This window comes from Clostridium gelidum (assembly GCF_019977655.1).
Lineage (GTDB): Bacteria > Bacillota > Clostridia > Clostridiales > Clostridiaceae > Clostridium > Clostridium gelidum.
Genome location: NZ_AP024849.1, coordinates 5,660,362 through 5,718,032, shown reverse-complemented (window position 1 = coordinate 5,718,032; position 57,671 = coordinate 5,660,362). Strand labels below are relative to the sequence as shown.

Annotated in this window: 53 protein-coding genes, 2 tRNA genes and 1 rRNA gene (2 of these 56 only partly in view); 46 read left to right on the top strand and 10 right to left on the bottom strand. The window is 28.5% G+C overall.

Annotation, left to right across the window (positions count from 1 at the left end):
* The 4 genes from fusA to psyc5s11_RS26190 all read left to right on the top strand — a co-directional run.
* Nucleotides 1-888, top strand: partial view of an elongation factor G gene (gene fusA / locus psyc5s11_RS26205; protein ID WP_224035387.1) — the 3' end only. It extends 1,194 nt beyond the left edge of the window; the window shows 888 of its 2,082 coding nt (coding positions 1,195-2,082); the start codon falls outside the window, past its left edge; it ends in the stop codon at nt 886-888.
* 272 nt (nt 889-1,160) lie between these two features.
* Entirely contained in the window at nt 1,161-1,409 is a 249-nt protein-coding gene (locus psyc5s11_RS26200; RefSeq protein ID WP_224035386.1) for a hypothetical protein, read from the top strand.
* Between the two features lie 98 nt (nt 1,410-1,507).
* The gene (locus psyc5s11_RS26195) at nt 1,508-2,461 is read left to right on the top strand and encodes an ROK family protein (protein WP_224035385.1); all 954 of its coding nucleotides are present in this window, start codon (nt 1,508-1,510) and stop codon (nt 2,459-2,461) included.
* Between the two features lie 455 nt (nt 2,462-2,916).
* Entirely contained in the window at nt 2,917-4,152 is a 1,236-nt protein-coding gene (locus psyc5s11_RS26190) for a competence/damage-inducible protein A (RefSeq protein WP_224035384.1), read from the top strand.
* Between the two features lie 220 nt (nt 4,153-4,372).
* Here the strand turns inward: psyc5s11_RS26190 and psyc5s11_RS26185 are convergent, their stop codons facing one another.
* Both psyc5s11_RS26185 and psyc5s11_RS26180 read right to left on the bottom strand, forming a co-directional pair.
* Nucleotides 4,373-6,676 carry a histidine kinase dimerization/phospho-acceptor domain-containing protein gene (locus psyc5s11_RS26185; protein WP_224035383.1) on the bottom strand — a complete coding sequence of 768 codons (2,304 nt, stop codon included), beginning with the start codon at nt 6,674-6,676 and terminating at the stop codon, nt 4,373-4,375.
* Nucleotides 6,651-7,346: a response regulator transcription factor gene (locus tag psyc5s11_RS26180; RefSeq protein ID WP_224035382.1), complete on the bottom strand. Its 696-nt coding sequence runs from the start codon at nt 7,344-7,346 to the stop codon at nt 6,651-6,653. The genes psyc5s11_RS26185 and psyc5s11_RS26180 overlap by 26 nt, the downstream gene beginning before the upstream one ends.
* Nucleotides 7,347-7,615: 269 nt before the next feature.
* On the opposite strand from psyc5s11_RS26180, the gene psyc5s11_RS26175 reads away from it, so the two are divergent.
* Nucleotides 7,616-7,822: a DUF2281 domain-containing protein gene (locus psyc5s11_RS26175; RefSeq protein ID WP_224035381.1), complete on the top strand. Its 207-nt coding sequence runs from the start codon at nt 7,616-7,618 to the stop codon at nt 7,820-7,822.
* A gap of 221 nt (nt 7,823-8,043) precedes the next feature.
* Here the strand turns inward: psyc5s11_RS26175 and psyc5s11_RS26170 are convergent, their stop codons facing one another.
* From psyc5s11_RS26170 to psyc5s11_RS26160, 3 genes are all read right to left on the bottom strand, one after another.
* Nucleotides 8,044-8,778 (bottom strand): NAD-dependent protein deacylase, encoded by a 735-nt coding sequence (locus psyc5s11_RS26170; RefSeq protein ID WP_224035380.1) that lies wholly within the window; start codon nt 8,776-8,778, stop codon nt 8,044-8,046.
* 94 nt (nt 8,779-8,872) lie between these two features.
* On the bottom strand, nt 8,873-9,532 hold the full coding sequence (locus psyc5s11_RS26165; protein WP_224035379.1) for a 4Fe-4S double cluster binding domain-containing protein: 660 nt from the start codon (nt 9,530-9,532) through the stop codon (nt 8,873-8,875).
* A 114-nt stretch (nt 9,533-9,646) separates the two neighbouring features.
* Nucleotides 9,647-10,129 carry a hypothetical protein gene (locus psyc5s11_RS26160; protein ID WP_224035378.1) on the bottom strand — a complete coding sequence of 161 codons (483 nt, stop codon included), beginning with the start codon at nt 10,127-10,129 and terminating at the stop codon, nt 9,647-9,649.
* Nucleotides 10,130-10,449: 320 nt separating this feature from the next.
* Between psyc5s11_RS26160 and rrf the strand changes: the two genes are divergently transcribed.
* The 11 genes from rrf to psyc5s11_RS26105 all read left to right on the top strand — a co-directional run bounded on the left by rrf (nt 10,450) and on the right by psyc5s11_RS26105 (nt 21,002).
* Nucleotides 10,450-10,566, top strand: a 5S ribosomal RNA gene (rrf, locus tag psyc5s11_RS26155).
* A gap of 5 nt (nt 10,567-10,571) precedes the next feature.
* Nucleotides 10,572-10,647 (top strand) — tRNA-Phe (locus tag psyc5s11_RS26150).
* A gap of 667 nt (nt 10,648-11,314) precedes the next feature.
* Entirely contained in the window at nt 11,315-12,844 is a 1,530-nt protein-coding gene (locus tag psyc5s11_RS26145) for a glycosyltransferase family 39 protein (protein WP_224035377.1), read from the top strand.
* Nucleotides 12,831-13,691, top strand: a complete 861-nt coding sequence (locus psyc5s11_RS26140; protein WP_224035376.1) for a decaprenyl-phosphate phosphoribosyltransferase — start codon at nt 12,831-12,833, stop codon at nt 13,689-13,691. The genes psyc5s11_RS26145 and psyc5s11_RS26140 overlap by 14 nt, the downstream gene beginning before the upstream one ends.
* 208 nt (nt 13,692-13,899) lie before the next feature.
* Nucleotides 13,900-15,264: a DUF2334 domain-containing protein gene (locus psyc5s11_RS26135; RefSeq protein ID WP_224035375.1), complete on the top strand. Its 1,365-nt coding sequence runs from the start codon at nt 13,900-13,902 to the stop codon at nt 15,262-15,264.
* Between the two features lie 26 nt (nt 15,265-15,290).
* Nucleotides 15,291-15,917 (top strand): HAD-IB family hydrolase, encoded by a 627-nt coding sequence (locus psyc5s11_RS26130; RefSeq protein WP_224035374.1) that lies wholly within the window; start codon nt 15,291-15,293, stop codon nt 15,915-15,917.
* A 64-nt stretch (nt 15,918-15,981) separates the two neighbouring features.
* Entirely contained in the window at nt 15,982-16,305 is a 324-nt protein-coding gene (locus psyc5s11_RS26125; protein ID WP_224035373.1) for an EamA family transporter, read from the top strand.
* Nucleotides 16,295-16,621, top strand: a complete 327-nt coding sequence (locus psyc5s11_RS26120) for an EamA family transporter (RefSeq protein ID WP_224035372.1) — start codon at nt 16,295-16,297, stop codon at nt 16,619-16,621. Before psyc5s11_RS26125 ends, psyc5s11_RS26120 begins: the two co-directional genes overlap by 11 nt.
* A gap of 574 nt (nt 16,622-17,195) precedes the next feature.
* Nucleotides 17,196-18,065 (top strand): ABC transporter ATP-binding protein, encoded by an 870-nt coding sequence (locus psyc5s11_RS26115; RefSeq protein WP_224035371.1) that lies wholly within the window; start codon nt 17,196-17,198, stop codon nt 18,063-18,065.
* Nucleotides 18,062-20,290, top strand: coding sequence for a M1 aminopeptidase family protein (locus psyc5s11_RS26110; RefSeq protein ID WP_224035370.1), 2,229 nt, complete (start codon nt 18,062-18,064; stop codon nt 20,288-20,290). The genes psyc5s11_RS26115 and psyc5s11_RS26110 overlap by 4 nt, the downstream gene beginning before the upstream one ends.
* Entirely contained in the window at nt 20,283-21,002 is a 720-nt protein-coding gene (locus psyc5s11_RS26105; protein ID WP_224035369.1) for a hypothetical protein, read from the top strand. Before psyc5s11_RS26110 ends, psyc5s11_RS26105 begins: the two co-directional genes overlap by 8 nt.
* Before the next feature lie 119 nt (nt 21,003-21,121).
* Here psyc5s11_RS26105 and psyc5s11_RS26100 read toward each other — a convergent pair whose 3' ends face one another.
* The gene (locus tag psyc5s11_RS26100) at nt 21,122-21,532 is read right to left on the bottom strand and encodes a DUF3785 family protein (RefSeq protein ID WP_224035368.1); all 411 of its coding nucleotides are present in this window, start codon (nt 21,530-21,532) and stop codon (nt 21,122-21,124) included.
* A gap of 26 nt (nt 21,533-21,558) precedes the next feature.
* Nucleotides 21,559-22,236: a uracil-DNA glycosylase gene (locus psyc5s11_RS26095; RefSeq protein WP_224035367.1), complete on the bottom strand. Its 678-nt coding sequence runs from the start codon at nt 22,234-22,236 to the stop codon at nt 21,559-21,561.
* Nucleotides 22,237-22,576: 340 nt separating this feature from the next.
* Here psyc5s11_RS26095 and psyc5s11_RS26090 point away from each other — a divergent pair, with 340 nt between their 5' ends.
* Nucleotides 22,577-23,323 carry a peptidylprolyl isomerase gene (locus tag psyc5s11_RS26090; protein WP_224035366.1) on the top strand — a complete coding sequence of 249 codons (747 nt, stop codon included), beginning with the start codon at nt 22,577-22,579 and terminating at the stop codon, nt 23,321-23,323.
* 286 nt (nt 23,324-23,609) lie between these two features.
* On the opposite strand, the gene psyc5s11_RS26085 is transcribed toward psyc5s11_RS26090, so the two are convergent.
* Nucleotides 23,610-24,254: an HAD family hydrolase gene (locus psyc5s11_RS26085; protein ID WP_224035365.1), complete on the bottom strand. Its 645-nt coding sequence runs from the start codon at nt 24,252-24,254 to the stop codon at nt 23,610-23,612.
* Nucleotides 24,255-24,328: 74 nt separating this feature from the next.
* Nucleotides 24,329-24,404: transfer RNA gene (locus psyc5s11_RS26080), tRNA-Pro, on the bottom strand.
* Between the two features lie 351 nt (nt 24,405-24,755).
* Between psyc5s11_RS26080 and psyc5s11_RS26075 the strand changes: the two genes are divergently transcribed.
* The 3 genes from psyc5s11_RS26075 (at nt 24,756) to rsmI (ending at nt 27,841) form a co-directional block, all read left to right on the top strand.
* Nucleotides 24,756-25,997, top strand: a complete 1,242-nt coding sequence (locus tag psyc5s11_RS26075) for a C40 family peptidase (RefSeq protein WP_224035364.1) — start codon at nt 24,756-24,758, stop codon at nt 25,995-25,997.
* 247 nt (nt 25,998-26,244) lie between these two features.
* Nucleotides 26,245-26,994, top strand: coding sequence for a tRNA1(Val) (adenine(37)-N6)-methyltransferase (locus tag psyc5s11_RS26070; RefSeq protein ID WP_224035363.1), 750 nt, complete (start codon nt 26,245-26,247; stop codon nt 26,992-26,994).
* Nucleotide 26,995: 1 nt separating this feature from the next.
* Complete coding sequence (gene rsmI / locus psyc5s11_RS26065) at nt 26,996-27,841, top strand: 16S rRNA (cytidine(1402)-2'-O)-methyltransferase (protein ID WP_224035362.1); 846 nt, start codon at nt 26,996-26,998, stop codon at nt 27,839-27,841.
* Between the two features lie 151 nt (nt 27,842-27,992).
* Here the strand turns inward: rsmI and psyc5s11_RS26060 are convergent, their stop codons facing one another.
* On the bottom strand, nt 27,993-28,238 hold the full coding sequence (locus psyc5s11_RS26060; protein WP_224035361.1) for an AbrB/MazE/SpoVT family DNA-binding domain-containing protein: 246 nt from the start codon (nt 28,236-28,238) through the stop codon (nt 27,993-27,995).
* Between the two features lie 561 nt (nt 28,239-28,799).
* On the opposite strand from psyc5s11_RS26060, the gene psyc5s11_RS26055 reads away from it, so the two are divergent.
* The 26 genes from psyc5s11_RS26055 to uvrA form a co-directional block, all read left to right on the top strand.
* Nucleotides 28,800-29,390 carry a DUF1836 domain-containing protein gene (locus psyc5s11_RS26055; protein WP_224035360.1) on the top strand — a complete coding sequence of 197 codons (591 nt, stop codon included), beginning with the start codon at nt 28,800-28,802 and terminating at the stop codon, nt 29,388-29,390.
* Nucleotides 29,391-29,519: 129 nt separating this feature from the next.
* The gene (locus psyc5s11_RS26050) at nt 29,520-31,805 is read left to right on the top strand and encodes an ATP-dependent DNA helicase (RefSeq protein ID WP_224035359.1); all 2,286 of its coding nucleotides are present in this window, start codon (nt 29,520-29,522) and stop codon (nt 31,803-31,805) included.
* Nucleotides 31,806-32,032: 227 nt separating this feature from the next.
* Nucleotides 32,033-33,214 carry a DegT/DnrJ/EryC1/StrS family aminotransferase gene (locus tag psyc5s11_RS26045; protein ID WP_224035358.1) on the top strand — a complete coding sequence of 394 codons (1,182 nt, stop codon included), beginning with the start codon at nt 32,033-32,035 and terminating at the stop codon, nt 33,212-33,214.
* Between the two features lie 81 nt (nt 33,215-33,295).
* Nucleotides 33,296-33,874: an acyltransferase gene (locus psyc5s11_RS26040; RefSeq protein ID WP_224035357.1), complete on the top strand. Its 579-nt coding sequence runs from the start codon at nt 33,296-33,298 to the stop codon at nt 33,872-33,874.
* 28 nt (nt 33,875-33,902) lie between these two features.
* Entirely contained in the window at nt 33,903-35,219 is a 1,317-nt protein-coding gene (locus psyc5s11_RS26035) for a nucleotide sugar dehydrogenase (RefSeq protein WP_224035356.1), read from the top strand.
* A 433-nt stretch (nt 35,220-35,652) separates the two neighbouring features.
* Nucleotides 35,653-36,837 (top strand): D-alanyl-lipoteichoic acid biosynthesis protein DltD, encoded by a 1,185-nt coding sequence (gene dltD / locus psyc5s11_RS26030; RefSeq protein ID WP_224035355.1) that lies wholly within the window; start codon nt 35,653-35,655, stop codon nt 36,835-36,837.
* A 130-nt stretch (nt 36,838-36,967) separates the two neighbouring features.
* Nucleotides 36,968-38,482 carry a D-alanine--poly(phosphoribitol) ligase subunit DltA gene (gene dltA / locus psyc5s11_RS26025; RefSeq protein ID WP_224035354.1) on the top strand — a complete coding sequence of 505 codons (1,515 nt, stop codon included), beginning with the start codon at nt 36,968-36,970 and terminating at the stop codon, nt 38,480-38,482.
* On the top strand, nt 38,479-39,624 hold the full coding sequence (gene dltB, locus psyc5s11_RS26020) for a D-alanyl-lipoteichoic acid biosynthesis protein DltB (protein ID WP_224035353.1): 1,146 nt from the start codon (nt 38,479-38,481) through the stop codon (nt 39,622-39,624). The genes dltA and dltB overlap by 4 nt, the downstream gene beginning before the upstream one ends.
* Nucleotides 39,625-39,636: 12 nt before the next feature.
* Nucleotides 39,637-39,870 carry a D-alanine--poly(phosphoribitol) ligase subunit 2 gene (gene dltC / locus psyc5s11_RS26015; RefSeq protein ID WP_224035352.1) on the top strand — a complete coding sequence of 78 codons (234 nt, stop codon included), beginning with the start codon at nt 39,637-39,639 and terminating at the stop codon, nt 39,868-39,870.
* A 184-nt stretch (nt 39,871-40,054) separates the two neighbouring features.
* The gene (locus psyc5s11_RS26010) at nt 40,055-40,912 is read left to right on the top strand and encodes a YihY/virulence factor BrkB family protein (RefSeq protein WP_224035351.1); all 858 of its coding nucleotides are present in this window, start codon (nt 40,055-40,057) and stop codon (nt 40,910-40,912) included.
* A gap of 124 nt (nt 40,913-41,036) precedes the next feature.
* On the top strand, nt 41,037-41,378 hold the full coding sequence (locus psyc5s11_RS26005) for a single-stranded DNA-binding protein (RefSeq protein ID WP_224035350.1): 342 nt from the start codon (nt 41,037-41,039) through the stop codon (nt 41,376-41,378).
* A gap of 627 nt (nt 41,379-42,005) precedes the next feature.
* Complete coding sequence (locus psyc5s11_RS26000) at nt 42,006-42,338, top strand: DUF6514 family protein (RefSeq protein WP_224035349.1); 333 nt, start codon at nt 42,006-42,008, stop codon at nt 42,336-42,338.
* Nucleotides 42,339-42,410: 72 nt separating this feature from the next.
* On the top strand, nt 42,411-42,782 hold the full coding sequence (gene acpS, locus psyc5s11_RS25995) for a holo-ACP synthase (protein ID WP_224035348.1): 372 nt from the start codon (nt 42,411-42,413) through the stop codon (nt 42,780-42,782).
* Nucleotides 42,782-44,290, top strand: coding sequence for an NAD(P)H-hydrate dehydratase (locus psyc5s11_RS25990; protein ID WP_224035347.1), 1,509 nt, complete (start codon nt 42,782-42,784; stop codon nt 44,288-44,290). The genes acpS and psyc5s11_RS25990 overlap by 1 nt, the downstream gene beginning before the upstream one ends.
* Before the next feature lie 107 nt (nt 44,291-44,397).
* Nucleotides 44,398-45,027, top strand: a complete 630-nt coding sequence (locus psyc5s11_RS25985) for a germination lipoprotein GerS-related protein (RefSeq protein ID WP_224035346.1) — start codon at nt 44,398-44,400, stop codon at nt 45,025-45,027.
* A gap of 218 nt (nt 45,028-45,245) precedes the next feature.
* The gene (locus tag psyc5s11_RS25980; RefSeq protein ID WP_224035345.1) at nt 45,246-45,503 is read left to right on the top strand and encodes a hypothetical protein; all 258 of its coding nucleotides are present in this window, start codon (nt 45,246-45,248) and stop codon (nt 45,501-45,503) included.
* A 10-nt stretch (nt 45,504-45,513) separates the two neighbouring features.
* On the top strand, nt 45,514-45,867 hold the full coding sequence (locus psyc5s11_RS25975) for a type II toxin-antitoxin system PemK/MazF family toxin (RefSeq protein ID WP_311196391.1): 354 nt from the start codon (nt 45,514-45,516) through the stop codon (nt 45,865-45,867).
* Between the two features lie 218 nt (nt 45,868-46,085).
* Nucleotides 46,086-46,907: a transketolase gene (locus psyc5s11_RS25970; RefSeq protein WP_224035344.1), complete on the top strand. Its 822-nt coding sequence runs from the start codon at nt 46,086-46,088 to the stop codon at nt 46,905-46,907.
* Nucleotides 46,907-47,851 carry a transketolase family protein gene (locus tag psyc5s11_RS25965; protein WP_224035343.1) on the top strand — a complete coding sequence of 315 codons (945 nt, stop codon included), beginning with the start codon at nt 46,907-46,909 and terminating at the stop codon, nt 47,849-47,851. The genes psyc5s11_RS25970 and psyc5s11_RS25965 overlap by 1 nt, the downstream gene beginning before the upstream one ends.
* Nucleotides 47,852-48,076: 225 nt before the next feature.
* Nucleotides 48,077-48,925 carry a YitT family protein gene (locus psyc5s11_RS25960; RefSeq protein WP_224035342.1) on the top strand — a complete coding sequence of 283 codons (849 nt, stop codon included), beginning with the start codon at nt 48,077-48,079 and terminating at the stop codon, nt 48,923-48,925.
* Between the two features lie 459 nt (nt 48,926-49,384).
* Nucleotides 49,385-50,071 (top strand): cell division ATP-binding protein FtsE, encoded by a 687-nt coding sequence (gene ftsE / locus psyc5s11_RS25955; RefSeq protein ID WP_224035341.1) that lies wholly within the window; start codon nt 49,385-49,387, stop codon nt 50,069-50,071.
* Entirely contained in the window at nt 50,061-50,951 is an 891-nt protein-coding gene (gene ftsX, locus psyc5s11_RS25950) for a permease-like cell division protein FtsX (RefSeq protein WP_224035340.1), read from the top strand. The genes ftsE and ftsX overlap by 11 nt, the downstream gene beginning before the upstream one ends.
* Before the next feature lie 146 nt (nt 50,952-51,097).
* Entirely contained in the window at nt 51,098-52,363 is a 1,266-nt protein-coding gene (locus psyc5s11_RS25945; RefSeq protein ID WP_224035339.1) for a S41 family peptidase, read from the top strand.
* 11 nt (nt 52,364-52,374) lie between these two features.
* Nucleotides 52,375-53,757, top strand: coding sequence for a signal protein PDZ (locus tag psyc5s11_RS25940; RefSeq protein WP_224035338.1), 1,383 nt, complete (start codon nt 52,375-52,377; stop codon nt 53,755-53,757).
* A gap of 386 nt (nt 53,758-54,143) precedes the next feature.
* Nucleotides 54,144-56,111, top strand: a complete 1,968-nt coding sequence (gene uvrB, locus psyc5s11_RS25935) for an excinuclease ABC subunit UvrB (RefSeq protein ID WP_224035337.1) — start codon at nt 54,144-54,146, stop codon at nt 56,109-56,111.
* A gap of 43 nt (nt 56,112-56,154) precedes the next feature.
* Nucleotides 56,155-57,671, top strand: the 5' portion of a protein-coding gene (gene uvrA, locus psyc5s11_RS25930) for an excinuclease ABC subunit UvrA (protein ID WP_224035336.1). 1,312 nt of this gene lie beyond the right edge of the window; 1,517 of the gene's 2,829 nt are visible here — the first part of the coding sequence; it begins with the start codon at nt 56,155-56,157; the stop codon falls past the right edge of the window.

Sequence of the window (57,671 nt, the reverse complement as noted above, 5' to 3'; positions counted from 1 at the left end):
AATTTTCCAAAGGCAGTTTGCTCTATGGCTGTAATACCACAAGCTAAGGGAGATGAAGAAAAGATATCTCAAGCTTTAAATAAATTAAAAGAAGAAGATCCTGTTTTTGTAATATCTAGAGATATAGAAAATGCAGAAATTATTATTTCAGGACTTGGAGAAACTCATATTAATATAATTTCAAGTAAGATAAAGGGTAAGTTTGGAGTGGATGTAGTATTAAGTCTACCAAAGGTTCCTTACAAAGAAACAATAAAGGGTTTTGCTGATGTGCAAGGAAAACACAAAAAACAATCTGGTGGACATGGACAATATGGAGATGTTGTTATTAAGTTTGAAGCAAGAAGTGATGGAGTAGAGGATTTAGAGTTTATAGATAATGTTGTTGGTGGTGCTGTTCCAAGAAACTTCATTCCAGCAGTAGAAAAAGGATTGAGAGATTGCATATCACATGGGGTTTTAGCTGGATGTCCAGTTATAGGGCTTAGAGCAATACTTCATGATGGATCATATCATGCTGTGGATTCATCTGAAATGGCATTTAAGATGGCGGCATCGATAGCCTACAAGAAAGGCCTTGAGCAAGCTAATCCTATTTTGCTAGAACCTATTATGAAAGTAGAAATTTTACTGCCTAATGAATATATGGGAGATGTAATAGCAGATATAAATAAAAAGAGAGGCAGAATAATTGGGATGGAATCAGAAGGGGAGAAACAAAAAGTTACATCTGAAGTTCCACTTGCAGAGGTTAGAAAGTATGCTACTGAATTACGCTCATTAACTCAAGGAAGGGGAACCTTCACAAAGGAAATTGTAAGATATGAAGAAGTTCCAGAAGCAGAATTATCAAAAGCTATAGAAAGCATAAAAGAGGTAAGAAAATAGAATTTTTATAGAAACAAAGATCAATTTAATGAGCTTGTTTAACTATTAATTAGTTTAATTTAATTAGATAATGAGGGTAAATATGTAAAAGGTATTTGTTATAAAAGGATTGAAAAGTTAGATTACTTTTTAAAGCTTTTATACAGATGCCTTTTATTAAATTCAAGTGAATTTTTAATCATTAAAATAGCATAAAATCACTTATAAGTAGAAATACTATTTTTGTAAGAGTATTGAATTTTAAACACTATATTTAGTAAGGAGGAAGATTAATGTCAGATTATAGTATGGACATTAGTGGGAGTATAGAATTAAGTGATTATAGCAATATATTTGATTATTTAAATATAATAGACAAGGATGATAATTTTGTAATAAGGATTAATAAAGATAATAAAGGTGATATAGATGTAATTAATTCAATGCTTAGAGACAATAAATTTATTATTAATTATACCCAATATGATGATTTTGGCAACTATTATATAAGTGCAAATAAGGCACATGAAAATAATATTTAAAATACAGGTTTTATTAACACAACATAATATAGTATAATAACAATTAGAATAAATTGTTTTTAAATGGGAAATTAAATGAAATGAAGGAGAGTTAAATTATGCAAAAGTATGTTGTAGGGGTAGATTTAGGGGGCACTAAAATAAGTGCTGCATTATCTAATTTAAATGGAGAAGTAATAAGTCAAACAACAGTGCCAACAAATGCTAGTGAAGGAGAAATTCCTGTATTAAATAGAATTATTGAATCTGTAGAAAAAGTAATTAAAGATGGTTCAGCAACTTATGAAGAGATAAAGGGAATCGGTATTGGTTCACCAGGACCTTTAGATGCTGAAAAAGGAACTATAATTTATACACCAAATCTTCCTTTTAAAAACTTTAATTTAGTTGAGCCATTAAATAAAAAGTTTGGATTACCTGTATTTTTAGATAATGACGCAAACGTTGCAGCTATTGGTGAATATATGTTTGGAGCAGGAAAAGGCGCTAAACATGTAGTATTCTTTACTGTAAGCACTGGAGTAGGCGGAGGTGCTGTTCTTAATGGAAAGGTATATAGAGGACATACTTCAAATGCTTTAGAAATTGGACATATGACAGTAGCACCAGACGGCCCAAGATGTAACTGTGGAAATATTGGTTGTGTAGAAGCAACATCATCAGGAACTGCAATTGCTAAAAGAGGTCAAGAAGCATTAACTAGTAAAGTTGAAACGACTCTAAGAAAATATGAAACTGTTACTTCATATGAAGTATTTACAGAAGCAGCTGCAGGAGATCCAGTTTGCAAAGATATAATTGACAATGCATTAAATTACTTAGGAATAGCTGTTGCTAATGCAGTTTCTATCTTTGATCCAGAAATAATAATAATTGGTGGTGGAGTAGCTGCTGCTGGAGATATTGTTTTTGATACAGTAAGAAAAGTTGTTAATAAGAGATGCTTTAAGTCTATGGCTGAATCAGTTAAAATTGTTCCAGCAGGACTAGGTACAAATGCAGGCGTAGTAGGTGCTGTAGCTTTAGCATTACTTGAAACAGAAGATAAATAATATTTATCTAAGTAATCTATGGATATTTAAAACACGGTGTAGTAACTTTTTTTTAATAAATTTTCAATAGTATGAATAAGTAAGAGAGATTATACATACAATACAAGTATAGAAGCTCTCTTGCAATGAATTTTTTCCTCTCATACATATTACTTATTTCTTTTTAGGTAAATAATTATGTAAAAAACATTTTGTTTTTTTATGATTTAAGTGTTTGCTTAAAATAGATTGAGATGAAAAAATTTTTTATATAAGCTATCTCTAAATTTAATTTGGGGATAGCGTATTATAAAAAGAAAATATTTGTATATAAAACCTATTCAATATTTTATTGGATAGGTTTTACATATTTATACAGTTGAAATAATTGACAATTAAAAATTAATAATCTAATATTGTTAAAAGGACTAAAAATGGGTTTTGTATATAAATATAACGAGAAGAAGGTAATAAATATGAAAGCAGAAATTATAGCTATAGGGACAGAAATTTTACTAGGAGACATAGTTAATTCTAATGCTCAGTATTTGGCACAGGAATTAGCAACTTTAGGCATAGATATGTATTATCAACAAGTTGTAGGAGATAATGAAAAAAGAATTGTACATGCTCTTGATGAGGCTTATAGCAGAAGTGATCTTATAATAACAACAGGTGGCCTTGGACCTACAGAGGATGATATTACAAAAGAAGTTGCAGCAAAATATTTTAATAAAGAATTACTGCCAGATGAAGAATCAATTGAAAAGCTGAAGGGTTATTTCAAATTCAGAGGAAGAAAAATGACTGAAAATAATTTAAAGCAAGGGTTAATTCCGGAGGGAGCTATTATTATAAATAATAATAATGGTACAGCACCAGGTGTAATTATAGAAGAAAATAATAAAATAATGATTATTTTACCAGGACCACCAAAGGAAATGAAACCGATGTTTGAAGAAACAGTTAAGCCATATCTTCAAAAGAAGTCTGATTCAGTATTGGTATCAAAAATGATAAAAATATTAGGCATTGGAGAGAGTGCTGCTGCAGATGAAGTTAAGGACTTGATGGAAGCTCAAACTAATCCTACTATTGCACCTTATGCAAAAGAAGTTGGTGTAAATCTTCGTATAACAGCAAAGGCTGAAAATGAAGAAGAGGCTTTAAAATTAATAGCACCTATAGAAGAAGAAATTAAGGGAAGATTAGGAGATAATGTCTATGCAACGGAAGACATTGCAATAGAAGATGTTGTAGCCAAGCTTTTAATTGAAAAGAAGTTAACTGTATCTACGGCTGAATCATGTACAGGGGGAATGATAGCAAGTACCCTTATTAATTACCCGGGAATATCTGAAGTGCTTTTAGAAGGTGCTGTTACATATTCTAATGAGGCTAAACATAATAGATTAGGTGTTAAGAATGAAACATTAGATAGATATGGAGCTGTAAGTGAAGAAACAGCAAGGGAAATGGCAATTGGTATTGCAAAGACAGCTGGAACAGATGTAAGTATTGTGACAACAGGAATTGCAGGACCAGATGGTGGAACAGAAGAAAAACCAGTGGGATTAGTTTATGTAGGAGTATATGTACAAGGGGAAGTAACAGTTAAGAAATGCATATTTAATGGAAATAGAAGCAGAGTTAGACTTCAAGCTACAATAACTGGATTAGATATGCTTAGAAGGATTCTTATTAAGAAATAGGGATCAATTCGCAAATATGAAAGATTATAAACATTCTATTAAAATACCATTGAGAATAAATATAAAACGAAAGTGCCGTAATTATTTCAAATCATTGAACATAATTACGGCACTTAACTATTGTATATAAATAAAAATGGGGGAGAGGCGATTAAATAATGAAGTTAAACACTTCATTATTAGTTATTGCCAAATTGAATTTATTTATACAGAAATTTAATTAAAGTTTCTGTTTTTTTAATAAAACTACAACTTTGAATAAATCACCATCTAATTTTATTTCAAATATCCCACCTTGAAGTTCTACTAAATTTTTAGCAATTGATAATCCGAGTCCTGAGCCTTCTGTTGTCCTTGAAGCATCTCCTCTTTTGAATCTTTCTAAGATTTCTTCTTCAGTAAAATTTAATGAATACTCTGAGATGTTTTTAAATGTTATAGATATAAATTCATCTTTTTCTTCAACATCTATATAGACTCTGGTACCTTTTAATGAATATTTAAGAATATTAGAAATTAGATTCTGAAATATTCTAAATGTCTTTTTCCCATCTGCATATATAGTTAATTTTTGTTCTGGTATGCTTTTTATAAAATCTAAATTAGAATTACTTATTCTATCTTCAAACTCTCCTAAAGTTTGCCTAAGAAGTGCTACAGGGTCTAAATTCTCCATATGCATTTCTAAATTGCCTGAAGCTGCCTTTGAGGCTTCAAATAAATCTTCAATTAAGATTTTTAATCTTGATGATCTCTCATTTAGGATAGCTAAATACTCTTTTTTCTTTTCTTCTGAAACATTTTCCTTATCTAAAAGGTCCACATAATTAATTATAGAAGTTAAAGGAGTTTTTAAATCATGGGATACATTAGTTATAAGTTCACCCTTCATTCTTTCACTTTTCACAGCTTTACCTATAGCTTTGTCTAAACCATCTTCTATATTCATTATATTATCTGCTAATTCCTTAAGAAGAGATGAATTTTTAATTTTTATTTCGTTTTTATAAGTTCCCTTTATAATATTATCTGTAGTTATCTTTATTTTATTAATGTCAGTGAAAAAGGTAAAAATATATTTAATTATAAATACCGTACCTAAAATACTTATAATTAGTGAACCAATAAACACAATAACAGGAATTCTATAGTACCATTGATGCATCCATAAATAGAATAAGAAAGCATCATGAGTTGATATTATCCACATCGACCAAACTATTGAGGCTAAATATAAAACAAATATAATTAAAATAAATCCTATTTTCCTAGTCATTGGTTCATTAGAAAAAATGATCTTGAATTTATTATAGGTTATGCAGAACATAGATTTTTCATAAATATATTGCTTTGTCTCAGGTTTATTTTTATTTAAATAAAATTGATATATATCACACATTATTAAATATCCTATTATACTAGTTGTTATGAAGAGGCTAAACATCTGTATACAAAAACTACTTGATGTATGCAAATTATGAGTTTGTCCTATTATATATGAAATGCGGTTTTCTATAAGATCGTGTCCCCAATGAGTAATTATATTGTTTAAACCTAATAACGTATTCAGGATTAGTACAGCAACTAAAACCTTGATTTCAATAAGCAATTTATTATAGAATTTTAATATATTAGTATTCTCCAATTTTATATCTTTTTGTTTTTTTAATTTAAATATAAAAATACATAGCATAATTATATCTAATACTAATAATGTTGATGCTCCATATCCAATAACATTAGATATTTTATCTTTTTGAGTTATAGTATAAAGTTCATCTCCTTCTTCTAATGAACTTGGTAATCTAATGATTACGTTACTTAGTCTAACATCTGAATCTTTAAATGTGTAATAAGTAGGAATTAATTTATCAAGTTTATAGTCCATACTATGTGTACTAATTGTTTGTTTAGGAGAATTATTAGATATATCTATAAACATTATATAATCTTTAGAATGTTTTTCTGATTCATCAATAATAGAATTTATAGATCCGTCACTAATATTACTAACTACTTGTCCGTCTTTAAACTCAATGTAAAATTCAAGATTTATTGGATTATTTACAATTTTAAGATAAGCTATGTCTTCATTAATATTGTCTATAGCTTGTTTTCTATACTCGTCATAACTTTGATAAAAATTTGCACTGGCGTTATCATATCCATTTTTTAAGTCTTTTAATTTATCAGCGGAGTTATCAGGTTCTTTTGAATAGTCTTCATAAGACTTTTGAGTAACCTGTAGTGCACTTTTATATTCAAGTTGAAGACGATCTATTTTTTTTGAGATAACATCATCTCTTATATCCCCTTTTTCATCATTAAAAAAAGCGCTTTTTACAATGTTTGGAACATATTGATCATAAAGTTCTGATTTTTCATCAGATATGTTTCCGTTATTAATTAATCCTTCTGAAAATGTTGACAAACCTAAAAGAATAGGCAAAATGGCAATACACAATGATATTATTATAAAATATTTATTAACAGTCTTTTTATTGTTTTTCAAATTTGTATCCAATTCCCCATACCACCTTTAAATATTTTGGTTCTTTAGAATTTATTTCTATTTTTTCTCTTATGCGCCTTATATGGACAGTAACTGTATCGACATTATTAAAAGCTGGTTCATTCCATACTCTCTCATAGATTTCTTCAATAGAAAATACTCTATTAGGGTTGTCCATAAGAAGTGTTAAAATTTTAAATTCTAATGGGGTTAATTTTACATTTACTCCTTCTGCAGATACTTCTTTACTTTCTTTGTTGAGTTCTATTCCACCTATAATAATTACATTATTATTTTCTATAAGAGGAGAAAATCTTGTATATCTTCGAATTTGAGAATTAACTCTAGCAATTAGTTCTAATGGATTAAATGGTTTAGTTATATAATCATCTGCACCAAAATTTAAAGCTAATATTTTATCAGTATCCTCTGATTTTGCAGAGAGCATTATTATTGGAATTTGTTTTTCTTCTCTTATTTTTATAGTGGCCCTTGTACCATTCATATTAGGCATCATTATATCCATTAGAATAAGATGTATGTCTTCAGTTTGTAGTACATTTAAAGCTTGTAGTCCATCATAAGCCTTAAAAATATTGTATTTTTCATTAGTTAAATATACTTCTATTGCATCTGTTATTGCTTTGTCATCATCAACAACTAAAATATTATAATTTTTCATGTTTTCCTCCAAAGTTCTTTGAAATTTAATCTTATTTTACCATATGGTGTAACTTAATAGAAATTAATAAATCCTATATATTTATACTAAGGCAATAATATTACAAAAGTATAAGCTAAATTCTTAAGAAAATCGAAAGAATTCATTTATTAATAGTTAAGTAATTACTATTACTTAAATTCAAAAAAATGTAAGTTTATATTTGGAGATTTAATTATTGTATGTGTTATAATATTAATTGAATATAATGCTAAAGGAGGGTGATTTAAATGATTAATAGAGAAACATTGTTAAAGAAGATAGAAAGTTTACCACCTTATCTTTTGGAAGAACTAGATGATTATATAGATTTTATACAATTTAAAAAAGTAAACAATAATAATTTTAAAATTGATAATATAACTTTAGCAAGTGAAAAAAGTTTAAGTAAAGACTGGCTTAAGCCAGAGGAGGATGAAGCTTGGAAAAATTTATAAAAATTCAAGAAGTGACTGATAAAATAATTAGTATTTTTACCGAAGGCTAAGGGATGGTAAAAGAAATAACAAGTCAGTATGCTAGTCTATTTTGGGTCATACTTCGTCCCTAAGGCTAAAGCTTGGAGAATAATCAAGTATAGATTTAAGTATAATAAAGATCACTCAATTCTTATAAGGATTGAGTGATCTTTATTATGCTCAAATTATCGTTCACTATTTTATTTCATTAACTGTATTGACTCGCTTAAGACTTTACCAATAGAATCATTAATAACTAAATCAGCTTTGGAATCAGCAGAAGTAGAGCTTTTATTTATAAGTACAAGATTTTTACCTCTAAAATATTCTATAAGTCCGGCAGCAGGATAAACTACAAGTGAAGTTCCCCCAATAATAAGAGTATCAGCTTTAGAAATTGCATCTACTGCACCTCTAATTACTTTATCATCTAAACCTTCCTCATAAAGTACTACATCTGGCTTAACAGCGCTACCACATTTAGTACAGGTAGGAGCACCCTTAGCTTCTAAAACAAATTTTGCATCATAAAATTCATGACATTTAGTACAGTAATTTCTATGAACAGATCCATGAAGCTCAAAAACATTTTTACTTCCTGCCATTTGATGAAGTCCATCTATATTTTGAGTTACTATAGCTTTTAGTTTTCCCATTTCTTCAAGTTTAGCTAATGCTAAATGGGCGCCATTTGGTTTAGCTTCTGGATAAATAAGTTTTGACTTATAAAAATTAAAAAATTCTTCTGGGTATCTAATATAAAATGAATGCGATACTAATTGTTCAGGAGTAAATGTAACATTGAGGTTTTCATTAAATAATCCGGTTGAACTTCTGAAATCTGGAATATTAGATTCAGTTGATACTCCGGCTCCACCAAAGAAAACTATGTTGTTACTTTCCTTTAAAATTTTTGATAATTTTTCAATACTCATAAAATACCTCCAACTATAATTCTAGATAAAAGAATATATTATTCTTAATTTATTATACATTTAAAGAAGAAAGCAAATCAAACTTAATATATTTTTATAGTCCCAAAGGGCATGATACCATACATAATCCACAAGAATGTTTTCTATGATGTGTTTTTAAATAAAGGCTTCTTTTATGATTACATAATTTATAATTAATTAATTCCTCACGTTTTGCGCCTATATTCCATTGGTAATCAGTTAATGCATTATGAGGACAAGCCTTGATACATATATTGCACGCTGGTGGGCATCCACTCTGTATAATAGGACTTCCTATTGGCAATTCATAATTAACTAATATTGCCGATAAACGTACTCTTGGTCCATACTTTTCTGTAATTAAAACATCATTTTTACCTATCCATCCCAAACCTGCATTTACACTTGCAAATTTAAATGAAAATGGCGCAATGAGTGTTTCTTCACTTGATTGTGCAACAGGTGGTATGTAATATTGAATTTTGTGTTTTTTTAATAGGGTAGTAATTTCTTCTAATAACGAATTAATACAATCACGCGCTTCGCATATTAAACTTTCAAATTTCTCTTCTTTATAATTATTTATACTCAATAATTCTGTATGAGGAATAGCAAAAACTAATGCACATTTATATTCTGATTTATATTCACTAAAACTTATATTAGAAATACCAAATAGAATATCAGAATTTTTCTTGAAAATCTCTAAAATACAACTGTATAAGTCAATCATATGTAGTGCTCCTTTTATATAAAATGTTTTTCTTCACTTCGCTTTTAAATATTGTTGAGACACAATTTAAGAAAATTGTGATTGACACTTTTTAATGAGTTCATCAAAATTTATCTAAGGCTCACTTATTTGTATCTCTTTAATAACAGGTTCTGATACTGAAACAATATCAATTATATGATTAAGGCAGACAATCCCATAATGTTTAAATGTACCGGGATAATCTTCTGACGCAAACGTTCCAACCTTTATGAAATCTAAATACCTTGATTTTCTGTAAATTCTAAATGCCTTACCCTCAAATTCCTCATAATGATCCATGGATGTAAAACTCTCATTTAAAATCGAATATCCAATGTATGATTCAAAATCAATTTGTATTAAGGGAATTGTATAATCATAATCAATTGAATGCACATTTTTAATAACTTTGTCACCAATATTTATTGATTCAGAAATAACATTTGTTTTACTCTTAATAAAAGTTAGCCTAAGAAAATTTTCTTGTGGCTCTTCTAAATTATTTAAATATATATTTTCTAAATTCATTAAATCTGAGTAGTTCAAAATAGCACTTCCCTCGTCATAATTTACCATTGTTCATTAGATTATAATTTTATCTAGCACTTATTATAACATAATTTACAAAATATCTCACCGGATATACAGATACTATACACTTAGTGTATTTAAGACATTTATTAAGCACTTTTTATGTGATAGTACGTAGGTATATGTATTAATAAAACTAATTAATAGGATGTAATGATAACAAGAAATATAATCCTAAATCTCTTGATTTTCGTATGAAAATTGTCACGATATTTAGTATAATTATGTCCAAATGAAAGAAAATAAAAAAACTTTTAGAAAAGGTGTTGACAGAATCCCCATATCTCGATATAATACTACTTGTATCTGGTGATGACGGCGTAGAGGTAACACTCCTTCCCATTCCGAACAGGACAGTTAAGGTCTACAGCGCTGATGGTACTGCACGGGTGACTGTGTGGAAGAGTAAGACGTTGCCAGGTAAGATGGCTCGATAGCTCAGTCGGTAGAGCAGAGGACTGAAAATCCTCGTGTCACTGGTTCGATTCCAGTTCGAGCCACCATATAAGCACTAACTTATGTTAGTGTTTTTTTCATTTTATAGAAAATTATAATAAAGTCAAATCTATGGACAATGTGTCATTTGGGGTGCATCGCGACCCTTGAAATTATAACTCTGAAAAGTAGCAGAAATACATAATCTGCGAAGTAGATTTAAATATGATAAATAATGAAAAAAGATTGTAAAAGAAAGGGCATGCAAGCAATGGCGTGCCCTAATTGTATTGCAGATTTTTATTATTTAGGAGAACAGAGGAAGGTTCATATTGGATTGATGAAGATTAACCTTCCTCTGTTTTAAACTTTCATAGTCCCCGAAAAGGGATTTTTTTTCTTAAAATCTAATTAATATGAAAAGTTTGGAGTACTTTAAGCATTGTTTGTTTTTATGATACTGATGAAGGAAGATATTTAGGCGAATGTGAATGTGTCACTTAGGTGTGGTCTTTTTGATTGCTTAATGTAGTTATAATGCAAAACAATAAATCTAAATATGTTCTTTAATAATTTTGAAGTATTCAAATCTATTTATAGATTCTTATGATTCCTAATAACCAACTAGCTTGCAATAAATTCTTTCGAATTTCTTAATAATTTAGATTACACTTTCTTAATAGTTATATCCTACTATTAAAATATAAGGTTACATTTAATAAGGGGGGATGTTTAATGATTACTGTAGATTCTAAATTTAATAAATTTTTAAATTTAAGCCTAAAAATTTTATTTCTAATTCCTTTAATAGGAAGTATTGTTTACTTACATTTAAAAGATGATGATAATTTATCATTTTCAATTTTTTGTTTTTTTATTTCAATTCTGCTGATTGGAGCAACATATTATTTGTTGAAAAACAATTATAAAAACTCGTTAATTATTACTATCATATTGATTACAGCTTTTGTTATAAGATTCTTATGGTTTTATAACATTGATAGTATTCCTATAAGCGACTTTAATAGAATGTTTATATGTGCAGAAGATTTTTCACATGGTGATACCTATATGTTTAAGGATTATAGTTATTTTGCTAGATTTCCGCACATGAGTATAACAGTTTTATATTTTTCTTTAATTATAAGAGTTTTTTCTAATCCATTACCATTAATAGCTATAAGATTTATAAATATTATTTTTTCTATGTTAAACATAATATTAATATTTTTTATATCAAAAGAAATTTTTCGAGGCAAAAAGAAAAGTATTTGGGTATTGCTTATAAGTTCAATTTATCCACCTATGATTATTTATAATAATGTTTATTGCTCTGAAAATATGGCTATGCCATTTTTGTTATTAAGTATATTAATGTTTTTTAAAGCAATAAATGGAGATAACAAAAATAAACTTTTATTTTTTTCAATATCAGGTTTATCTTTAAGTGCTATGCACCTTTTTAGACCTCTTGGTTATATAATGATCATTGCTTATTTGATGTATATTTTCCTATATTTCAGAGAAGAGATAAAACTGAAAATAATTAAAAGTTTATTAGTTATATTAATGTTTGTAATTCCTTATGTAATTGTAAGCTATGTATTAATATCATTAAATATAACAGAGAATCATCTTTGGAATGCGATGGAGCCAATGAGCATGTCAGTGCTAAAGGGTACAAATATTGAAGCAGGAGGCGGTTGGAATGAAGAAGATTGTAGTTTAATAGATAAATATGATGGAGATTATGACAATTTAGATAAAGCTGCAAAAGAAATTATAAAACAAAGGTTAACAACAACACCCAAAAAAGAATTATTGGAATTTTATATTTTAAAATATGGTAAACAATGGTCTGTAGGAGACTTTGGAGGTGTTTGTTGGTCGCAGGATGGGCTTAATGAAGCTTATAATAAAGAACATTATTTAGATATAATGGGCAAAACAGAAGGCAGAGATCTAATGAAATTAAGTGATGATATGCAAATTTACACACAGATATTTTACATTGCAGTTTTAATCCTTTCTTATATTGGATTATATAAGAATAAAAAAAATAGGAATTATAAAATTGATTTCTTTTATATTATGTTTTGTGGTCTTTCTCTTCAATGTTTACTAACAGAATCACAAGATAGATATACCTATCCTTTTTCGTGGATCTTTATAATAGTAGCTATGACATCTTTTAGTAAAGACAAGGTTAGTGGTAATACAAATAGCAATGTAATTAGTAATGGAGGAGAAAATGGAGAATTTTAAATACACCATAAAATTATTACGCCCTAAACAATGGATTAAAAACTTCTTTGTCTTTGGACCAATAATTTTTTCAAACAATTTAATTAATTCTGAACTATTATGGAATAATTTTCTTACATTTATATCTTTTTGTTGTATATCATCTGCTGTTTATGTACTTAATGATATTGTAGATAAAGAGAGTGATAAAAAACATCCTGTAAAATGTAACAGACCAATTGCTAGTGGTAAAATCAGTCTATTTCAAGCTCTAATAATAGGAATATTGTTAAGTTTCATATCATTAACAATAGCAATTAGTCTAAATAAATATATAGCTATTATTATATGTTTATATTTATTAAACAATATAATTTACTCTTTTAAGCTTAAAAATATTTTTTTAATTGATATATTATCAATATCGCTAGGATTTATTTTAAGAGTACTTGCAGGTGGAATTTCAACACAAGTTGAAATTTCTAAATGGATAATTTTATGTACATTATTTCTATCTTTATTTTTAGGATTTGGAAAAAGACGAAATGAACTAATTGTTTTGGGTAAAAATGCTAGTTCTCATAGAAAAAATTTGGCTGAATATACTGAAAAATTGCTAGATCAATTTATAAATATAGCTTTAACATGCACCATTATGTCATATTCCATTTATTGTATATTAGGTTCATGTAATGATAACTTTATATGGACGACCATTTTTATTATTTTTGGAGTTTTAAGATATTATTACTTAATGTACTCTAAAAAAGACGGTGGAAATCCAGCAGAAATAGTATTAAAAGATAAGCAACTTTTTAATTGTATATTATTATGGGGATGTACTTGTATTGTTATTTTAAATATATAGGATATTATAGGGGAAGTTAACTTTCTTATAAAAATTTTAACTATCCAATATAAAATTAATTGATAGGACAGAGTAATCACAGGCTCTAATGAGTTTTTGTGAGAACTCATATATTCTTTTAGGATAAATGTTTTTTTACATTTAGAGAGAAAACTTTACCTAAAATTAAGAATCACTTTATACACAATTAGAAGGAGCGATAAAACATATGAAAAGGAATCTAAAACCCTATATTTTTTCTTTTTTAGTGATAATTATATGTATATGTATAATAATTAAAATATTTTCTTTGAAAAATACTTTAATTATTATAAATAACACTGTTTATTCTAGTTCACTTCCTAAGAATAAATTTACAAGTATATATACTCCAAAAATTAAATTTACAGATAAACCTGTAACGGAAATTAGTGGTGTAACCTTAAATATTTTAAATGAAACTAATATTACTAATGTGCCTATGTTACTTAAGGCTCAAAGATACTATATACCACTTGATTTCATTTGTAATAAGCTCGATTATACTATTGATATTTCTGATAATTCTATTTTATTATCAAAAAATGATAATAAAGTTTCATTAACTGAAAATTTTTATGAAAAAAATTCTAAGACAAGCTCTCTTCGTGGTACCTTGATAAAGAAAAATTGTACTTATTATATTTGTATTTCAGATATAGAAGAAATTTTTAATTTAATTGCTGTGTTTGATTTTAAAAATAATAATATTAGTTTGATTCCTAGTAATAGTAAATTACCTAAAGATTCTTCAGAATTCTATAGTGATAAAGTTGCTTTAATTAGATTGGAAGACTTTGCTTGTAATAGTTCAAATTCTATAGACACAAATCAAACAAAAGTAAAATGTATGGTGGATTTCCTATATTCTGAAGGTCTTAAATTTCATATTAGTTGGATTCCTAGATTTAAGTCTCCAGAAGATAATATTGATAATGATTTATTAACAAATAATAATATAGTAAATGTAGGATTTGTTAACATTTTAGATTATTTTATTAATAAAGGTGGAGAAATAGGACTTCATGGTTATACTCATCAACATGGTGATGAAAAAAGTGCAATTGGAGAGGAGATGTCTAAAGATGTAAATAACTCAATTCATGAAGCCAGAACTGTCATTGAAAACGGAATTGATACTGCAAGTGCTTTAAATATTCCTATTTCCTATTTTGAAAGCCCTCACTACAGTAAAAGTGACCTTCAAAGACAAGTCATTGAAGACTATTTTCAATTTATATATGAATCTTTTGATGGTTCAGAAAACAACATATATAGATCTGATGATTATCACTTATTTGTTCCAACACCTTTAGGATATGTACACAATTCAGATCCTTCATCTATAACTAATGAGCTTAAGAATGATAATCATGATATACTGCATAGTTTTTACTATCATCCATATGTTGAATTAGCTTATATAAATTCGGATATAAAAAACAGCAAACTAAATGTAACTTATGATGAAAATTCTCCATTACAACAAATAGTTAAAACACTTAAATCTAATAAATATACAACAGTTCATATTGATGAACTTATAGATAAATAATAAAAATATAGGAGGTGATAGAATTAATGAAAAGTTGTTTTGCAATTTTTGATGTCGATTATACAATAATAAATGGAGATTCTATGTTTTTAATGTTATTTTTTGCAATTAGTAAAAAACCAGTACTCATATTCTATACACCTATAATTTTAGTGAAAATAGTACTATATTTCTTGAAAATTATAGATGTAAAAAACGCTAAGGAAGCTATATATTTACCTCTAAAATATTTGACCCAAAAGGAATTAGAAGAATTTTATGAGACTATAGTATTAAGAAAAATTAATCCAGAAGTTATGAAACGATTAATCTTTCATAAAGAGCAAGGATGCTGTATTTTATTAGTCTCAGCTTCACCAGAAGTATATTTACAATATTTTAAAAATAATAGTTCCATTGATGTGATAATAGGAACTAAACTTAAGATAGTAGATGGAAAATATATTAACAAAATTCATGGTGAAAATTGCAAAGGTATTGAAAAGGTTAATCGGATAAAACACTATTTAAATGAAAATAATTTAGAAATAGATTTTGATAATTCCTTTGGATATTCTGATTCTTTATCAGATAAGCCTATGTTATCTTTAGTTAAGAATAGATATAAGGTTAATAAAAATGATTTAGAAATACAAGAGTTTATATGGCAATAAAAATGAATTAGAAATAGGCGCGTTTATAGTGAAATAAAAATGAATTGGAAATAGGAGATTTTTTATGGCAATGAAAATCAGAATCGGTATTATACTAATGTTAATATCAGCATTTTTAACAGCTACAGGTCAGCTAATATGGAAAATAGGTGTGAATAATTTTATGTTTTTACCCATAGGCTTTTTGTTTTATGGATTTGGTGCCATTTTTATGATTAAATCTTTTGAAAAAGAAAAACTTGTAGTAGCATACCCACTTATGTGTACATCATATTTAATATCTATGTACTATGGCAATTTTTTTCTAAATGAGATTATAACACCAAACAAAATTATAGCAGTTATTTTAATAATTATAGGAGTGTTTTTTAATAGTTATGATAAATAGTATGAAATTGTTACTTATAATAATTATGACCTTGTGCGGAGCTTTAGGCGGAACATTTTTTAAAAAGTCGTCTGCCCAAAACAATAAAATAAATAGTTGCTTAATAATTGGAGCAACCTTTTATGGTATAGGCGCAATATTAAATATAATACTTTTAAAGTATATCCCATTAACAATACTTTTTCCTTGTAATGCTATTACATATATTTGGACTACTTTGATAGCAAAATATGTATTTAATGAAAAGATAACAAGATATAATGCATTAGGAATATTATTTATTACATTAGGATTATGCTTTTTATATATTAATTAAGGTTCATCCGTGAATTTTGAAATTTAAGAAATGTACAATAATTTATATTGGCAAAACGGTAATAAAAAAGTAGAAAGGGATTACACTAAGCAATCCCTTTCTACTTTGTCTTTTCTTTAGAAAATTATAACAAGAAGAAAAAAGAAATGAATATTAATTCTATTGATGAAGGAAGATCTTTAGGTGAAGATAAACGTGCGCCTAGGCTTGGTCTTTTTGATTGTGCCTAATGTAGTTATAATTAAAAACAATAAACCTAAATATGTTCTTTGATAATCTTGCAGTATTCAAATCTATTTATAGATTCTTATGATTCCTAATAACCAACTAGCCTGCAATAAATTCTTTCGAATTTCTTAATAATTTAGATTACACTTTCTTAATTTTTATGTCCTATTATAAAAGTAGCAGGTTAATATTTGATTTTATATACTATATTTCCAAATTAAAAACAAATAATAAACTTTGTTAAGGTATATTCAAGAGTGAGAAGTCAAGATGTTAGGCTGTTTTGTGTTATATGCTTAATGATGCTTTTTATATGGATATTTAAAAGGAAGGGTGACAAAACATTATGAAGATTTCAGTTAATAATTTAAATATGACTTATCCAAAGGGGAAAAAAGCTCTACAGGATATTTCAGTAAATATTGAAAGCCCAAGCCTTATTGGACTTTTAGGACCAAATGGAGCAGGAAAATCAACACTTATGAGGTTGCTTGTAGCAGGGTTGATACCAACTAGTGGGGAAATTCTTATGGATGGTGTGCAACTACTTAAGAATGAAAAAAAGCTAAAAGCAAGCTTAGGGTATCTGCCACAATCTTTTGGACTTTATGATGAACTTACTGTTTGGCAGTTTCTAGATTACATGGCAGCACTAAAAGGAATAAAAAATAGTAAGAAGATTATTGAAGAAGTCATTGAGAAAGCAAATCTTAAGGAAAGACGTAAAGCACGTATTTCTACTTTATCAGGAGGTCAAAGGCAGCGTGTAGGAATTGCTCAAGCTCTTTTAGGGGATCCTAAATTATTAATTTTTGATGAACCAACTGTTGGACTAGATCCTGAGGAACGTATTAATTTTCGAAATCTATTCTCCAAAATGGCACAGAATAAGATAGTCTTATTATCTACTCATATAATTGAAGATGTACAATCAGTGTGCGATAAACTGATTGTCATTAATCATGGGCAGATTTTGTTTACTGGCACACCAGATGAATTGATTGCTTTGGCCCATAATCATGTTGGAGTCTTTGAAGAAAGAATGGGAGAAAGTTCAAAGGGACAATATAAGATAACAGCAAGAGTAAATACAGCACGAGGAATTGCCTGTCGTATTGTAGCAGAAACACTGCCAGCTTTTGCACAAGCTGTGGAGCCTACTCTTGAAGATGCGTATATGTATCTTATAATGGGAAAAGAGGCGATGGAATCATGAAATTCATTTCTTATTTAAGAGTAGAATTAAATCGTATTTTTCACTCAAAAATTGTTTATTTAATAATGATATTAACTATGTTTTGTCCAATGGCAGGATATAAGTTGTATAAAACAACAATTACTTCAACTATATCTGGAGATTTGATTGCAAATCCAGCGATGGCAGGAGCAATAGGTGGTGGAATTTTATTTGCAATGTTAACTTTACTAGAATTTGATAGGGTACGCAAATATGAAACTGGAGCATTAACAAATAGCATTGTTTCACCATTAATATTGAATATAGTTAAATTGTTATCTCTATTTGTAGCAGCTATTATTTCTGTTTCTATTGCAGCAGTAATTTATTTTCCATATACATTTATGAAAATGGGTAATGTTTTTGATGCATATACTTATTGGAATAGTTTCTTTCTATTAATGTTGCCTTCTGTTTTATTATCAAGTATAGTGATTTCTGCATTTTATCAGATTTTTTCTCGTATAGATATGAGTATGATTACATTCATTGCGCTTATGTTAGTTGGCTTTAGCAAATGGTTCAAAAGGAACAATATTTTACATTGGATAAACCCGCCTATGCCAGTACTTTCAGATGATTTTAGTAATGATTTAGTATTTCGTTTAATGGAGCATAGTCGTTTGTTTTGGTTCTTAGTATTTGGCACACTATGGGTAATTGGATTATTATGTGTACGGCAATATGGTAAAGGCTTATTTAGGTCAATTTTATATAATTCAAAGAAAGTCTATATTCCTTTATTGGCTGTGGTACTAATTAGCAGCAGTGTCTTAGCTTATAAAAATCAACCTAATATTTATTTGGAATCTGAAGCTTATCATAATTCAGAGGACTTTAATAAAGAGCTTGAACTATCGAATACTGATTTAGATATTTCATTTAATACAAGTAAAGGAAGCCTTTCGGGAAAGGCAGCTTATTCTATTCAAAATTTGAGTGGAAGTAAGCAAGAATGCAAACTTACTACGAATCCAGGGTTTGCTTTTCATCACATTACAGCAAATGGAAAAGAGATTACATTTAAGAATTATAATGATAAAAAAAGCAACGTTATATTTACATTGCCTGACGATCCTAAAATAAGCTTATTAGTGGAATATAGTGGGGTGCCTAAACTGAGAGAAGAAGAAGGTGATCTTACTTTTGCACCTAATGATATCAATGACAAATGCATAGATATTTATGGGCAAAATCCAATTTACCCATGTCTTAGAATCGAAGACAGCAAGGAAGGGTCACCAGTTACAGGCAAATTTACTATGCCATCAGGGCTTATACCAATTGTGTATGGGGAACCGTATCTAAGGGATGATGATGCAAATGATGAACCAGTTGTAAATGTGGCTAACAATAAAGTAGAACTGCTTTCCGAGGATGAAAAAAATAAAACTTGGCTTTTTAAGCTTGATGGAGGCTGTGGAGCTACTATAATGGGGGGTGATTATGTTCTGAAGAATATTGGTGATGAAAGTATGCCTATAGAGTTTTATTATAGCAGTAAAATGGAAGAGCGCATGAAAAATATGAATGCTGAAAAAGTTATGGATGATACCATTAAATTTTGCACTGCTCATTATGGAAAACTGCATAATGTATCTTCTGGAAATCCATTAATAATAGCAGAAAGAACTGTGTTTTTGGGGGCTGGATTAGGCTTGGCAAATCTTAGCACAATGCCAGAAAGCAGCTTTAGTGATAAAAACCTAAGCAATGAGTCACGAGGAGCAGCAACAAAAGCTGAGGTTATGGGACATGAAATTTCTCATCAATGGTGGAGTTTTCAAAATATAGGTGAAGGCGGAAATAACAAAAATTGGTCTGCAGAAGGACTTGCTGTTTATACAACCTATAGAATTGCTAAAGAAACACATGGTGAAGAATATGCTAAAGAAAATTATGTGGATGTATGGAAGAAGGGGGCATACGAGCAAGATAATAATTTTTATAATAGACATCCAGAATATTTAAAAATACTTCCAGAAAAATATGCTGATGAGATTAATGGATGCAACAGAGTTGTACGTGAATATGAAAAATTGCCACTTCAAATTTTGAAGGCTTCTAAATTAGTTGGTGGTGAAGAAAATATGGATAAAATTTTAGGAAAGCTGTATGAGAATAGTTCTAAAACAAAAAGAATTACATGGCAGGACTTTTTAGATGCCAGCAATCTTAAAGAGGAGGACTTAAACATTGAGTAAATTATTTAAATATGAACTTAAAAGACTTATTATAAATAAATTTTTCTTAGGACTTCTGATTATTTCTGCTCTTTATAGCCATCAAATTATGAGTGGAGATATTATTCTAGGGGTTGCAAATACAGCACCATTCTCTGGCTGGAGCTATGGAGCGTATATTGCTAAAGAGTTGCCGATTTTGCTTGTTGCTTTGCTGTTTTTTATCTCTTTTCTTTATTCAAAGCAGGAAAAAAGTGTACAGACTTTGACTAAAGCAACACCTATTAATCCGTTTAAATTTCAGATGCTACGATTTGGAACTATTGTTATAGCATTTGTTTTGATTTCTGTTGTGCCAATTGGATATAGTTTGTGGTTTTACGGAGTGAATTTTCGTTTCACAAGCTTTGGAAGTCTTGTGTTGCCAACAGTCGTGACATTATTACCAGCTATGTTATTTATATTTGGTTTGGGAGTTATCGGGGGACGATGTCATCAAGGAATAGTTTTTGTACTTATGGTAGCAGTTCTATTGATTAATTATTTGCCACTACCATATGTAGTTGATTTGTTTGGAGGCAATTTCTTTGCAAAGTATCCAGCATCTCTTGATATAGTAGAACCGGCGTTTTCTATACCTGCAAATGTACTAATTGGAAAGTTTGTTTATGGATTGGTTGGAGTTGCGATGATGTTGCCAGCTGGCATAAGAAAGAAATCCAATAATCGATAGATTATTAAAGTGAAAAGGGATTGACGCTGTACTTTTAAAATTATAGATTTTTTAAGTCTTAAAGTGCATAGAATGTAACTTTAAGACTTAAATTATTTTTTTCATATGCCTAAAATATATTAAACTTCACATTGATCCACTTCTATTGAATAAGTACCACAATTAGGACATACAGTTACATTAACTATATAACTATCATCAATTTTACCTAAACTGAACAGTGTATTAAAAGATGTACTTTTATATTCTTCACCAAGAGTGTTTAATACATATTCCTTATTCTTTGTATACACATAAAAGTGATATTCTAAGTAACGATAAGATTTATTTATTTGCTCTTGAGTTTCACAAGAACAAATGCCTGCATAATATTCATTTGAAAAGTTTACGTCAATGCCTTCTTTTAAAGCACTTAATATTGTATCTAAAGATAAACCTGTAACTTCATTTTCTTCATCGAAAAATATACCTTCGCAATTTTCTTCTGTTAGAATGTATTCTTTCTCATCATAGATAAATTTATAATCCATAATATGACCTCCCCATTAAAAATTATTTATATATTTTCAATTTGCCAATCAATTGGTGTTTGGTTAGTAGAAATTAAAAAATTATTTGTTTGTGAAAATGGTTTACTACCAAAGAATCCCCTTGATGCAGATAGTGGACTAGGATGAACTGACTTTATAATATGATGCTTGGGATTAGTAATTAAGCTAGTTTTTGAAATAGCATTATTACCCCAAAGAATAAATACTATAGGAGTATTTTTGTCATTTAATACTTCAATAACTTTAGTTGTGAACTCTTCCCATCCTTTATTTCTATGAGAATTAGCTTCTCCAGCTCTAACAGTAAGTACTGTGTTTAACAATAGAATTCCTTGATCAGCCCATTTTTTTAAGTAACCATTGTTTGGAATATGACAACCTAAATCAGTATTTAACTCTTTATAAATGTTAACTAAAGATGGTGGAGTTTTAACACCAGGGTTAACAGAAAAACTTAGTCCATGTGCTTGATTTGGACCATGATAAGGATCTTGGCCTAATATGACAACTTTAACATTTTCATAAGGTGTAAAATGTAAGGCGTTAAAAAGATCATACATTTTTGGATAAACAACATTAGAATTATATTCATTTACTAGAAATTTTCTTAATTTAATATAATAATATTTTTGGAATTCCGATTCTAAATAAATTTTCCAATCATTTTTTAATATTTCAGACATAACATCACCCAAGATTATTATAACATTTTATGACAAATTTATGTATAATACATCTTCAAAAAATATTCTATTTATAAATTTCAAATTTATTTACTTATATTATTGTTAGAAGCTGTAGATACTGTTAAAATAAAAAGGTGTATAAAGTGAAACTTTTTAGGTGGAGCTTTATACTCCACCTAAATTTAGTTGAACTTATACCCTCAGGGGGCACAATGTCCAGGAGCGTGCAGCCGTTATCTCCCACTTGAATAAGATGGCGTGTTACGGATGCTAGCTATCGGATAAAATTTCAATTAAAATGAAATATGAAAAATAATTATATAAAAGGAGAATTTACATGGAAAATAAAGTATTAGCAATTGCTGCAGGAAATGAAATAACAGAAAAAGACTTAAACACAATAATTACTAGATATCCTCAAGAACAAAGAGGTGCATTACAAAGCGAAGATAAAAAGAGTCAATTAATAGAACAATTAATTTCATTTGAATTAATGAGTAAGTTTGGAAAAGAAATAGAATTAGACAAAACACAAGAATATAAAGATGCTATAGAAAACATATCAAAAGAAGTTATAACTTCAATGGCAATAAACAAAATATTAGCTGATGTAACTGTAACTGATGAAGAAGTTAAAAAATATTATGAAGATAATAAAGAATCTTTTGGAGAGCCAGCAACAGTTTCTGCTAAACATATATTAGTTAAGACAGAAGAAGAAGCCAAAAAAGCTAAAGAAGAAATTGCAAATGGAACTTTATCTTTTGGTGATGCTGCAATGAAATACTCAACATGTCCATCAAAGGAGCAAGGTGGAAGTTTAGGCGAATTTTCAAGAGGAATGATGGTTCCAGAATTTGAAGATGCTGCTTTTACAGCAGAAATAGGCGTTGTTAGTGATCCAGTTAAAACTCAATTTGGATATCATTTAATAGTAGTAGACGCAAAAAATGAAGCTTCAGTTAAAAGCTTTGATGAAGTAAAAGATGGTGTTGTAAACCAATTATTACAACAAAATCAACATACAAAATATGATCAAATATTAAAAGAATTAGAAGGTAAATATGGAGTAGAAAGAAAATAATTATCTGTATTTATACATATAACGCGCCGAAATAAAGGTAATGCATTTGTTCCAGTTACTGAAGATTTTGATGGGTGATTATAAGTTGTGCCCCAAATGCTTGCTTCAAAGGCAAGCTTTGAACAAGCATTTGGGAACAACTTATAATTAAGAAGCACAGCCATCAAAATCTTCTAATGTAACATTCCACAAAAGCATTACCTTTATTTCTAGTTTGTAATATGTATTCAATTTCGGCGGGTTATACGCATTAGTACTCATAAGTACGGAGTTTCACTGTTTGTATCTATAACAATTCTTCGAAAGAATGAATATATTTATCTGCATATTTAAGTAGGTCTTCTTTAGAATCTAAGCATTCATCATCTTTTACTGCAATAACTTTCATGTTAGCTGCCTTTGCACCTTGTACAGCAGGTAATATATCTTCAAATACTAAACAATGCTTTGGGTTAATACCGAGCTTATTAGCAGCCAATAAATATACATCAGGACAATCCTTACCATTAGAAACTTCATCAGTTGTTGTAATTGAATCAAAATATTCATAAATTCCATTGTTTTTCAAGCAAGCTTCTAGTAAAGGAATTGAATTACTAGTAGCTAATCCAATTTTTATTTTAGACGATTTTAGGTTATTTAAAAAATCTTTTACACCTAGTTTTAATTTAACATTATTAGAATAGTGATCAAATGCCATATCGTGCCAGTCTTTCGAAATTTTTTCGATTGAATCATCGAGATTAAACTTTTCTTTAAAATAAACAGCTGTTTGAGAAAAGCTTAAGTGAACAATTTCACCTCTTAAATTTTTAGGCATAGAATATCCTTTTTTTTTAAGATAGTCAACATCAATTTGACTCCAAACCCACATAGAATCAACAAGAGTGCCATCCAAATCGAAGATTGCAGCTTTTATATTGTTTAACATAAAGTACCTCCTAAATAATAAAAAACTTAAGGAACAGTCCTTAAGTTAAAACAAGTATAATTAATAATATTTTTTGGTCGGGGTGACAGGGATTGAACCTGCGACCTCATCGTCCCAAACGACGCGCGCTCCCAGCTGCGCTACACCCCGAAGATATATATAATTATATATTCAAGGAAATTTTCTGTCAAGGATTTAAGGATATATAGACTTAAATTATATGTATGAAATATGTTTTGCTATAACTAGAATAGGCTAAAATTAAAAGATTTAGGAAGAAAATAATTAAATAAATTTTGAAGTATAAACATTTATTAAAGGGTGAAATCACAAATATAAAGGATAAGCTAGAAAAAGTGGGGAATATGGACGATATATAGATATTAGCAGAATAAATTGAAAATTCGCCCTATATATGAATTGTTCATCTTAATTTATAGTGTTATAATTATATAGGATATAGATAAGTGGAGGAGGGAAGGTTTTTAAAGCCGATATTTAATGAAAAATAAAATTCTAGCTATTATGTTAGCAACCGTAATCGTTGTAGGTACTTCAATACCCGCGTTTGCGACGCCAGATAATCAACAATTGAGTGATTCAAGACAGAAGTATGCAGAAATTGAAAATAAAATAGCAACTATTCAGAGTAAAATTTATGATTTAGATATTCAAATAGAGCCGTTACAATTAACGGTAGATAAAAATAAAAAAGAGATAACAAATGTAAATAAGGTTATTGATAATACTACAAAAGATATTGAACAATGTAAAAAAGAGATTGATACATTAGATTTAGCTTTGGGTCAAAGAGTTAAAGCTATGTATATGTCAGGGGATTTAGAATTCAATTATTTAAGTTTTATACTTGAATCAGAATCAACAAGTGATTTCTTTTCTAGAGCAGAGAAAGTAAGTCAAATTGTAGGAAAAGATAAATCTGCTATAGATGGTATTACTAATAAAAAAGAAGAATTAAATACAAAAATGAAATCGTTAGAAGATAAAAAAACTGAAATAGATAAACTTAACAAGGAAGTACAAGTTACCTTAAGTGAATTAGATGTAAAAAAGAAAGATCAAGAAGTGCTAGTTAGCCAAGCTAAAGATGAAAGAAGTAAATTTGATTCACAATATTTATCACAATTAGAAAGAGATCTTGTAAAACCTCAAATGGATGCATTAAGTAATTCTAATAGTTCAGCATCAGACCTTCAAGCAGCAATTGACCAGTTAAGAAAGATTAGAGATAATCAAATTAAGAGTGTAATTGTTACAGCAGAAATAAATGATAAAATAGAGAAAGCTAAAGTGATAGTTGATTCAAAGAAAGCAGCAGAAGTGAAAGTAACAACTGCAAGTAGAGGAAGAACACGTTCATCAGTAGCAGTACCATCCGCAGGAAATGCACAAGCAATTCTAAATGAGGCCTATGCACAACTCGGAAAACCTTATGTTTATGGGGCAACAGGTTCAGCAAACTTTGATTGTTCAGGATTTACTCAATATGTGTATGAAAATGCAGCAGGAATAGATATATCAAGAACAACATATTCACAAATTAATGAAGGACAAGCGGTTAGTGAAGATCAACTTCAACCAGGTGATTTAGTATTTCCACATACAGGTCATGTTGGAATATATGTTGGAAATGGCCAAATGATTCATGCACCACAAACAGGTGATGTAGTTAAGGTATCACCAGTACCTAATGTTTATGCTGCAAGAAGAATACTTAATTAGTAAATATAAGAAATTAGTTGTTAATATCTGATTTCAAGTTGTAGCCCTTCTGTTTAGATACAGAAGGGCTTTTGTAATTCGATTTGTGATGTTATAATGTGAGAGATAAGTTCAACTAACCTTCAGCTGGAGATTTACCTTCAAGAGACACCTAAAAGACTCCTTCTGAAGTTAAGTTTCAATTTATGAAGAAATATATTAAATTGGATTAAAATAGTACATTAGATTAAAGAAAAGGAAGAGCAATATGAATGACAAATTAAAATACATAAAAGAAGATGAGACAATAGATGATTTGCAACTTAAAAATTTAAATTTAATTCAAAAAAAGGACGGATTCAAATTTGGAATAGATGCTGTTTTATTATCAGATTTTGCATGTATAAAAAAGAAACATAAAGTAATGGATTTGTGTACAGGAACAGGAATAATTCCTTTTTTAATATATGGTAAATATGAGCCTGAAAGTGTATGTGGATTAGAAATTCAAGAAGATATGGTAGATATGGCCAAGAGAAGTGTAAAATTAAATTTGTTAGAGGGAAAAGTCTCTTTTTTAAATGAAGATTTGAAGAACATAGAATTTTTAAAGAAGCTTGAAAAATTTGATGTTGTTACAGTAAATCCACCGTATAAGCTAAATAATGCAGGGATTATTAATCCTAATGATAAATTGGCTATAGCTAGGCATGAAATATTGTGCAACTTAGAAGATGTAATTTCTGCATCAAGGGTATTGCTAAAAGATAATGGAAGACTTTTTATGATACATAGACCTGAAAGATTAGCAGATATTTTTACTTTAATGAGAAAATATAAAATAGAACCTAAAAGAGTAAAAATGATACACCCTAAAATGGGGAAGGCACCAAATATTGTATTAGTTGAAGGGCAAAGAGATGGAGGATCATATTTGAAGTGGGAGGCTCCATTATATGTCTATGATGATAATGGAAAGTATACTAAGGAAATAGACTCAATATATTGGAGGGCATAATATGAAAAATGGAAAATTATATTTAGTACCAACGCCTATTGGAAACCTAAAAGACATTACATTAAGGGCATTAGAAACATTAAAAGAGGCAGATTTTATAGCAGCAGAGGATACAAGGCAAACATTAAAATTATTAAATCATTTTGAGATAAAGAAACCTTTGATAAGTTATCACAAGTTTAATGAACAAAGCAAAAGTGATAAAATTATAGATTTACTTATGGAAGGAAAAAATGTTGCATTGGTATCAGATGCTGGAACACCAGGAATATCAGATCCAGGAAGTGTTATAGTTGGAAGATGTATAGAGAAAGTGATTGATTTTGAAGTGCTTCCAGGAGCAACAGCGATAACTACGGCGTTAGTCTACTCTGGATTAGATACAACAAAATTTTTATTTAGAGGTTTTTTACCTAGAGAAAATAAAGACCGAAAAATTATAACAGATGAACTTTTGAAAAGTCAAGAAACACTTATATTTTATGAATCACCTCATAGATTAATAGATACGTTGACGTTTTTATTAGAGACATTTGGAGACAGAAGAATTGCAATATGTAGAGAGCTGACTAAGATATACGAAGAAATATATAGAGATACTTTAAAACAAGCATTACTTTATTTTACACAGAATAAACCTAGAGGAGAATTTGTGCTTGTATTAGAAGGGAAAAAACTTGAAGATATAAAGGAAGAAAAAAAAGAAGCATGGATCAATCTATCTATTGAAGAACACATACTTAAATATATAAATGATGGTATAAATAAAAAAGAAGCAATAAAACTAGTAGCTAAAGAAAGAGAGCTACCTAAAAGTGAAGTGTATAAATTTTCAACTGATATATAGTTAAAATATATTAAAAAAAATGATAAGTCGAAGTATGCAATATATAATTAATTTGTTATTATATTACATTTTTTAAAATAAAAAAATATAGACTATCTAAAAAATTAAGATAGTCCATATTCTTGTTTGACAATGAACACATTATCAAATATTAGTTGTTGTTTTTAATTTGATCTAAACACTTAGTACAAATATTTTTGCCTCTATAGTTGATTACATCTCTTGCATCTCCACAGAAAATACAAGCTGGTTCATACTTCTTTAATATAATTTGCTCTCCGTCTACATAGATTTCTAATGCATCCTTTTCAGCAATGTCTAAAGTTCTTCTAAGTTCTATAGGAATAACTATTCTTCCTAACTCGTCCACTCTTCTAACTACACCTGTTGATTTCATAAAAATTCCTCCTAATTCCATAATTCGACACTCTACAATAATATACTACCAAGTATGTAATATAAAGTCAATAACAATTCACTTATTTTTATAAGAAATTACAAATTTCAACTTAAATAAACATCTTATATAAAATATACTACCATAATTTAGAAAAGTCAATAGGAATTATTTATACAACTATAATATTAATTTGAATAAACAAATTAGTAAAGATAGATTATACAACAGCTTACAGGGTATAAATAATATTTGGCATATATTACATGTATAATTTATTTGAAAAAAATACAAATAAAGTCATAAAGGCGATTAGTGAACTCTTTATCACAAAAACAAATACTATACATAATAATGTCGATGAATTACATAAATTAGATATTTTTTTGAAAGCAACAGATATTTTGAAAAATGTAAACATGTCGTATAATATTATAAATGTTAGGGGACTATTAATAAAGCAATAAAAATTTATGGCGTAATGTTTGAAATTACTTGTAACAAATTGAGGGCTACTATATAATATATTTAGATAAGAGTGGAAAGTATGGGTGTATAATAATGGCGAGAAAATTTGATTCTGATTATATAAAAGAGTTGGCGGAAGAATTGTCTAAAGGAAGTTCAATTTCCTATGAAGAGCTTCCTAAATATGATTTGTTTCTATCTCAAGTTATAGATTATTTAAATGATAAGTTTGTTGATGAAAAATTTACTAACAATATAGTCCAAAATTATACCAAAAGTGAAGTTATAACAAAACCAGAGGATGGTAAAAAAAGAGGATATACTAAAATGCATTTAATACAGTTAGTATTGCTTAGTTATATGAGACCACTTTTAACAACAGAAGAAATTAAAAAAGTTTTCAGACTTGCTTTTAATGAAATTAATGATAGGAATGATGATATATTATCATGGGAAGAAACTTATAAAACATTTACACAGATACAAAAAGAAAGTTTAGATGACTATTTAATTACATCTTTAAACCACGAGGACAAATTAGAAGAAATAATAAAAAAATTTGATTTAAAAGACAAAGATCAAGAAAGAATAAAGGTTTTTTTATTAGTACTATCCTTAATAGCAGAAGCAAGTGTTATCAAAAAATTAGTCCAAAAAATAGTAAAAGAATATGAAACAGAGTAAATAAAATAAATTGCATAAGAATATATATATAGTTAAATAAGAACACTTACTAAATGAGTCTTTGAAGTGAGACTGATTAAGTAAGTGTTTTGTAAGTAGTTAGGCTTGATTACAGAGAGGAATTAATTTATGGATAAAATTATTATAAGAGAATCTGTAAGGAATTTAGTTGAATTTTGCTTGAAAAAAGGCGATATCGATAATAGATTTTCGGGAAGTGCTAGAGCTACAGAGGGTATAAGAGCACATCAAAAACTTCAAGATGATAATTCCAAGATTTATGAAAACTATGAAAAAGAAGTATATTTAACTTACGAATTTGAAATGGATAAAGGTTTAATAAATATTGAAGGACGAGCAGATGGAATTATAATACAAGAAGATAGAATCATAGTTGAAGAGATTAAGTCTACGTATAAGAGCTTTGCATATATAGATGATTCAAATGAAGTCCATTGGGCACAAGCCAAAGTATATGCTTTGATTTACGGAAAACAAAATAAACTTAAAGAGATTTATATTAGATTATCATATATGCAACTTGAAACAACTGAAATTAAAAGCTTTGAAAAGAAATTTGATATACAAGAATTAGAAAAGTTTACCTTTGAAATATTAGAAGAGTATGAAAAATTCAATATTTTGGTATTTCAACAAAAAGGTATTAGAGATAATTCAATAAAGATGCTTAAGTTTCCTTTTGAAAAATATAGAGATGGACAACGAAAATTAATTAATATATCATATCAAACCATAAAAGAAAAAGAAATGTTATTTACTCAAGCACCTACAGGGATAGGCAAAACAATATCAACCATATTTCCAGCAATAAAAGCAATTGGAGAAGGAATTGGAGCACGAATTATATATTTGACAGCAAAAACTATAAATAGAGAAGTTGCTGAAGATACATTTGAAAAATTAAGAAAAGAAGGACTAAAATTTAAAAGCATTATAATTACTGCAAAAGAAAAAATATGCATTAATGAAACTTTTGATTGCAACCCTGAAAAATGTATATATGCAAAAGATTATTATAGCAAGGTGAAAAATGCTATATTATATATTCTTGAGAATGAAGAAAGAATTTCCTCGGAAATATTGCAGAAATATGCTGAAATATATAAAGTGTGCCCTTTTGAGCTCTCTTTAGATTTAAGTCTTTATTGTGATGCAATTATAGGTGATTATAATTATATTTTTGATCCGAGGGCATCCTTAGGTAGAATATTAGAAAGCAAAGGTAATATAGTATTAATTGATGAAGCACATAATTTAATAGATAGGGCAAGAAGTATGTATTCAGCAACCTTATGCAAAAGTCAAATAATGAAATGTAAAAAGTTAACGAAGGGGAGATTAAACAAACTACATTCCATACTCGGAAAAATTAATAATTGCTTTATTGATTTTAGAAATGAATGTGATCATAAGGATGTGGAATGGTTTTATGAAGGAGAGTCACCTAAAGATTTAAATAAGCATTTACAATTTTACTTAAAGGAAAGTGAAGAAGTTTTAGTAAGAGGAAATAAATTTGATGGGTATGAGGATATACTGCAACTATACTTTGAAGTAAATACTTTTGTTTCTACTATGCAGTTATATGATGAAAACTATATGACTTGTATAGAAAAAGAGACTCAGGAACTTAAATTAACATTGTATTGTGTAAATCCAGCTAAGAATTTAAAAGAATATTTATCAAGATGTTATTCAGTAATTTTCTTTTCAGCAACTATATCTCCAATAAATTATTATATAAGTATGCTTGGAGGGCAGGATACAACTTATAGATTAAAGCTCCCATCACCATTTAAAAAAGAAAATCTAAAAGTTCATGTTAGTCCAATTAATATTAGATATACACATAGAAAAAGAACTTTGGAATTTGTGAAAGGTAAAATTCATGATTTTATAAGAGTGCAGATGGGGAATTACATAATTTTTTCACCATCATATGCATATATGGAATTATTATGGGATGAAATGAGTAAGTTGAATCTAAATGAATTTCAACTTATAAAGCAAAAACAAAATATGAGTGAAGAGGAAAAAGGTGAGTTTTTAAATAATTTTAAGACAAATAACAACTTACTAATGTTCTGTGTTCTTGGAGGGATGTTTTCGGAAGGGATAGACTTACCAGGAGAGCAATTGATAGGTGCCATAATTATAGGTGTAGGATATCCTATGATATCTATGAAAAATGAAATAATAAAAGAATATTATAAAGAAGATGGGTATGATTATGCTTACATATTTCCAGGGATAAGTAAGGTACAACAAGCTGCTGGAAGGGTAATAAGAACCGAAATTGATACTGGCAGAGTTTTACTTATTGATGATAGATATATAACTAATAAATATAAGATGTTACTACCGAATGAATGGTACCCTATAAATAAATATTAACAATTAACAATGAATGAACAAATAACTATGTGATTTTAAAGAAAACTAGAAGTTCCGGAGGAATCTCATCCATAATTATAAATCGTAAATTGTACATTATACATTAAACATGAACTGTACGTTGTGCATTGTTAATTGGAATTAAGTATGTTAAAATATTCATGTTAGTTTTATGGAACAAAGTGAACTTAAATAACATATTAAAGTAAAATTAAGGAGCGAGGAAAATGAATATTCCATTAATTGATTTAAAAGCTCAATATAAGTCTATTTCAGAAGATTTAGATAGAGTAACTAAAGAGGTACTTTCTTCTGCAAGTTATATTATGGGTAAGAATGTAATAGAATTCGAAAAGGAATTTGCAGAATATATAGGAGTTAAGCATGCAATATCAGTAGGGAATGGAACTGATGCATTAGTTATTGCATTAAGATCTTTAGGAATAGGAACTGGAGATGAAGTAATAACTTCACCATTTACTTATTTCGCTTCAGCAGAAGTAATTTCAGCGGTTGGTGCAATACCTGTTTTTGTTGATGTAGAAAAAGAAACATTTAATATAGATCCAAGTAAGATAGAAGAAAAAATAACTAAAAAGACAAAAGCTATTATACCAGTTCATATTTTCGGCCAAAGTGCTAGGATGGATGAAATAAATAAAATAGCAAAAAAGTATAATTTAAAAGTTATTGAAGATGCTTGTCAAGCAGTAGGTTCTAAGTATAAAGAAAAAATGATAGGAGCATTAAGTGATGTAGCTTGTTTCTCATTTTTCCCAACAAAGAATCTTTCATGTGCTGGTGACGGTGGAATGATAGTAACTTCTGATGACAATATAGCAACTATAGCCAGAGCAATAAGAACTCATGGAAGTGGAGAAACTGGTCAAAAGGCTTATAATTTATTAAATAACATAACAGAAGAAATAGAAACATTTAAAGGCGGAGATGATACGGTATATAATCCGTTAAAATATTATAATTATTTAATTGGAGTTAATTCAAGATTAGATGCAATTCAAGCAGCAATTTTAAGAGTTAAATTGCCGCATTTAGATAAATGGAATAGTAGAAGAAGAGAAATCGCTAAAATATATGATAAAAAATTAAAAAATTCAAATGTAGTAGTTCCTATTATTGATGAAGAAAATGAAACAGTTTATCATCAATATGTATTACAATGTGAAAATAGGGAAGACATGTTAAATAAACTTAAAGAAAAGGGTGTGGCGACAGGCGTATATTATCCAGTTCCACTACACCTACAAAAAGTATATAAGGATCTTGGATATAAAGAAGGCGATATGCCAGTTGCAGAATATCTATCACATAGAACTTTTGCAATACCAGTTTATCCGGAATTAACAGAACAAGAAATAAATTATATAATTGAAAGTATACAAGCATAAATTAAGTTTTGGAAGCGAATATTTTAATAAAGTTAAAGTGATAATTAATAAAAATACATATGAGTATGAAAGGATTAATTTATGGATAATAATTATTTTGTACACGAGTCCAGTTATGTAGATGACAATGTTAAAATAGGTGATGAAACAAAGATATGGCATTTTTCTCACATTATGAGTAATTGTGAAATTGGGGAAAAGTGCAATATAGGTCAGAATGTTGTTATATCACCAGGAGTCAAACTTGGGAATGGAGTGAAAATACAAAATAATGTATCTGTTTATACAGGTGTTATTTGTGAGGATGATGTATTTTTAGGACCATCTTGTGTATTTACAAATGTAGTTAACCCAAGAAGTTTTATTGAAAGAAAGACTGAATATAAAGATACCATAATTGGCAAGGGTGCATCTATAGGTGCAAATGTAACAATTGTATGTGGACACAATATAGGCAAATATGCATTAGTAGGTGCTGGTGCAGTGGTTACTAAGCATATACCTGATTATGCTTTAGTTGTAGGAAATCCAGCAAGCATGCTGGGATATGTATGTAAATGTGGAGAAAAGTTAAGATTTAAAGATGAGCATGCAACTTGTACTGCTTGTGGGGAAAAATATATTAAAGATAAAGAAAAAGTTAGTCCAGTTAAGAATTAACTCTTAACTGAAAAATTGGAGGTATAGCATGTCAGTATTAAAACAACAATTATTAGATAAGATAAATAATAAAACCGCAAAAGTTGGTGTGGTTGGACTTGGTTATGTTGGATTACCATTAGCTGTAGAAAAGGCTAATGCTGGATACCAAACTATTGGATTTGATGTTCAAGAAGAAAAAGTTAATATGGTTAATGAAGGAAAAAATTATATAGGTGATGTAGTAGATCAAAACCTAAAAGAGATAGTGGAAGCAAAGCTTTTAAAAGCTACTACAGATTTTAGTTTTGTTAAAGATGTAGATACAATTTGTATTTGTGTACCAACTCCGTTGGATTTATATAAGCAACCAGATTTATCATACGTTGTAGATTCAACAAGAAGTGTTGCAGAATATTTACATAAAGGTATGCTTGTTATTCTTGAAAGCACTACATATCCAGGAACAACAGAGGAAATTCTTAAGCCAATTCTAGAGGAAAGTGGTCTTAAATGTGGAGAAGATTTTTTCTTAGCTTTTTCACCAGAAAGAGTTGATCCAGGTAATAAAGACTTTAACACTAAAAATACTCCAAAGGTTGTTGGAGGATGTAGTGATGAATGTACTGAAGTTGCAGCAGCATTATATAGAAATATATTAGAAGGCGATATACACACAGTATCATGTCCCGCTGTAGCTGAAATGGAAAAGATATTAGAAAATACTTTCAGAAATATAAATATTGCATTAGCTAATGAAATGGCTATTTTATGTAACAGAATGGGAATTGATGTATGGGAAGTTATAGATGCAGCTAAAACTAAACCATATGGTTTCATGCCATTTTATCCAGGTCCAGGTCTAGGTGGACATTGTATACCACTTGATCCATTTTATTTAGAATGGAAAGCAAAAGAATATGATTATCATACAAGGTTAATTGAAACATCAGGTGAAATCAATGATTCAATGCCTGATTTTGTATTGGATAATGTAATGAAGATTTTAAATAAGAATAAGAAAGCATTAAATGGAGCTAAAGTTCTTTTATTAGGTGTTGCATATAAAAATGATATTGATGATTATAGAGAATCGCCAGCATTTAAGGTAATAGAGTTATTAGAAAAGAATGGTGCGGACCTTATGATAAATGATCCATATTGTCCAATATCTAAATACAAAGGTAAGACATATAATTCAGTAGATTGGACAGAAGTTATAGATGATTCTGATATTGTCATCATAACAACAAATCATAGTTGCTATGATTATGAAACAATTGTGGCTAGGGCTAAAGTCGTATATGATACAAGAAATGCAACTAAGAATGTAGTTAATAATAGAGAAAAGATTTATAAATTATAAGTGAGATAGGTGAGATAAGTGAGAATCAAAATCTATGATTTTGCTCTTCGAACTTAGTTAACCAGATTTGCTGATTAACATCCTTATTCCTTATCCGTTTTAAATCTTAAACTTACTTAGCGAACGGTATATGAGTTTAATTTCATATTAAAATAGGTGTATTCGTAAATTTTTTTAATTTAGGAATATGCCTTTTTATATAATAAGGTAATAAAAGGATTATGAACTGTTACAAAATTATGATATTTTCCAATATATAGATTTGTTATATTGACACAAATAAGAATGAATAATATTATGATTATAGAATGTTTTATTCTAATATACATGTTGTGAAAAATAATCTAAACCCAAACAGGTGATAGTCACCTGATTTTCTAAAGGATTTTAGGAATATATATTAATAATTGAACGACAAAGAGGTTGTTACGTAATGAAGAAGATAATCAGTTTATTAATACCAATATTGATTGCAATAATGACTACAATCGGAATTAATTCATTATTGGATAAAAAAATAGAAACATTGACTAAAGAAAAAAACATTAATTTAATGGGGCGAAAATATCCAGATACCATTAAAGATAAAAATGTGTTGGATAAAAAAATATTATCAGATGAAGGAGATTTATTTTTACTTGGGTCATCTGAAATGGGGATAGATGTGCCACAAAATCCACTGAAATTATTTCCTTTTAAAGGAGCAGAATACAATATTAGTTGCTTTGGAAGAGCATATGCGCAAAGTTTACAACAGGCTACTTATTTAGGTGCAGGAGATATAAAAGATAAACAAAAAGTAGCATTTATTCTTTCAATTCAATGGTTTGAAGATTGGAAAGTAGAAGAACCATATAATTTTGTTGTTAACTTTTCAGATGTTCAATTTTATAAATTTTTAAACAATCCAAGGATAAGTGAAGAAAATAAAAAATATTACGCTGAAAGAATATACAAATTTTTGACAAAGGATAAAAAATATCCAGCAGAAGCTTTTTATGCTAAACTTTATTTAGATTCAAGCAAAATTGCAAATTTTGAAAAATTAGCATTTAAGCCATATTACGAAGTAAAGCAATATTTGTTAGATATTCAGGATAAAGCATTACTTTATCAGGAAGTTAAAGACTTGCCTAATAAAAGTAGTCAAGAAACATTAAAAGATGTTAATTGGGATGATGAATATGTCCAAATTGAAAAAGAAAATGAACAGATAGTGGCTACAAACCAATTTAACTTAGACGATAAATATTATAACCAGAACTTAAAAGGTGAAATTGACAAGCACAAGGGTGAGTTAAAGTCAGAAAATCTTATTCAATCAAAAGAAATGGATGATTATAAGTTTTTCTTAAGTGTTTGCAAAGATCTTAATATAGAACCATATATTATTTTACCACCAGTTAATGGCTGGTATTATGATTATTTACAACTTAGTAAAGATAAAAGAGATGAATATTATGAAAAAGTTAAAAAAATAGCAAATGATAATAGTTTAGAAGTTCTTGATTTACATGAATATGATTATAAAAAATATTTTTTAATAGATCCAATGCATTTAGGAAAAGAAGGGTGGCTTAAAGCAAGTGAAGAAATTTATAAACATTTTAATAAGTAATAAAGATTTAAATAGAGGAATATTTTTAACAGGTATATTAATTTCGGCATTAATAGTGTATTTCTTTTATTCAGCATCAGATTTGCCATTTGTATATAGTCAATTTTAGTAGTATTAGAGGGATGATATCATGAAATTATTAGAGAGTATAGATAAGTTTTCAGAAACTAGTCGAGTAGCGGTTAGATGCTTGGACAAGCAATTGACATATAAACAGCTAAAAGAATATTCAGATAAAATAGCCATGTATTTATTAAAGGAATTTAAAGAGGATAGAAGACCAATTATTATTTATGGTAATAAGGAAAATAATATTTTACCAGTAATGATTGGAGCTTTGAAATCTGGCAGAGCATATGTGCCACTAGACGTCACATTTCCAGAAGCTAGAATAAATCAAATAATAGATGAAGTAAAACCTAGAGTTATATTTAACTTCACCAATGATTCGCTAGATTTAAAGTATGAATTAGAAATAAAGCAAAATGAAGTAGATGATATTATAAATATGCCTATAAATGAAGTGCCATCTAAGGACAAGTGGGTAAAAGATGAAGATAATTGCTATATATTGTTTACATCTGGAAGTACAGGAAAGCCAAAGGGCGTGCAAATAAATAAGAGAAATATTGATTCATTTACTAAGTGGTTTGAAGAATTCCTTGAATTTGATGAAAGTCCAAAGATAATTTTAAATCAAGTTTCATATTCTTTTGATGTATCGGTAATTCCTATATATATGGGATTAGGTAATGGAAAGACTTTATTTACTTTAAACAAGGAGACTTTAGAAGATTTAAAATTACTATTTACTGAGTTAACAAGTTCTAATATAGATTACTGGGTATCAACTCCAGCACTAGCAGAAATCTGTAGCAAATTTGATGATTTTAATAATGAAAAAATAGATAAATTATCAGAATTTATATTTGCAGGAGAAGTATTAACAAAGAAATTAGTTAAAAATTTAATGAATAGATTCCCTAATGCTAAAGTTATTAATGGTTATGGACCAACAGAAGCAACTGTTTTAATTTCAGCAATAAATATTAATGAAGACATAATAGAATGTGAAAAGGGAATACCTATAGGATATCCAATTAATAATTGTGAGTTGAATATAGTTGATGGACAAGGAAACAAATTAAAAGATGGAGAAAAAGGTGAGCTTATTGTCATAGGAGATAGTGTAAGCATAGGATATTTGAATAATTCTGAAATGACAAACAAAGTATTCTTTGAAACTTCAGAAGTTAAACAAGGATATAAAACTGGGGATTTAGCTTACTATGAAAATGGTATAATATATTATTGTGGTAGAAAAGATTTTCAAATAAAATTAAATGGTTTTAGAATTGAAATTGAAGACATAGAAAATAATTTAAGAAAAGTAGAAAATATAAATAATACAGTGGTATTCCCGGTTTTTGGTGAAGAAGATAAAATATCACACTTAATAGCATTTGTAGTTCTTAATAATAACAATGAATTGTCAAATTTAAAAAATTCAACATTAATAAAAAATGAATTGAAAAAATTAATACCGTCATATATGATTCCTAGAAATATAAAAATCTTGAATGAGTTTCCATTAAACACCAATGGTAAAATTGACAGAAAGAAACTTATGGAGGAATTAAAATGACGTTAATTCAATATGGAGATTATTTTTATTTATATGTATTAATGATTGCTTTAATACCAGCTATTATTTTAGGATTATTAGAAAAACAGATTAAATATTATGGTGCTTTCTTATCAATATTAATGGTAATAGCAATTATGGGAATAGGAAAAATATTTCCATTGTTTCTATTAGCAGAAATTATATTAATTAAAGGATATTTTATCTTAAGAAAAAAGACAGATAATAAATACTTATATTATTTTGCTTTGATTTGTTCTATGTTACCAGTAATTATTTTTAAAATAAGTGCTATAACAAGTGAAAGAAGTATAGGATTTATAGGTCTTTCGTATCTTAATTTTAAAGCTATACAAATGATTATTGAAATATATGATGGAGCTATTAAGGATGTAAATATTTTGAAAACATTATATTTCTTTTTGTTTTTTCCGACTTTGTCTTGTGGACCAATAGATAGATCAAGAAGATTTGAAGATGATTTAGAAAAAAATATAGGCAGAAAAGAGTATATAGATGATTATTTGAATCTAGGTATAAAACGTATAATTAGAGGAATAGTATATAAATTTATCATAGCTAATTTAGTTAGTGCATTGTGGATGAGCAAGATTCCTACTGATATAACCTTTATAAATTCTTTGAATTATATGTATGCATATAGCTTATACCTGTTTTTTGATTTTGCAGGATATACTGCATTTGCAGTTGGAACAAGCTATATTTTAGGTATAAAAGTGCCAGAGAACTTTAATAAGCCATTTTTAAGTAAAGATATGAAAGAATTTTGGACTAGATGGCACATATCATTGTCAAAGTGGTTTGGGGATTATATATATTCAAGGTTTGTATTAAATAGCATGAGAAATAAGAGATTTAAAAATAGATTTATTGCGTCTAATGTAGGGCAATTATTAACAATGCTTATTATGGGAGCATGGCATGATTTAAAATGGTATTATATTATATATGGACTTTATCAAGGATTAGCATTGGTAGGTACAGATATATATCAACGAAAATCGAAATTTTATAAAACTCATAAAAAACAAAAATGGTTTCAATATATTCAGATAGTAATCACATTTCATATAGCATGTTTTGGTTTATTATTATTTTCAGGATATTTATATAGTAAGTAGGAGGCAAATTTAATGGAAGAAAAAGTATTAAACATATTAATTGAAGTTACAGGTAATGATGATATTTTAGAGGAAAAGGATGCAGACTTATTTGAAGCTGGATTACTCGATTCATTAGGAATTATAGAAGTACTATTAAAGATTGAAGAAGTCTTTGGATTGAGATTACAACCAACAGACTTAGAAAAGAATGATATGGCAACAGTAAATAATTTAGTTGAATTTTTAAATAGTAAACTAAATTAATAAAATACAATATACTTATTTAATATGTTTTTAAAGTGGTTACCTTCAAATTTTTAGGGTAACCACTTTTATTATATTTAAGATTACATATAATTAGCCAAAATAGAGTAAAATAAATGTTATACAATATATCAAATTTAAATATATATGTATATAAAATATGTAAACAGGACTTGGTGATTAAATGAGCAAAATAAATTTTAAATTAAGAAATAAAATAGACTTATTGATACATCTTATCGCTAAAATTGAGAAGGATGATGTATTTGCATTAGCTTCTCAATTAGCATATTACTTAGTGTTATCATTTTTCCCATTTATGTTGTTTTTAATGACATTGGTTGGGTTCAGTAATTTAAGTTCCTCTGATATATTAGAGGGATTAAGTGTTGTTTTACCTAAAACAATATTGGAATTAACACAGTCCACAGTAAAGGAGGTATCAGATAATCAATATACAGGATTATTAGGATTATCTATATTATTAATGATATGGACAGCATCATCTGCATTTAAAGCTATAATTAAAAGTGTTAACAAGGCTTATAACTTTAAAGAAAATAGATCTTTTATTAAAATTTCAATTATTTCTATGTTAGGAATATTGGCATTAGCATTAACTATTATACTATCTTTAGCAATGCTGGTATTTGGCAATGTAATAGGCGAATATATAAAAAATTCGAATCAATTATATAAGATGATACTTATTATTTGGAATATATTTCGATATGCATTTATATTTATTATTATGATATTCATATTTGCAAGCATTTATAAACTCGCTCCAGCTAAAAAACTTAAATGGAAAGAAGTTATTCCAGGTTCTATATTCAGCACAATAGGTTGGATATTAGTATCTTTTGGATTCTCATTTTATATTGATAATTTCAACAATTATTCTAGATTTTATGGAAGTCTTGGGGCTGTATTTATACTTATGACTTGGTTATTTCTTATATCAATTATAATTATTTTAGGCGTAGAAATAAATTTTGTTACATCAGAAGTTAAAAATAAAACTAATGTTAGTAGATTATAATTAAATGCACAATTAAGGAATTTATCTTTAATTGTGCATTTTTCATTAAAAAGTTTTATTTTTAATGAATACAAATTTGTGAAGTGGATATAAATTTAAAGAACAAATATTCAGGAGGTAAGAAATGAATAAAATAATATTATTAGGAACATTAGTTAAAGACCCTGAACTAAGGCACACTGAAAATAGTGATAAAGTTTATACTAAATTTACAATTGCTGTACAGAGAAACTTTAAATTACCTAATGGAATTAGAGAAGCGGACTTTATACAAATTGTAGCTTGGGGTAAAAAAGCCGAGGCTATAGTAAAGTATATGAAAAAAGGAAGTCTTATAACGTTAAGTGGAAGACTTAGAACAGGTAGCTATGAAGATAAGGATGGAAACAAAAAATATATAGCAGAAGTTGTGGCAGAGGATTTTAAATTTCTTGAGAACAAGAAAGCTGAAACACAGGCTTTGTAGAGATAATAATTTGAATTTGAATAAACTGATTTAATATATAATAAAAGATATATTAATATAAAATAAATAGTATGGTTAATGCATATTAAATCATACTATTTATTTTCATTTAATAGTATTAAATAATATAAAGAAAATATGAAAATAATTATTGTAACCCTAATTTATAGATTATAATAAAAAATAATAGAAAATAATAATTTATTTATAAAAAAAGTATTGTATTTAGTAGAGGGTATGTTATACTAAAGGTGTAAACGATATCTAAACGTTATTTTTCAATTATGGTTAAACGAAAAGAGATTATGAGATAAAAAAAGAGCTATTTTAGCTCTTTTTTTATTTTAACAATATAATTATATTGTTAAAATAAAAAAGTAAGATAGACTTAGAAATAATGTTTACATTGATAGTTAGAAAACTTATGTTAATCAAATTTCGACAAATGAAATTGTAATTATAAGGTTTTGAAGAATCTATATGTTGTAAAAGCTAAAGTGAGAAGTTTTATTGTCAATAAAAAAAATATGAATTTTAGGATAACGGACAGGCTTTGACAATATATTAACATATTATATGATAATATAAGTATGAGAATAAGAATTGCTAATTAAGGAGTGAGTGGGTATGAATTTAGTTGAGGAATACACATCTATTAATAGGGATGATGATGTGGAGTTTAGGTATGTGTACAGACTTATAAAAAAAGAGTATAGAGGAATAATGGCATATGGAATTGAAATTGAAAGAAAAGATTATGTGGGTTTAAAAAATATAAATTTAGAGAGAAGAAGTATAGACATAATTTCACCTCATAGATATAAGGTAAAACAACTAATTATGAATTTATATAATAATCAAGTCTCGCCTATTCATTTAATTGATATTATAGGAAGTTATGCAGATGAACATGCTTATGAATTTGATATGGCAATAAAACAAGAACAAGCTATAAATTAGCATGAAATAATATCAATAATTAAATATTTACGCTAGTATGTGGTAATATATTACTAAGAGAGGCGATAAATTATGATTATTGGAATTGGGACGGATATAATAGAAATCCATAGAATAGAAAAGATAATGATGAGAACAAGTAGTTTTATTGAAAAGTCATTTACGAATAATGAAATTGAATATTTCAAATCAAAGGGACTAAAAGGTAATGTAATAGCTGGAAATTTTGCAGCTAAAGAAGCAATTAGTAAAGCACTAGGAACAGGATTTAGAGGATTTGGATTAAAAGATATTGAAGTGATCAGAGATAAACTCGGAAAGCCTGTTGTGAATTTGAGCTGTAAGATTTATGAATTATTGGAGATAAAAGAATTTAATATATATGTTAGTATTTCACATAGTAAAGAAAATGCAATAGCTTATGCAGTGGTGGAGGTAATATAATGATTGAGGTTTTTTCAGCTAATCAATGCAAAGAAATGGATAGATATGCTATTGATAAAATTGGAATTCCAGGACTTATACTTATGGAAAATGCTGCAATAGCTATATTCAAAGAAGTGGTGAATAAAGGGGAGTCATTTTTAATATTATGTGGAAAAGGTAATAATGGAGGGGACGCCCTAGCATTATGTAGACATCTAATATTAGAAGGAAAAAAAGTAAAGGTTTATATTATAAGTAAAGATGAAAATTATACAGATGATTTTAAGACTAATTTTAATATATTAGAAAAATTAATTGATAAAAGAGAACTTTTGTTTATAAAATCAGAAAATGATATAGATGAGCATATAGTTAATGATATTAAAAACCATGATGTAGTAGTGGATGGAATTTTTGGTGTTGGGCTCAATAAAAATTTAACCGGAATATTTAAGAGCGTTATAGAAAGTGTAAATTTTTATGGAAAGTTTATAGTATCAATTGATGTTCCGTCAGGTTTGGATTGTGATTTAGGAATTGAGATGGGAATTGCGGTACATGCTCATATTACTTATACATTTGAGGTTATTAAACAAGGTTTTTTAAATTATAAAGCAATTAATTGCATTGGAAATATGAAGATATTAAAAATAGGTATACCAGAACAGATTAAAAAAATGAATTCAGGAAATTTTCATATTTTAGAAAAACAGCAATATAAACAATTACTTTCTAAAAGACAGGTTTATGGTCATAAAGGAAGTTATGGTAGAGCGTTAGTTGTAGCAGGGAGAATGGGATTTACAGGGGCAGCTTTTATAACTACGGAATGCACAGTTAGAGCAGGTGCAGGATTAACTACATTGATATGTAATGAAGAGGTGCAAACAGCACTATCAAACAGATTTGTAGAAGCTATGACTTTGACTTGGGATAATAATGCAATAGAGCTTATAAAGGGTGCGAGTTCTATTGCTTTTGGACCTGGGATTGGAACAGGGCAGAGAGAAGGAAAATTATTAGAGAAAGTTATAAATAATAGTAGATGCCCAGTTGTAATTGATGCAGATGGAATAACTTTAATCGGGGAAAATAAGTCTTTTCTAGATAATTTAAAAGGCAGAGCAATTATTACACCACATTTAGGTGAAATGGCAAGGTTTTTAGGAATAACTATTGAAGAAGTGGAAAATGATAGAATTAATATAACAAGAGAAGTTGCAAAGAAATATGGAATAGTTGTTTTATTAAAGGGATATAATACTGTAATTTCAAATGGGAAAGATACTTATATAAATCCAACAGGAAACAGTAAAATGGCATCAGGTGGTATGGGAGATGCATTAACAGGAATAATAAATGCATTTATTTCACAAGGTATTAATTTAGAGAAAGCAGCTCTTTTAGGGGCTTATGTTCATGGAAAGATAGCTGATAAATTAGGGGAACAAGCTTACATAGTAAATGCAAGGGATATTATAAATGAATTGCCTAAAGAAATTAACAATATTATTAATTTAGTATAGTAAAAACATAGTTAACTTCTTATTTGCTTTCATCTCCGTTAATTAAGAATAAAAGTCTGAAGATTTTCATAAATAGTAGTACATAGTAATAAATCTTTGGAGGACTTATGAATTTGAAAAAAAGTTTAGTTAACAAAAAATTAATAATAGGAATCTCAGTTTTTATTCCGATATTTATAATCTTATTAATTATAGTATGTAGGAATGTAATTATACCTTCCAATCAAGATATAATAAATGAATTGAAAAATACAAAATGCTATAGTAGTAAAGTTGAATATGTATTTAAAAATTCAAAATCACAATTTAAGGAAAGCACAATACAGTATTATAGTTTTGATAAAGGATCAAGAATAGAATTTAAGAATGGATATAATCGAGTTAAGGTTTATAAAGGTGAAGAGATTAAAGTGGAGGAAAATGCAACTGATGAATACATTTTAGATAAAAATATAGATATAATCTATCCATTAGCATTTATAGAAAATGTTTTATCAAATCCACAGGACGGTGATATCAAAGAAGTTAAGGCTGATTGGGGTCAAGGCGTTTATTTACAAGTAGATATGAAGTATAGTGGTAAAAACAAACATTTAAATAAGGCGGAATTATATGTAGATAAAAATAAAAAAGTTCCAGTTTTATTGAAGATTTTAGATGATAGCAATAAAGAAAGAATTATAATATTTTACAAAGATTTTAAAAAGGAAAAATTTTTAAATGATAATTTATTTTAAATAAAACATGGTCAATAAATTGAAATCAAGCCAACATTAACATTGAAAAAAGATATACACATATATTTATGTAAATACATAAGTTTTGAAAAAAATAATAAAAACAAATAATTATATCATAAGTGGCAAATAAGGAAGACAAATCCTTTGACAAATTGACATAATTTGCAATATAATCATAGTAAGAAAGAACTTTTTACTACTATGGAGGCGAAAACATGTCAATAATTAAACTAAACAATATTAAGAATAAGAAAATTAGCGATATAGAAAATAATAAAATTAAAAAAAGTAGTGGAATTATGGAGAAATTGTTAATACAATATATTAACGAAGGATTTTCAGCTGATTTTGAAAATATAATGAAAAATGGTTATCAAGAGATGGCTGAAATAAATCTAGAATATTCTAAGTTGGGTTTTGAATATATGTTAGATGATGTTAATGGGTATGAGGCATGGATTTGCGGAGTGTGATTATTAAAAAATGGCAAACATTGTGGTAAAAAGAGGGGAAATTTTCTATGCGGATTTAAGTCCAGTCATAGGATCTGAGCAGGGTGGAATAAGACCTGTTATTATAATACAAAATGATATCGGGAATAGATATAGTCCTACTGTTATTGTGGCGGCAATAACATCTCAAATAAATAAAGCTAAATTACCTATTCATGTTGAGATTTCTTCAGAGGAATATGGGTTAAATAGAGATTCCGTTGTCTTATTAGAACAAATAAGAACATTAGATAAGAGAAGGTTAAAAGAAAAAATTGGACATATGACTGAAGCAGACATGAAAAAGGTTGATAAGGCATTATTAGTTAGCTTAAATTTAAATTAACAATTATTATAGGGTAGTATAAATAAAACAATATTTATGCTACTCTTTTTGTGGTATTAATCACTATATATAGAACGAAAAAACAACAAAAGTATACCACATTAGTAAATAGGGTATACAAATAACATCTTCTATGTTAGAATAAAAATGTTAAAAATGAAACATACTAATATGTACCCCTTGCGGGTATAAATGAGAAGATAATAGGGGGTTTTATAATGAATAAAGAATACAAACTTGAAGAAGTTTCAAAGCTAATAAGAAAAGATATAGTATCTATGCTTACAGAATCAGCATCAGGTCATCCGGGCGGATCTTTATCAATAGCTGATATTATGGCAGTATTATTTTTTAAAGAAATGAATATAGATACATCTAAATTAAATGATCCAGATAGAGATAGATTTGTTTTATCTAAGGGGCATGCAGCACCCGCATTATATAGTGCTTTAGCTAGAAAAGGATACTTTAAAGTAGACGAATTAAAAACATTAAGACAAGTTGGATCAAGATTACAAGGTCATCCTAATATGAATGATTTACCAGGAATTGATATGTCTACAGGGTCACTCGGACAAGGAATTTCTGCAGCAGTAGGAATGGCAATAGCAGGAAAACTTGATAAAAAAGATTATAGAGTATATACAATTCTAGGTGATGGTGAGCTTGAAGAAGGTCAAGTTTGGGAAGCATCAATGTCAGCAGCTCATTATAAACTAGATAATTTAACTGCATTTATAGATAATAATGGATTGCAAATAGATGGAAATGTAGAAGACGTAATGAATCCAGGGCCAATAGATAAGAAATTTGAAGCTTTTGGTTGGAATGTTTTAAAAATTAATGGTCATGATTATGATGAAATTATAAATGCAATTGCAAAGGCAAAGGAATTTAAAGGAAAACCAACTGCTATTATATGCAACACAATTAAAGGTAAGGGTGTTTCATTTATGGAAAATAAAGCAGAATGGCATGGAACTGCTCCAAGTAAAGAACAATGTGAGCAAGCATTAAAGGAAATTGGAGGGGAAAACTAATGGGAAATAAAATAGCAACTAGAGAGGCTTATGGTAAAGCTTTAGTGAAACTTTCAACTTTAAATGAAAATGTTGTAGTTCTTGATGCGGATTTATCAAAATCAACTAAAACAGCAGACTTTAAAGCTGTTTCACCAGAAAGATTTATAAATATGGGAATAGCAGAAGCAAATATGATGGGAGTTGCAGCAGGTCTTTCAACTTGTGGGAAAATCCCATTTGCTAGTACTTTTGCAATGTTTGCAGCTGGAAGAGCTTTTGAGCAAATTAGAAATTCAATATGTTATCCAAAGCTAAATGTTAAGGTTTGTGCAACTCATGCAGGATTAACAGTTGGAGAAGATGGAGCGACGCATCAATCAGTTGAAGATATATCATTAATGAGAAGCATTCCGAATATGATAGTAATTAATCCAGCAGATGCTATAGAAACAGAAGCAGCAATACTAGCAGTGGCAGAATATAATGGTCCTTGTTATGTGAGATTGGGAAGATTACCAGTTAGTGTTATAAATAATTCAGAAAACTATAGATTTGAAATTGGAAAAGGTGTAACATTAGCACAAGGTGATGATATTACTATAGTGGCAACAGGAATGATGGTTGAATTAGCATTAGAAGCTAAAGATGAATTAGCTAAGGACGGAATTAATGCAAGAGTAATAAATATACATACAATAAAACCAATTGATAGAGATCTATTAATTAAAGCTGCGAAAGAAACTGGAGTAATAGTTACAGCGGAAGAACATAGTGTTATCGGTGGTTTAGGTTCAGCAGTTGCTGAAGTTGTAACAGAAGAATGTCCAGTTCCAGTATTAAAGGTTGGGATAAAAGATACTTTTGGTGAAAGTGGGAAGCCAAATGAACTAGTAAAAGTTTATGGGTTGACAGTTGAAGCTATAGTAGAGCATAGCAAAAAAGCTATTTCATTAAAGAAGTAATTAAATCTTGAATTTATTTAACAAGTAAAATAAATTTAAGATTAAGGATAATCAAATATAGTATATTAAAATACAGGATATAAAGCTTATGAAATAGCGAAATATCCTGTATTTTTTTATGGGTATATAGCAAATGCGGATTTGAACAACATTGAGTTGCCACTTTTGATATTCCTGAATAATCAAAAGTAAACAAGGAAAACTAAATAAAAGGGGGAATATAAAATGAAAATAGAAAAATTTAAGGAATATACAATAATAACAGTAGGAATAATCTTAGTTGCTCTATCAGTAGAGTATTTTTTTGCACCTAATAATATTGCGGCAGGAGGAGTCACAGGGGCAGCTATAGTTATAAATGAAATTATGCCGAATCTATCAATTGGAATAATAACATTGGTATTAAATGTAGCATTATTTGTAGTTGCATTTATGTTTGTTGATGGGAATTTTGGAGTAAAAACAGTTTATAGTAGTTTGGGATTATCTATAATATTATGGATAATAGAAAAGTTTTTAAATCCAATGGCTATAACTAAAGATTTAATGATGGCTACTATTTTTGGAACTTTAATTTCAGCTATTGGTATGGCTCTTGTATTTAATGAAAATGCATCAACTGGAGGAACTGATATATTAGCGAAAATTCTGAATAAGTTTTTCCATTTAGATATAGGAAAATCTCTATTAATGGTTGATTTTATAATAACCTTTGGAAGTGCATTAGTATTCGGAATAGATTTAGCTTTATATTCTATATTAAGTGTAATATTGCTTGGAATAATAGTTGATAGACTTATAGAAGGATTTAATATATGTAAGAGTGTATTTATTATAAGTAGACACAGTGATGAAATAAGCAAGTTTATAATATACACTTTAGATCGCGGATGTACATTTTTAAATGGAATAGGAGCCTATACAGGTGAATCAAATAATATATTGTATGCTGTTTTAAGCAGAAGCCAATTTATAAAATTGAAGAAATTTATTAAAGAAATAGATCCTGAGGCTTTTATAACAGTAGGGGAAGTTCATGAAGTATTAGGTGAAGGGTTTGGTGATTTAAAGTGAAACTCCATATTTTAGCTGAATTTAGTTGAACTAACATAATTAGATATATATGTTGCAAAATGATTCTTCATTTCAGTCACAACTGTCAATTGTATATTGCAACATATATATCTAAAGTTTGATTAATTGTAAATAATAGGATGAGAATTTAATAAAATTGTATAACATTACAAAGTATTCTTATGTTATAATTAATTTTGTAAGTTTTACAATTAATTTAAGGTATAGATGAATAATATGAATGTTAAGGGTAAATTTTACACTTGAGCTGAATTTAGTTGAAATTATATCTATGTGGGACATGACGTAACTAAAAGGAATATTAGGTAACTGCAAGATTTACAATATTCCACAAGGTAACCACTAAGTTTGTGCTGTACTGTTCTTAGATATATAGTTGAAAGAATGAGGACCGTAAAATTACTAACTAGATAGCAGAGAAAGAAGGAGTGTTTGAGTATGATCGAATTTAGAGGAATATCTAAAATTTATGATAATAATGTAAAAGCCTTAGCAGACATTAACGTTGAGATTGAAGCAGGCGAATTTGTATTTTTAGTAGGACCAAGTGGATCTGGTAAATCCACATTTATAAAGATGATTTTAAAAGAAATTGAGCCTACTAATGGAAAGATAATAGTTACAGATAAAGACTTATCAGTTATTACTAGAAAACAAATACCCTATTACAGAAGAAAGATAGGAATGGTATTCCAAGATTTTAGATTGATACCAAACCTTAATATATATGAAAATGTTGCATTTGCAATGAGAGTTGTAGAAGCATCGCCAAAAGATATTAGAAGAAGAGTTCCAATGGTATTGTCTTTAGTTGGACTATCTCATAAATATAAAATGTTTCCAAATGAATTATCAGGAGGAGAGCAACAAAGGGTATCCCTTGCAAGAGCATTAGTTAATAATCCATCGGTCTTAATTGCAGATGAACCTACTGGTAACTTAGATCCTGATACAGCAAGAGAAATAATGACATTACTTGAAGATATAAATAAAGCAGGAACTACTATTTTAATGGCTACTCATGCTAAAGAAATTGTTGACTATATGAAAAAAAGAGTTATAGCCATTGAAAAAGGAGAAATTGCAAGAGACGAGAAAAGAGGTAAATACGAAGATGAAAATTAATACTATTACACATTTTATTAAAGATGCATTTACGAGTTTAAAGAGAAATAGAACTATTAGTTTTGCTTCAGTAATTACTGTTCTTATAACTTTCTTTGTATTAGGAATATTTATAATGGTTGCAGCTAATATAAGTGAAGGAATTGCTAATGTTCAAAATAAAGTTGAGCTTAAAATTGCTCTTAAAGACGGTATAAAACTTATTGATCAAAGAGAAATTGAAATAAAATTAAGAGAAATTGATGGAGTTAAAGATGTAGTGTATCTATCAAAAGAAGAGGAATTTAAAAACTTACAAGCTACTACAAACGGAAATGAAGGGTTACTAAAAGGATATACATTACAAAATAATCCATTTACAGGATCATATACAGTAAAATTAGATGCACCAGAATATGCATCTGCCGTAAGTGAAGCAATAAAAGATCTTGAAGGTGTTCAAAGCATTGAAGGTCAACAAAAAATAGTTGATAAGATTATAGCAATTGTAAATGGTATAAAAGCAGTTGGAATGGGTCTGTTTGTAATATTAGTGGGAGTTTCAATCTTCCTAATAATGAATACAACAAAACTAACTGTATTTTCAAGACGAAGAGAAGTTGGAATTATGAAATTTGTAGGTGCTACCGATTGGTTTATTAGATGGCCATTTGTTATAGAAGGTATGGTAATTGGATTAATTGGAGCGACCCTAGCATGTGTAGGATTATTTTTTGCATATAATTGGTTGCTTAAATGGCTTGGAAGTCAACTAATATCTATGAGCCTTGTACCAGCAACTTATATTTTAACAACATTATCATGGGAATTTGTGCTTGGTGGAATTTTAGTTGGTGGAATTGCCAGTATAATTGCATTAAGGAAGTTTTTGATAGTATAATTTTTGCAAATAAGTATAAAGATAAATAGAAGTAGAGTAAAGAAAAATTAAATCTAACACTATGCAATCTTTATTTAAAGTCTATATATAGTCTTTAAATAAAGATATTATTGGAGTTATAATGCATGGGAAAGGAAGCTTTATAGGTGAGAAAATCAAAAAAATATATGTTTGCAAATAATAAGCAAAAAAGAAAATCAATTTTGATAATACCATTAATTTGTTTTACATTAGTTCTAATGGGGGTATCTTTTCTAGGAGGAAATTATATTGCAACTAAAGGTATCTTTTTAGTAAAAACATCACCACAAGTTGTAAGTACTGTAGAACAAATTAACGATAAGAGTAAATATTCAGCACTTTTTACAGTTAGGGATAAACTAATTGAAAAGTATTATGATGAAATTGATGATAATGTTCTTTTAGAAGGTGCTATTAAAGGAATGACTAATTCATTAAAGGATCCATATACTGTGTTTATGAATGAAGAGGAATTTGATAAGCTAATGAAACAAAGTAATGGAAGTATGATGGGAATAGGTGTTACTATAACTCCTAAAGATAATAAATTAACAATTGTATCTACAATTAAAGATTCACCTGCTGACAAAGCAGGAATCGCAGCAAATGATGTTATTGAAAAGATAAATGATGTAGATATATCTGGAGACGATATGGAAAAGGCAGTAACTATGATTGCAGCAGCGAATAACTCAGAAATAAAATTAACTATTAAAAGAGCTGATGCAGATGAATTTGATGTTACTGTAGCACGTGAAGAAGTGAAAATTAAAGCTGTAGAAGGAGCTATGCTGAATTCGTCTGTAGGATATATTCGTATAAAAACTTTTATGAATCAAAATACAACAGAAGATTTTAAAGCAACTATCGAAGAATTGAAAGCTCAAGGCATGAAAGGAATAATCTTAGACTTAAGAGAAAATCCAGGCGGATTATTATCAGAAGCCGTAGGTGTTGCATCACAGTTTATACCAAAGGATAAAGTGATAACTTATACAATTGACAAGTATGATAACAGAAATGAATCATTATCACTTGGTGGAGTAGCAGAAGGTATGTCTTTAGTTGTATTAGTTAATGGAAATAGCGCTAGTGCATCAGAAGTTGTTACAGGAGCACTTCGAGATTATAGTGCGGCAACAACTATAGGTCAAACTACTTTTGGAAAGGGAATAGTTCAGCAATCAATTAAATTTGATAATGGAATTGGTGGTCTTAAAGTAACTATTTCTAAGTATTACACACCAAATGGTGAGAATATTCATAAAAAAGGAATAACACCAGATGTTGAAGTTATAACGCCAATAGGAATTGATGAAACTGGATATGATAAGAATGCAGATGAACAATTGAAAGCTGCAATACAAAAAATAGAGGGAAAGATGCAGTAGGGGGAAATGAAATGAGTTTATTAGTATATACATTAAGGAATGTTGCAGGTGCGATAGTAGCTCCCCCATTGGTATTTCTATTTATTACTTTAATAATAATGTTATATGTAAAAAATAAAAAAATAGTAGCTATGCAAAAAATAATTTTAGGAGGTAGCGTAAATTCATCTATTGAACTTACGCTATCTCAATTTGTTTTGGGGATTATAGCTGGGTGTATAGGAAGTTTAATTCTTACTAGTTTAGGTGTCGTCTTTAGTGCAAATTCAGGTATTGAATATTTATTTATTATATCTATATTATTAATGTTTATAAAACCAAGATTAATATGTTTTTCATATTCGGGTGCTGTTTTAGGTGCTATAAGTATTTTAATTAAATTGGGGAGTCAATTTATACCAGAACTCGCTAATAATATGATTTTTAATATTGATATACTTTATTTAGTGATTTTTATAGGTGTTTTTCATATTATTGAAGGCTTATTAGTAATGATTGATGGTGATAGAGGTGCAGTTCCGGTATTTACAAATAGGGATGGAAAAATTTTAGGGGGATATGCATTAAAAAGGTATTGGGCATTACCAGTAGCTATAATGATTGCAATAGCTATGAATGATTCATCATTAAAATATATAACAGAATCTATACAAAATCCGGATTGGTGGCCACTAATCAAATCATCTTCAGGACTTAGTTTGATAGCAGGTAGTGCAATTTCAATATTGCCATTTTACACAGTTTTGGGGTATTCCTCAATTACTTTTACAAGAAGTAAAAGAGAAAAGGCATTGGTATCAGGGATTTATATATTAATTTATGGAATTATTTTAACTGTTGTAGCTCAAATTAGTAGATTTGGAGTCTTTGGTGAAATAATAGTTGTAATGTTTACTCCATTTGCTCATGAATTTATGTTAGAAGTTCAAGTGAAGAGTGAAGAAAAGAGAAAACCTAAATTTTTAAGTGATGAAGAAGGGTTAGTGATTTTAGATATTACAAAAGATTCACAAGTTAGAAAATTTGGTGTTGATGTTGGAAGTAAGATTTTATCAATAAATAATAAAAATATTAATTCAGAAGCAGAAAGTTATTCGATTTTAAAGGCTAATTGGTATAATGCTGTTTTGAAGGTTAAAGATTCAAAGGGAGTTGTAAGAGAAATCCAATTTAGGCATAATAAGAATACTAGACTAGGTATGTTATTAGTCCCTAGAAGCGTAGCTAAAGAAGATGTTATCCCTGTTAATGATAACAGTTTTAAAACTGTTCTTAGCAAATTTAAGAATTCAGAACATAAAGAAAAATATAAAACAACAGAAAATGAAAAAGAAAATAAAATTAATGAGGATAAGATTAATAAAGATGAAGAAAATAAAGATATGAAACTGTAGTTTACAAAAGATGGCTTAGCCATCTTTTTCTTTAATAAATTTTAATTTAGGCACAATCAAAAAAATAACAAGTCCATTTGCCAGAAAAGTTCCGTATTGTAGCACAGCTACTCTTTTCTAATGTGCCCATTTTCCATCATGCTGCGTCGGCAAATTGACCTAATAGGCCAGCTATGAGGGCAATTCGTCTCCTTGCCTGATGAAAAATATTCGTGGCAACTTTGGAATTGTTATTTATTTTCATGTGCCTTACAAAATTTTTGAAAATAATCAGATAAAAAACAACTAATTGGAAAAAATAAATGTTATAAATTGTTGACTTAGTAGTTAATGAAAAGTAAAATATACATATAATACGAATGTCTGTTCGAAAAGGAGGTAGTTTAATGGGAGAATTTAAAATACATTCTAAGTTTAAGCCTACAGGAGACCAGCCACAAGCTATTGATAAGTTAGTGGAATCAATAAAACATAATAATAGATGTCAAACTTTACTTGGAGTAACTGGTTCGGGAAAAACATTTACTATGGCAAATATTATAGAAAAATTACAAAGGCCTACTATAATTCTAGCTCATAATAAAACTTTAGCAGGACAGTTATGCTCAGAATTTAAAGAGTTTTTTCCTGATAACATAGTAGAATATTTTGTATCTTATTATGATTATTATCAACCAGAAGCATACAAACCTTCAACAGATACATTTATTGAAAAAGATGCATCTATAAATGATGAAATAGATAAATTAAGACATTCAGCTACTTCAGCTCTCTTTGAAAGAAGGGATGTAATAATTGTTGCATCTGTTTCTTGTATATATGGATTAGGTAATCCAGAAGAATATAAAAAACTTACAATAAGCCTCAGAACTGGAATGGAAAAGGAAAGAAATAAAGTTATAAAGGAACTTATAGACATTCAATATGAAAGAAATGATATAGACTTTTCAAGAGGAACTTTTAGAGTTCGAGGAGATTCTTTAGATATAATTCCAGCATCATATTCAAATAAGGGGATTAGAATCGAATTTTTTGGAGATGAAATTGAGAGAATAAGAGAATTTGATGTATTAACAGGAACTATTCTTGGTGAAAGAAATCATGTAGCAATAACTCCTGCATCTCACTTTGCAACTTCAAGAGAAACTGTTGAAAAATCAATTGGACTTATTGAAGGGGAATTAGAAGAAAGACTAAGAGAACTTAATGCTCAAGATAAACTTTTAGAAGCTCAAAGATTAAGACAAAGAACTAATTTTGATATTGAAATGATAAAAGAAATGGGATATTGCAGTGGCATAGAGAATTATTCAAGATTATTAGATGGGAGGGCTTCTGGAACACCACCTAAAACTTTAATAGATTATTTTCCAGAAGATTTCTTAATGTTTATTGATGAAAGTCATGTAACATTACCACAAGTTAGAGCAATGTATGCAGGCGATAGGTCTAGAAAAAACACTTTAATTGATTATGGATTTAGACTCCCCTGTGCATATGATAACAGACCGTTAAAGTTTGAAGAATTTGAAAAGAAAATTAAGCAAGTGGTTTTTGTAAGTGCAACTCCAGCTGCTTATGAAATAGATAATTCAGAAGTAATTGCAGAACAAATTATAAGACCTACAGGATTATTAGATCCTCCAATAATTATAAGACCAATAAAAGGGCAAATAGATGATTTATATGGAGAAATTAATAAAGTTAAAGAATGTGGGTTTAGAACATTAATAACAACACTGACTAAACGTATGGCGGAAGATTTAACCAAATACTTAACAGAGCTTGGGGTTAAGGCTGCTTATATGCATTCAGAGATTCTTACTATGGAGAGAATGAAAATTATAAGGGATTTAAGACTTGGAGAATATGATGTATTAGTAGGAATAAATCTTTTAAGAGAGGGTTTAGATATACCAGAAGTTGCTTTAGTTGCAATTTTGGATGCTGATAAAGAAGGATTTTTAAGATCAGAAACATCGCTTATACAAACTATAGGAAGAGCAGCTAGAAATTCAGAAAGTAAAGTTATAATGTATGCAGATAATATAACAAAATCTATGGATAAAGCTCTAAAGGAAACTGAAAGAAGAAGAGCTATACAAAAAGAATATAACAGCAAAAATGGAATGATCCCAACAACTATAATTAAAGATGTCAGAGAGATTATAGAAGCTACCAAAATTGCTGAAGAAGTGGCAGAATATAAAGTGGATGGAAATAAAAAATTTACTAAGAAAGAAAAGGATAAGTTAATTAAAGAATATACACAAGAAATGCTATTGGCTGCAAAGAATCTACAATTTGAGAGAGCTGCCGAACTTAGAGATATAATTAATGAAATTAAGAATTAATATTGTGAACTGTGTATTGTGTATTTAAATGGAGGTTTGTGTGATGAATGATAAGATAATAATTAAGGGTGCTAAGGTTAATAATTTAAAGAATGTTAGTTTGGAGATACCAAGAGATAAGCTAGTTGTGTTTACAGGATTATCAGGCTCAGGTAAGTCGTCGTTAGCTTTTGATACGTTATATGCAGAAGGACAAAGAAGATATATGGAATCTTTATCCTCTTATGCAAGACAATTTTTAGGACAAATGGATAAGCCAAATGTTGAGTACATAGCAGGGCTATCACCAGCCATATCAATAGACCAAAAGAGTACAAACAAAAATCCAAGATCGACAGTTGGAACAATAACAGAAATTTATGATTATTTAAGATTACTATATGCAAAAGTTGGAACTCCACATTGTCCAAAGTGTGGAAAGGAAATTACTAAGCAGTCTGTTGATCAAATTGTTGATAAGATTATGAACTATGGGGATAAAACTAAACTTCAAATATTAGCGCCCATGATTAAAGGCAGAAAAGGAAGTCATGAAAAGTTATTAGAGAATATAAGAAAAAATGGATTTATAAGAGCTAGAATTGATGGGGAAATTTATGATTTAACTGAAGAAGAAATAAAATTAGATAAAAACAAAAAACATAATATTGAAGCTGTTATAGATAGAATTGTTATAAAAGAAGGAATAGAAGGAAGACTTACAGAGTCTATAGAATCATCGCTAAAAATAGGAGAAGGTCTAGTAATAGCCAGTGTTATTGATGGACATGACACTTTATTTAGTGAAAATTTTGCTTGTGCAGAATGTGGAATAAGTATTGGTGAATTAGCACCTAGATTATTTTCATTTAATGCTCCATTTGGTAAGTGTGATCATTGTGATGGTCTTGGAACTTTAATTGAAATAGATGAGAAATTAGTAATTCCAAATAGAGAATTAAGTATTATGGATGGTGCTATAGCTAGTTGGGGGAATGGAAGACTTAAAGAAGATTCATGGACTTATGCTATACTTCAAGCATTAGGTAGAGAATATGGATTAGAGTTAAATACGCCAATAAAAGATTTAGATAAGAAACATATTGAGTTACTTTTATATGGAACACAAGGAAAGAAACTTAAGGTTGAATATACAAAAGATGGTGTTAGAGCAGTATATAATTACGCCTTTGATGGAGAAATAAATTCTTTGAATAGAAGATATAGAGAAACTAATTCAGATTTGATAAAAAGTGGAATAGAGCAATATATGAGTGATGACTTTTGTCCTAAGTGTAAAGGTGCAAGATTGAGTGATGAAGCACTTTCAGTTACTGTTGGCGAAAAAAATATATTTGAATTTTCAAGTATGCCAATAAGAGAAGAATTAGATTTTATAAGTGGAATAGAATTTTCAGAAAAGAATAGAATTATTAGTGAACAAATTATAAAAGAGATTAAAAACAGATTACAGTTTTTATTGGATGTAGGACTTGATTATTTGAGTTTATCAAGAAAATCAGGAACTTTATCAGGAGGAGAATCTCAAAGAATAAGGCTTGCAACTCAAATAGGTTCATC

Bases quoted from the DNA above. Each gene is read 5' to 3' on its own strand.
- psyc5s11_RS26200 (WP_224035386.1), top strand. From the start codon at position 1,161: ATGTCAGATTATAGTATGGACATTAGTGGGAGTATAGAATTAAGTGAT.
- psyc5s11_RS26195 (WP_224035385.1), top strand. From the start codon at position 1,508: ATGCAAAAGTATGTTGTAGGGGTAGATTTAGGGGGCACTAAAATAAGT.
- psyc5s11_RS26190 (WP_224035384.1), top strand. From the start codon at position 2,917: ATGAAAGCAGAAATTATAGCTATAGGGACAGAAATTTTACTAGGAGAC.
- psyc5s11_RS26180 (WP_224035382.1), bottom strand. From the start codon at position 7,346: ATGAAAAATTATAATATTTTAGTTGTTGATGATGACAAAGCAATAACA.
- psyc5s11_RS26175 (WP_224035381.1), top strand. From the start codon at position 7,616: ATGATTAATAGAGAAACATTGTTAAAGAAGATAGAAAGTTTACCACCT.
- psyc5s11_RS26170 (WP_224035380.1), bottom strand. From the start codon at position 8,778: ATGAGTATTGAAAAATTATCAAAAATTTTAAAGGAAAGTAACAACATA.
- psyc5s11_RS26165 (WP_224035379.1), bottom strand. From the start codon at position 9,532: ATGATTGACTTATACAGTTGTATTTTAGAGATTTTCAAGAAAAATTCT.
- psyc5s11_RS26160 (WP_224035378.1), bottom strand. From the start codon at position 10,129: ATGGTAAATTATGACGAGGGAAGTGCTATTTTGAACTACTCAGATTTA.
- psyc5s11_RS26145 (WP_224035377.1), top strand. From the start codon at position 11,315: ATGATTACTGTAGATTCTAAATTTAATAAATTTTTAAATTTAAGCCTA.
- psyc5s11_RS26140 (WP_224035376.1), top strand. From the start codon at position 12,831: ATGGAGAATTTTAAATACACCATAAAATTATTACGCCCTAAACAATGG.
- psyc5s11_RS26135 (WP_224035375.1), top strand. From the start codon at position 13,900: ATGAAAAGGAATCTAAAACCCTATATTTTTTCTTTTTTAGTGATAATT.
- psyc5s11_RS26130 (WP_224035374.1), top strand. From the start codon at position 15,291: ATGAAAAGTTGTTTTGCAATTTTTGATGTCGATTATACAATAATAAAT.
- psyc5s11_RS26125 (WP_224035373.1), top strand. From the start codon at position 15,982: ATGGCAATGAAAATCAGAATCGGTATTATACTAATGTTAATATCAGCA.
- psyc5s11_RS26120 (WP_224035372.1), top strand. From the start codon at position 16,295: ATGATAAATAGTATGAAATTGTTACTTATAATAATTATGACCTTGTGC.
- psyc5s11_RS26115 (WP_224035371.1), top strand. From the start codon at position 17,196: ATGAAGATTTCAGTTAATAATTTAAATATGACTTATCCAAAGGGGAAA.
- psyc5s11_RS26110 (WP_224035370.1), top strand. From the start codon at position 18,062: ATGAAATTCATTTCTTATTTAAGAGTAGAATTAAATCGTATTTTTCAC.
- psyc5s11_RS26100 (WP_224035368.1), bottom strand. From the start codon at position 21,532: ATGGATTATAAATTTATCTATGATGAGAAAGAATACATTCTAACAGAA.
- psyc5s11_RS26095 (WP_224035367.1), bottom strand. From the start codon at position 22,236: ATGTCTGAAATATTAAAAAATGATTGGAAAATTTATTTAGAATCGGAA.
- psyc5s11_RS26090 (WP_224035366.1), top strand. From the start codon at position 22,577: ATGGAAAATAAAGTATTAGCAATTGCTGCAGGAAATGAAATAACAGAA.
- psyc5s11_RS26085 (WP_224035365.1), bottom strand. From the start codon at position 24,254: ATGTTAAACAATATAAAAGCTGCAATCTTCGATTTGGATGGCACTCTT.
- psyc5s11_RS26075 (WP_224035364.1), top strand. From the start codon at position 24,756: ATGAAAAATAAAATTCTAGCTATTATGTTAGCAACCGTAATCGTTGTA.
- psyc5s11_RS26070 (WP_224035363.1), top strand. From the start codon at position 26,245: ATGAATGACAAATTAAAATACATAAAAGAAGATGAGACAATAGATGAT.
- rsmI (WP_224035362.1), top strand. From the start codon at position 26,996: ATGAAAAATGGAAAATTATATTTAGTACCAACGCCTATTGGAAACCTA.
- psyc5s11_RS26060 (WP_224035361.1), bottom strand. From the start codon at position 28,238: ATGAAATCAACAGGTGTAGTTAGAAGAGTGGACGAGTTAGGAAGAATA.
- psyc5s11_RS26055 (WP_224035360.1), top strand. From the start codon at position 28,800: ATGGCGAGAAAATTTGATTCTGATTATATAAAAGAGTTGGCGGAAGAA.
- psyc5s11_RS26050 (WP_224035359.1), top strand. From the start codon at position 29,520: ATGGATAAAATTATTATAAGAGAATCTGTAAGGAATTTAGTTGAATTT.
- psyc5s11_RS26045 (WP_224035358.1), top strand. From the start codon at position 32,033: ATGAATATTCCATTAATTGATTTAAAAGCTCAATATAAGTCTATTTCA.
- psyc5s11_RS26040 (WP_224035357.1), top strand. From the start codon at position 33,296: ATGGATAATAATTATTTTGTACACGAGTCCAGTTATGTAGATGACAAT.
- psyc5s11_RS26035 (WP_224035356.1), top strand. From the start codon at position 33,903: ATGTCAGTATTAAAACAACAATTATTAGATAAGATAAATAATAAAACC.
- dltD (WP_224035355.1), top strand. From the start codon at position 35,653: ATGAAGAAGATAATCAGTTTATTAATACCAATATTGATTGCAATAATG.
- dltA (WP_224035354.1), top strand. From the start codon at position 36,968: ATGAAATTATTAGAGAGTATAGATAAGTTTTCAGAAACTAGTCGAGTA.
- dltB (WP_224035353.1), top strand. From the start codon at position 38,479: ATGACGTTAATTCAATATGGAGATTATTTTTATTTATATGTATTAATG.
- dltC (WP_224035352.1), top strand. From the start codon at position 39,637: ATGGAAGAAAAAGTATTAAACATATTAATTGAAGTTACAGGTAATGAT.
- psyc5s11_RS26010 (WP_224035351.1), top strand. From the start codon at position 40,055: ATGAGCAAAATAAATTTTAAATTAAGAAATAAAATAGACTTATTGATA.
- psyc5s11_RS26005 (WP_224035350.1), top strand. From the start codon at position 41,037: ATGAATAAAATAATATTATTAGGAACATTAGTTAAAGACCCTGAACTA.
- psyc5s11_RS26000 (WP_224035349.1), top strand. From the start codon at position 42,006: ATGAATTTAGTTGAGGAATACACATCTATTAATAGGGATGATGATGTG.
- acpS (WP_224035348.1), top strand. From the start codon at position 42,411: ATGATTATTGGAATTGGGACGGATATAATAGAAATCCATAGAATAGAA.
- psyc5s11_RS25990 (WP_224035347.1), top strand. From the start codon at position 42,782: ATGATTGAGGTTTTTTCAGCTAATCAATGCAAAGAAATGGATAGATAT.
- psyc5s11_RS25985 (WP_224035346.1), top strand. From the start codon at position 44,398: ATGAATTTGAAAAAAAGTTTAGTTAACAAAAAATTAATAATAGGAATC.
- psyc5s11_RS25980 (WP_224035345.1), top strand. From the start codon at position 45,246: ATGTCAATAATTAAACTAAACAATATTAAGAATAAGAAAATTAGCGAT.
- psyc5s11_RS25975 (WP_311196391.1), top strand. From the start codon at position 45,514: ATGGCAAACATTGTGGTAAAAAGAGGGGAAATTTTCTATGCGGATTTA.
- psyc5s11_RS25970 (WP_224035344.1), top strand. From the start codon at position 46,086: ATGAATAAAGAATACAAACTTGAAGAAGTTTCAAAGCTAATAAGAAAA.
- psyc5s11_RS25965 (WP_224035343.1), top strand. From the start codon at position 46,907: ATGGGAAATAAAATAGCAACTAGAGAGGCTTATGGTAAAGCTTTAGTG.
- psyc5s11_RS25960 (WP_224035342.1), top strand. From the start codon at position 48,077: ATGAAAATAGAAAAATTTAAGGAATATACAATAATAACAGTAGGAATA.
- ftsE (WP_224035341.1), top strand. From the start codon at position 49,385: ATGATCGAATTTAGAGGAATATCTAAAATTTATGATAATAATGTAAAA.
- ftsX (WP_224035340.1), top strand. From the start codon at position 50,061: ATGAAAATTAATACTATTACACATTTTATTAAAGATGCATTTACGAGT.
- psyc5s11_RS25940 (WP_224035338.1), top strand. From the start codon at position 52,375: ATGAGTTTATTAGTATATACATTAAGGAATGTTGCAGGTGCGATAGTA.
- uvrB (WP_224035337.1), top strand. From the start codon at position 54,144: ATGGGAGAATTTAAAATACATTCTAAGTTTAAGCCTACAGGAGACCAG.